At 51.4% G+C, this 57671-nt stretch carries 47 protein-coding genes and 2 pseudogenes (2 of these 49 cut by a window edge); 29 read left to right on the top strand and 20 right to left on the bottom strand.

What is annotated here, in order from left to right; translation table 11 throughout:
• Positions 1–231, bottom strand: the beginning of a protein-coding gene (smpB, locus tag K3T82_RS05445) for an SsrA-binding protein SmpB (protein WP_220192471.1). 267 nt of this gene lie to the left of the window's left edge; 231 of the gene's 498 nt are visible here — the first part of the coding sequence; it begins with the start codon at positions 229–231; its stop codon lies off the left edge, out of view.
• Between the two features lie 555 nt (positions 232–786).
• Between smpB and K3T82_RS05440 the strand changes: the two genes are divergently transcribed.
• Both K3T82_RS05440 and K3T82_RS05435 read left to right on the top strand, forming a co-directional pair.
• On the top strand, positions 787–3099 hold the full coding sequence (locus tag K3T82_RS05440; RefSeq protein ID WP_220192470.1) for an MMPL family transporter: 2313 nt from the start codon (positions 787–789) through the stop codon (positions 3097–3099).
• A gap of 5 nt (positions 3100–3104) precedes the next feature.
• Positions 3105–4181 carry a lipocalin-like domain-containing protein gene (locus K3T82_RS05435; protein WP_220192469.1) on the top strand — a complete coding sequence of 359 codons (1077 nt, stop codon included), beginning with the start codon at positions 3105–3107 and terminating at the stop codon, positions 4179–4181.
• 55 nt (positions 4182–4236) lie between these two features.
• On the opposite strand, the gene K3T82_RS05430 is transcribed toward K3T82_RS05435, so the two are convergent.
• The gene (locus K3T82_RS05430; RefSeq protein ID WP_220192468.1) at positions 4237–5958 is read right to left on the bottom strand and encodes an alkaline phosphatase D family protein; all 1722 of its coding nucleotides are present in this window, start codon (positions 5956–5958) and stop codon (positions 4237–4239) included.
• 564 nt (positions 5959–6522) lie between these two features.
• Between K3T82_RS05430 and K3T82_RS05425 the strand changes: the two genes are divergently transcribed.
• The 10 genes and pseudogenes from K3T82_RS05425 (at position 6523) to K3T82_RS05380 (ending at position 20853) form a co-directional block, all read left to right on the top strand.
• Positions 6523–9354: a sensor histidine kinase gene (locus K3T82_RS05425; protein WP_220192467.1), complete on the top strand. Its 2832-nt coding sequence runs from the start codon at positions 6523–6525 to the stop codon at positions 9352–9354.
• Positions 9344–10075, top strand: a complete 732-nt coding sequence (locus K3T82_RS05420) for a response regulator transcription factor (RefSeq protein ID WP_220192466.1) — start codon at positions 9344–9346, stop codon at positions 10073–10075. The genes K3T82_RS05425 and K3T82_RS05420 overlap by 11 nt, the downstream gene beginning before the upstream one ends.
• Before the next feature lie 488 nt (positions 10076–10563).
• Entirely contained in the window at positions 10564–11976 is a 1413-nt protein-coding gene (locus tag K3T82_RS05415; protein ID WP_220192465.1) for a DUF4388 domain-containing protein, read from the top strand.
• Positions 11977–12345, top strand: a pseudogene (locus tag K3T82_RS05410) (response regulator); the annotation flags it as partial.
• Positions 12346–12543: 198 nt separating this feature from the next.
• On the top strand, positions 12544–12909 hold the full coding sequence (locus K3T82_RS05405) for a response regulator (RefSeq protein WP_220192463.1): 366 nt from the start codon (positions 12544–12546) through the stop codon (positions 12907–12909).
• An 84-nt stretch (positions 12910–12993) separates the two neighbouring features.
• Positions 12994–13587 (top strand): chemotaxis protein CheW, encoded by a 594-nt coding sequence (locus tag K3T82_RS05400; protein ID WP_220192462.1) that lies wholly within the window; start codon positions 12994–12996, stop codon positions 13585–13587.
• 166 nt (positions 13588–13753) lie between these two features.
• The gene (locus K3T82_RS05395; protein ID WP_220192461.1) at positions 13754–15814 is read left to right on the top strand and encodes a methyl-accepting chemotaxis protein; all 2061 of its coding nucleotides are present in this window, start codon (positions 13754–13756) and stop codon (positions 15812–15814) included.
• Positions 15815–15919: 105 nt separating this feature from the next.
• Positions 15920–18493, top strand: coding sequence for an Hpt domain-containing protein (locus tag K3T82_RS05390; protein ID WP_220192460.1), 2574 nt, complete (start codon positions 15920–15922; stop codon positions 18491–18493).
• Complete coding sequence (locus K3T82_RS05385; protein WP_220192459.1) at positions 18490–20547, top strand: hybrid sensor histidine kinase/response regulator; 2058 nt, start codon at positions 18490–18492, stop codon at positions 20545–20547. The genes K3T82_RS05390 and K3T82_RS05385 overlap by 4 nt, the downstream gene beginning before the upstream one ends.
• An 81-nt stretch (positions 20548–20628) precedes the next feature.
• Positions 20629–20853, top strand: a complete 225-nt coding sequence (locus K3T82_RS05380) for a hypothetical protein (RefSeq protein WP_220192458.1) — start codon at positions 20629–20631, stop codon at positions 20851–20853.
• Here K3T82_RS05380 and leuB read toward each other — a convergent pair.
• Positions 20850–21980 (bottom strand): 3-isopropylmalate dehydrogenase, encoded by a 1131-nt coding sequence (gene leuB, locus K3T82_RS05375; protein ID WP_220192457.1) that lies wholly within the window; start codon positions 21978–21980, stop codon positions 20850–20852. The two genes, K3T82_RS05380 and leuB, sit on opposite strands and share 4 nt — an antisense overlap.
• A gap of 640 nt (positions 21981–22620) precedes the next feature.
• Between leuB and K3T82_RS05370 the strand changes: the two genes are divergently transcribed.
• From K3T82_RS05370 to K3T82_RS05345, 6 genes are all read left to right on the top strand, one after another.
• Positions 22621–23154 (top strand): NADH-quinone oxidoreductase subunit B, encoded by a 534-nt coding sequence (locus tag K3T82_RS05370; RefSeq protein WP_268886645.1) that lies wholly within the window; start codon positions 22621–22623, stop codon positions 23152–23154.
• 3 nt (positions 23155–23157) lie between these two features.
• On the top strand, positions 23158–23898 hold the full coding sequence (locus K3T82_RS05365; protein WP_220192455.1) for a hypothetical protein: 741 nt from the start codon (positions 23158–23160) through the stop codon (positions 23896–23898).
• On the top strand, positions 23891–25219 hold the full coding sequence (locus K3T82_RS05360) for a complex I 51 kDa subunit family protein (protein WP_220192454.1): 1329 nt from the start codon (positions 23891–23893) through the stop codon (positions 25217–25219). Before K3T82_RS05365 ends, K3T82_RS05360 begins: the two co-directional genes overlap by 8 nt.
• Before the next feature lie 27 nt (positions 25220–25246).
• Positions 25247–27652: an FAD-dependent oxidoreductase gene (locus K3T82_RS05355; protein ID WP_220192453.1), complete on the top strand. Its 2406-nt coding sequence runs from the start codon at positions 25247–25249 to the stop codon at positions 27650–27652.
• A 170-nt stretch (positions 27653–27822) separates the two neighbouring features.
• Positions 27823–29205 (top strand): glycoside hydrolase family 1 protein, encoded by a 1383-nt coding sequence (locus K3T82_RS05350; RefSeq protein WP_220192452.1) that lies wholly within the window; start codon positions 27823–27825, stop codon positions 29203–29205.
• A 150-nt stretch (positions 29206–29355) separates the two neighbouring features.
• Entirely contained in the window at positions 29356–29949 is a 594-nt protein-coding gene (locus tag K3T82_RS05345) for a DUF4126 domain-containing protein (protein ID WP_220192451.1), read from the top strand.
• A 99-nt stretch (positions 29950–30048) separates the two neighbouring features.
• Here K3T82_RS05345 and K3T82_RS05340 read toward each other — a convergent pair whose 3' ends face one another.
• Entirely contained in the window at positions 30049–30384 is a 336-nt protein-coding gene (locus tag K3T82_RS05340) for a VOC family protein (protein ID WP_220192450.1), read from the bottom strand.
• A gap of 308 nt (positions 30385–30692) precedes the next feature.
• On the opposite strand from K3T82_RS05340, the gene K3T82_RS05335 reads away from it, so the two are divergent.
• Positions 30693–31694 (top strand): BON domain-containing protein, encoded by a 1002-nt coding sequence (locus K3T82_RS05335; RefSeq protein ID WP_220192449.1) that lies wholly within the window; start codon positions 30693–30695, stop codon positions 31692–31694.
• Between the two features lie 91 nt (positions 31695–31785).
• Here the strand turns inward: K3T82_RS05335 and K3T82_RS05330 are convergent, their stop codons facing one another.
• The 3 genes from K3T82_RS05330 to K3T82_RS05320 form a co-directional block, all read right to left on the bottom strand.
• Positions 31786–33006: a trans-sulfuration enzyme family protein gene (locus tag K3T82_RS05330; RefSeq protein ID WP_220192448.1), complete on the bottom strand. Its 1221-nt coding sequence runs from the start codon at positions 33004–33006 to the stop codon at positions 31786–31788.
• A 62-nt stretch (positions 33007–33068) separates the two neighbouring features.
• Complete coding sequence (locus K3T82_RS05325; protein ID WP_220192447.1) at positions 33069–33563, bottom strand: redoxin domain-containing protein; 495 nt, start codon at positions 33561–33563, stop codon at positions 33069–33071.
• 90 nt (positions 33564–33653) lie between these two features.
• Complete coding sequence (locus tag K3T82_RS05320) at positions 33654–34463, bottom strand: Cof-type HAD-IIB family hydrolase (protein ID WP_220192446.1); 810 nt, start codon at positions 34461–34463, stop codon at positions 33654–33656.
• A gap of 417 nt (positions 34464–34880) precedes the next feature.
• Between K3T82_RS05320 and K3T82_RS05315 the strand changes: the two genes are divergently transcribed.
• Together K3T82_RS05315 and K3T82_RS05310 are read left to right on the top strand one after the other, a co-directional pair.
• Complete coding sequence (locus K3T82_RS05315; protein WP_220192445.1) at positions 34881–35345, top strand: NUDIX domain-containing protein; 465 nt, start codon at positions 34881–34883, stop codon at positions 35343–35345.
• Between the two features lie 410 nt (positions 35346–35755).
• On the top strand, positions 35756–37516 hold the full coding sequence (locus K3T82_RS05310; protein WP_220192444.1) for a protein kinase domain-containing protein: 1761 nt from the start codon (positions 35756–35758) through the stop codon (positions 37514–37516).
• Between the two features lie 111 nt (positions 37517–37627).
• Here the strand turns inward: K3T82_RS05310 and K3T82_RS05300 are convergent.
• The 4 genes and pseudogenes from K3T82_RS05300 to K3T82_RS05290 form a co-directional block, all read right to left on the bottom strand.
• Positions 37628–38277 (bottom strand): annotated as a pseudogene (locus K3T82_RS05300) (ubiquinone/menaquinone biosynthesis methyltransferase).
• A gap of 116 nt (positions 38278–38393) precedes the next feature.
• Positions 38394–39383, bottom strand: coding sequence for a polyprenyl synthetase family protein (locus tag K3T82_RS05295; protein ID WP_220192441.1), 990 nt, complete (start codon positions 39381–39383; stop codon positions 38394–38396).
• Between the two features lie 446 nt (positions 39384–39829).
• Complete coding sequence (locus K3T82_RS49000) at positions 39830–39961, bottom strand: hypothetical protein (RefSeq protein WP_268886619.1); 132 nt, start codon at positions 39959–39961, stop codon at positions 39830–39832.
• 148 nt (positions 39962–40109) lie between these two features.
• Complete coding sequence (locus tag K3T82_RS05290) at positions 40110–42389, bottom strand: ATP-dependent helicase (RefSeq protein WP_220192440.1); 2280 nt, start codon at positions 42387–42389, stop codon at positions 40110–40112.
• Between the two features lie 25 nt (positions 42390–42414).
• Here K3T82_RS05290 and K3T82_RS05285 point away from each other — a divergent pair, with 25 nt between their 5' ends.
• From K3T82_RS05285 to K3T82_RS05265, 5 genes are all read left to right on the top strand, one after another.
• The gene (locus K3T82_RS05285) at positions 42415–42690 is read left to right on the top strand and encodes a hypothetical protein (protein ID WP_220192439.1); all 276 of its coding nucleotides are present in this window, start codon (positions 42415–42417) and stop codon (positions 42688–42690) included.
• A 138-nt stretch (positions 42691–42828) separates the two neighbouring features.
• Positions 42829–43611: a DUF2232 domain-containing protein gene (locus tag K3T82_RS05280; protein ID WP_220192438.1), complete on the top strand. Its 783-nt coding sequence runs from the start codon at positions 42829–42831 to the stop codon at positions 43609–43611.
• Between the two features lie 2 nt (positions 43612–43613).
• Positions 43614–44441, top strand: a complete 828-nt coding sequence (locus K3T82_RS05275) for an energy-coupling factor transporter ATPase (protein WP_220192437.1) — start codon at positions 43614–43616, stop codon at positions 44439–44441.
• Positions 44434–45315 (top strand): energy-coupling factor transporter ATPase, encoded by an 882-nt coding sequence (locus tag K3T82_RS05270; protein ID WP_220192436.1) that lies wholly within the window; start codon positions 44434–44436, stop codon positions 45313–45315. Before K3T82_RS05275 ends, K3T82_RS05270 begins: the two co-directional genes overlap by 8 nt.
• Before the next feature lie 19 nt (positions 45316–45334).
• Positions 45335–46369: an energy-coupling factor transporter transmembrane component T family protein gene (locus K3T82_RS05265; protein WP_220192435.1), complete on the top strand. Its 1035-nt coding sequence runs from the start codon at positions 45335–45337 to the stop codon at positions 46367–46369.
• A 460-nt stretch (positions 46370–46829) separates the two neighbouring features.
• Here the strand turns inward: K3T82_RS05265 and K3T82_RS05260 are convergent, their stop codons facing one another.
• From K3T82_RS05260 to K3T82_RS05240, 5 genes are read right to left on the bottom strand one after another with little or no spacing between them, the layout of a single operon-like run.
• The gene (locus K3T82_RS05260) at positions 46830–47558 is read right to left on the bottom strand and encodes a response regulator transcription factor (RefSeq protein ID WP_236031017.1); all 729 of its coding nucleotides are present in this window, start codon (positions 47556–47558) and stop codon (positions 46830–46832) included.
• Complete coding sequence (locus K3T82_RS05255) at positions 47548–48618, bottom strand: ATP-binding protein (protein WP_220192434.1); 1071 nt, start codon at positions 48616–48618, stop codon at positions 47548–47550. Before K3T82_RS05255 ends, K3T82_RS05260 begins: the two co-directional genes overlap by 11 nt.
• Positions 48611–49129 carry a FixH family protein gene (locus tag K3T82_RS05250; RefSeq protein ID WP_220192433.1) on the bottom strand — a complete coding sequence of 173 codons (519 nt, stop codon included), beginning with the start codon at positions 49127–49129 and terminating at the stop codon, positions 48611–48613. The genes K3T82_RS05255 and K3T82_RS05250 overlap by 8 nt, the downstream gene beginning before the upstream one ends.
• Before the next feature lie 13 nt (positions 49130–49142).
• Positions 49143–49766 carry a transposase gene (locus K3T82_RS05245; RefSeq protein ID WP_220192432.1) on the bottom strand — a complete coding sequence of 208 codons (624 nt, stop codon included), beginning with the start codon at positions 49764–49766 and terminating at the stop codon, positions 49143–49145.
• Positions 49763–50311 carry a helix-turn-helix domain-containing protein gene (locus tag K3T82_RS05240; protein ID WP_220192431.1) on the bottom strand — a complete coding sequence of 183 codons (549 nt, stop codon included), beginning with the start codon at positions 50309–50311 and terminating at the stop codon, positions 49763–49765. The genes K3T82_RS05245 and K3T82_RS05240 overlap by 4 nt, the downstream gene beginning before the upstream one ends.
• A 373-nt stretch (positions 50312–50684) precedes the next feature.
• Between K3T82_RS05240 and K3T82_RS05235 the strand changes: the two genes are divergently transcribed.
• On the top strand, positions 50685–51926 hold the full coding sequence (locus K3T82_RS05235; protein ID WP_220192430.1) for a glycosyltransferase family 4 protein: 1242 nt from the start codon (positions 50685–50687) through the stop codon (positions 51924–51926).
• Here K3T82_RS05235 and K3T82_RS05230 read toward each other — a convergent pair.
• Positions 51841–52713 (bottom strand): DUF72 domain-containing protein, encoded by an 873-nt coding sequence (locus K3T82_RS05230; RefSeq protein ID WP_220192429.1) that lies wholly within the window; start codon positions 52711–52713, stop codon positions 51841–51843. The genes K3T82_RS05235 and K3T82_RS05230 overlap by 86 nt on opposite strands.
• A 247-nt stretch (positions 52714–52960) precedes the next feature.
• Here K3T82_RS05230 and K3T82_RS05225 point away from each other — a divergent pair, with 247 nt between their 5' ends.
• A complete protein-coding gene (locus K3T82_RS05225; protein ID WP_220192428.1) occupies positions 52961–53881 on the top strand; it encodes a C39 family peptidase in 921 nt (306 codons plus the stop codon).
• Positions 53882–53969: 88 nt separating this feature from the next.
• On the opposite strand, the gene K3T82_RS05220 is transcribed toward K3T82_RS05225, so the two are convergent.
• From K3T82_RS05220 to K3T82_RS05210, 3 genes are all read right to left on the bottom strand, one after another.
• Positions 53970–55079: a L,D-transpeptidase gene (locus tag K3T82_RS05220; RefSeq protein ID WP_220192427.1), complete on the bottom strand. Its 1110-nt coding sequence runs from the start codon at positions 55077–55079 to the stop codon at positions 53970–53972.
• 209 nt (positions 55080–55288) lie between these two features.
• Entirely contained in the window at positions 55289–56086 is a 798-nt protein-coding gene (locus K3T82_RS05215; RefSeq protein WP_220192426.1) for an inositol monophosphatase family protein, read from the bottom strand.
• 114 nt (positions 56087–56200) lie between these two features.
• Complete coding sequence (locus K3T82_RS05210) at positions 56201–57328, bottom strand: DNA-methyltransferase (protein WP_220192425.1); 1128 nt, start codon at positions 57326–57328, stop codon at positions 56201–56203.
• 268 nt (positions 57329–57596) lie between these two features.
• Here K3T82_RS05210 and K3T82_RS05205 point away from each other — a divergent pair, with 268 nt between their 5' ends.
• Positions 57597–57671: the 5' portion of a hypothetical protein gene (locus tag K3T82_RS05205; RefSeq protein ID WP_220192424.1), read on the top strand. 1251 nt of this gene lie beyond the right edge of the window; 75 of the gene's 1326 nt are visible here — the first part of the coding sequence; its start codon is at positions 57597–57599; its stop codon lies off the right edge, out of view.

Genomic DNA, 57671 nt, shown 5'->3' with positions numbered 1-57671 from the left:
GATGTGGGCGTTCTCCAACCAGATTTCGCCGTTGCGAGTCATAGCGTAGGAGCCACGCAGGTTAACCTTGCCGTCACGGATCGACTTGATCTCTGTTCCGACCAGTGAGATGCCTGCCTCGATGGTTTGCTCCACGGTATAGTCATGGTATGCCTGCCGGTTGACCGAGATAACCTTTGAATTTTCGCGTTGCGCCTGCTCTGTCTTTTGTTTTGTGCTTGTCTTCGCCATGTCTGCTTCCTCCTCAACACGGGGTCGTCTCTCTGCTTGCGCGCAAGCAGGAACACTGCGGTCTCTTACAGTTGCGATTGCTGTCGTATGCCGCAGGAGGTCCTTACGGCGTGGGGAGTGAGGATCGAAGGGAGGCCGTATGCCCGCCAATTCGCCGCCCCTGGCGCGCAAAGACCTGAAAAGCTGGATAGCACTATTATAGTATGTGCTCTCGCACAAGACAACTCAGCGCAAAATTTCTTGCCTGATTCGTCTGCTTACCTCACAACACCCCTAATCTCTTGGATGCTGAAGGCGCGGAAGACCAAGCTTATGCGAAAACAAATCTGGGACTGTTCACAATGAGTTATGAAGTGTCCTTGTTCACTTTGGTTTGTAGCGCCTATACTATGTGAGTAGTTCTCAAACAGATCAATCGAATGGTGATATATAGCCCTCCTACCCATCTCGTTGGAGGATGGGCGTCAACAAACGGTAGACTCTCAATAGTGGGTGTGAAGGGCAGGGATTAAGAGCCTGATTTCTGAAGTCAAAAGTGGTACAAGAGGTACTTGCATGTTTTATTCCATTGGGAAGTTCGCGACGCGTTACCGCTGGTGGATAATTGGATTCTGGGTACTGGCGGGGTTGTTGGCCCTCCCTTTTGCGCCAAGGGCTAGCTCTGTCTTGCGGTCTGGGGGCTTCTCTAGCCCTGACGTCGAATCTCAGCAAGCTATAAATCTGCTGACAGAGAAGCTGCACCTGAATCTTACATCGGTGCAGATAATTTATACGAGTGACAAGTATCATGTTGAGGATGTCGCCTTTGGGCAGAAGCTCGACCAATCGTTAGCCAGAGTCCGCTCCTGGTCAGAAGTCGCGCGTATCGTCTCCTATACAGACAATCCACGTCAGATTTCGCAGGATCGGCGCGCGGCTTATGTGAACGTAGAGCTCAAGGCAAGTTCTAATGATGCCCCCAAATTGTTGTCGCAATTGGAGCAACGCCTGGGCAAGGCTGATGGTCTTTCCTATCAAATAGGTGGAGGTCCAGTTTTCTACGAGGATATTCAGAAGGTCAGCGAAAATGATCTGCGGCGCGCTGAGATCCTGGCTTTCCCCTTTGCCATTATCGCGTTATTGCTGGTCTTCCGTTCCGTGGTCGCGTCTATCTTACCAACTCTGGTAGGTGGCTTTGCCGTTGTGGTCGCCTTAGCGCTGATCTTTGGCTTGGGACAGATAACTGACCTCTCCATCTTTGTACTCAATATTACGACACTTTTTGGCCTGGGCCTGGGAGTGGACTATTCGCTCTTTATGGTTAGCCGCTTCCGCGAAGAACTGGCACAGGGGAGAAGCGTGAATGAAGCGACTATCCTCACTGTAGCGACCGCCGGTCGTGCTGTAGCCTTCTCTGGCCTGACTGTCTCAATTGGCCTCTTTGGCCTGACGTTTTTCAGTATCAACATGCTGCACTCAGTGGGGATAGGAGGGATACTAGTAGTATTGCTGGCAGTGCTTGCTGCCTTGACACTTCTACCAGCGATGCTGATGATTCTGGGTGAACGTGTTAACTCCTTGCCAGTGCGCGTGCCGCGTCTGTGGCGCCGTCGTCAACCTGCCATTGTGGACGATCATTACGGCTTCTGGTATCGTCTCTCGCAGTTTGTTATGCGCTATCCTGTGAGTATCTTCAGTACTGTGCTGGTGCTGCTGATTGCTTTTGGTCTGCCCTTCCTTGGAGTTCGCTTCTCAGCTCCGGATGCCTCTATCTTGCCACCATATGTTCCCTCACGCCAGGCGTTTGACCTATTGCAGCAGCGTTTCAATATGCGTGAGACGACACCTATTATTCTGGCGGTGCAGACGAAGGGTGATGCTTTGCGCCCTGATAATGTGCGCCACCTCTATGAATATGTTCAGCGTATCGAAGCTGATCCACGTGTCCAACGTGTTGATAGTATCGTGAGCGCCGACCCTCGTTTTACCCTGGAGCAATATCAACTGCTCTATCAGAACCAGCAACTAGTCTCCGATCCCTATCTGGGAACCCTGCTTAAGTCGACCGTTTCTGGTAACACGCTTCTGATTCAGGTAGTCAGTAAATACGAGATGAATGATATTCGTTCACAGGAATTGGCGCAGACAATTCGTAATACGACTCCAGGGAATGGGATTAGTGTTCTGGTGGATGGTGGAGCAGCGGCGAATATTGATTATGTTAATACCCTCTATACTGAATTTCCCAAAGCGGTACTGATCATTTCTGGTATTACATACATTGTGCTCTTCCTGCTCTTCCGGTCGTTGGTCTTGCCCCTCAAGGCCATTCTCATGAACACCCTCTCTATCCTGGCAAGCTATGGGGCGCTGGTCATCATCTTTCAGGATGGTTTCTTGCATCAATTCCTCAATTTTACGCCGCTGGGCTTTGTTGAGGCGTCAAGCCCGATTCTACTCTTCTGTACCATCTTCGGTCTCTCGATGGACTATGAGGTCTTCCTTCTCTCGCGGATTCAAGAATCTTTCTGGCAGACTGGCGACAATACACGTTCGGTAGCTCTGGGTTTGCAGAGAAGTGGCGGTATTATTACGAGTGCGGCTGTGATTGTTATTGTCGTTAGCGCCTGCTTTGCCACGGCTGACGTGATTCTGGTCAAGGCCGTAGGTGTGGGAATGGCCTTGGCAGTCTTTATGGACGCGACATTTGTGCGCGGTCTGCTGGTTCCAGCGACAATGCGACTGCTAGGAGACTGGAACTGGTGGTTACCGTTCGTGGGAGTACAACGTAAGCCTGCTATCTTTGCCGAGGTTACAGGGAGTGAGGATAGAGCCGCATTGACAGAATTGCGTGATGCGCAAGATGCGCCGGTAGGAGGAAAAGAATGATGCGTATGATGAGTCTATGGAGACGGGCAAGTCTGGCGCTTCTGTTAGGGTACTGCGTTCTGCTCTCATCCTGCGCCTTTCCTGGTATGGTTGAGACAGACGCGCAATTGCCATTGGTCAAAACCGCGAATCAACAGCCGTCTCTCCCGCCTGCCAGCCTGCCTAAGGATGAGGGCGCACACAACTACCTTACCGAGTGGTGGTACTATACTGGTCACCTGGATGGAGAACAGGGGAAGCACTATGGTTTTGAGCTTGTCATCTTCCAGAGCTTGCGTAGTGATCTGCCGCCACTCTATACCGCGCACTTCGCGATCAGCGACCTCTCTCGTCAGCGCTTTGCCTATGACCAGCGTAGCATCATGATACCTGTGGAGAAATCTAAGACTCAGGGCATTCATGCCAGTGTTGGTGATTGGACCATTCAGGGATTCAATGGACACGATCATCTTCAGGCCGCGATGAAAGAGTATGCTATCAAGCTTGATCTTAGTAGCATGAAGCCTCCCGCTTTGCATAATGGTAATGGGCTAATTACCTATGGGCTGGGTGGTTTCTCGTATTACTACTCGCGCACACGAATGAGTGTGCGTGGAACCCTGACTGATCATGGACAGCCGCTCCAGGTCAGCGGGCAGGCATGGATGGATCACCAGTGGGGAAATTTCCTGACCCTGGGATCTAGCGGTTGGGACTGGTATAGCCTGCAACTCAGCAATGGAGCGGATATTATGATCTATTTCATTCGCGATGATAAAGGGAATGTCATCTCCACTTATGCGGGCTATATCGGCAACCAGGGACAGGATCGCGTGATACCCGCGCAGGCTGTCAAGAACACAGTTTTAGAGCATTGGACCAGCCCTACTACTGGTATTACCTACCCCTCTGGCTGGCGTGTCATGATCCAGGATCTGGGACTGGATCTGACGATTCGGCCCTTACTTAAGGATCAAGAACTCGTCACGACGCGCACAACTGGGAAGACCTACTGGGAGGGCGCAGTCGAAATTGAGGGGCGACAGGACAAACAAAATCTTACTGGTCAGGGCTATATCGAGCTTACTGGCTATCTCAAGTAGCCTCGTTTCTACTCACACGGCGGCACCTCTCCATCTGAAGAGGTGCCGCCGTATCTTATACCGTGCGTACTGACTCATCTACCTTGTGACCACTTGATTGGTTGCGCTTCTGTGGTTGTGAAAGTGCTGGTAGTGTGACGTGTGCGACCTCTTTAAGCCGATCATCGATGAGACCAAAGTAGGTATGACTGATCTGATATTTTGTGGGCATTTCGGTTTGCAGAGTAAGCAATGCCAGAGAATCCTGGTAGAGATGATTACGCTTGATCTCGGCTGTCTTATGTTTGGGCTGTAGCGGAAGCAGGCGTGTGCGTAAGTCTCCATAACTTGTGCCTTGGAAGAAAGATTGCCAAACTATCTTCCGACGATCAGACGAACTGAGTGCGTTTTGGAAAGGGGTGCACACAAATTGAAGAAGTGACATTTGCTCAGCGCTGGTTTCGGCGGAGACCGCGTATGAGAAGTGAACATCTCCTGAGAGAATGAGTGATATTCCCTGGCGCTGGTTGAGCATGGTGAGAAGAGCGCGCCAGCTCGCGGCATAGAGGGGCCAGTGATCAAAGCTGGCCTTCTCCGCTACCTTGATTTGCAGTTGAGCCAGCCAGCGCCCCAGGCAACCTCGTATACCTCGCTGGGCGCTCCAGAGACGCTGCCCTGCATAGTATTCAACCAGGCCGATTAGTGGCGGAAGCAAAAGAGGAACCGAGGAGACCAGGAGGGTTACGGCATCTGGGTTGTCATCTAGCCACGATTGAAAATCCTGCATCTGTTCATCGCCCAGAATCGAAGTGGGAGCGTAGATACGTTCATCATTTGCCGCGAGCCCCGAGGTGCGCTCTGTACGTGTATTGGTAACAAAGATCGAGGGGCTGGTCGCGATGCTATAGTGCCAGGGAATGTGGGTTGTCTCACTAAGCGTTGTACGTATGGAGTACCGCAAAGCCTCAAGAGCGTCCTCGCCACTCTCCTGTGCTGCCTGTGTAAGAGCGAGTAGCGGATGTGGGGTTGTGGCATTGGAGGGGAGATTACCCCAGCCTTGATAGAGCCAGTACGCGACCAAGCCATCCACAATGGTTTGTTCCTGTCCGTTACGCAGGGCCTGTTGCTGCCAATTGGGTGCCGCGTTCCAATTATTGGTAATCTCATGGTCATCGAATATCATATACGTTGGCAGCATGGCAAGGACCTGGCGTATGCCCTGATCATAGGTCCAGGCGTGCTTATAAAGGGTTGTGAACTCCTCAAAGCGTGAGGCGACTGGATTAACCTGAGATGCTAAGTCAGGGGGAGGCTGATCGGCATAGATCTGGTCCCCAATCATGAGTAGCACATGAGGCCATAAGTCATCTCGCTGCTCAAAGTGCTCCTCTAACCAGGAACCAAAAGCCGTCAGCGTATCTTTTTCAGGGTGATCCAGCTTACGGCAAGAGCCGTATGCGATTCGCAAGGAAGACTTTTGTTCAATGTTGGAAGCTGCGAAGGTGCGGAAGCACTGGCGGAGTTGAGCATTGGAGGGAATAGTAGAGGTGGCTTCAGGGAGGGTGTGGAGTTCATAGGTATACCAAGTCGCAGGTGTGAGGCCATTGAGTCGAGCGACAGCATAGAAATGGCCCCCAGCTCTAAGTGTTGATACCGTAGTGTGGATGGCTCCGCTTGAAGGGGTGTGGAGAGGGTAGGCTGTTACTGTTACTTTGCAGGGATAGGCGAACTCTGCCCAGATGATGGCTTCCGAAGTAGTGGTAGCACGCACAATTGGTCCAACCAGTGGAAGGGTCATAGTATTGCAGCATCCTTTCATCGGGTAGGACCCTAGAATTGTTCTCAGGAGTCCTTTCTATATAGAGACGATTAGCGATCAGCAAAATGGCGGATAACTGGTAGTTTTAGGGATTTTTGTGACAAAGTGTTCACTAATGTGGGTTGATATTATAGATGTTTATAGGTAAATCGGGCGTATTATGATAGATGTTTCATATTCTGGGGATATTTAGGGAAGGGATAACACGAAGGAGTATGGTACACTTGCAGAGTAAGTCTAAGGCTGCGATGGGAGAACAGCCATTCTTCGGTTAAATGAATCCTATTATAAGACAAATGCGAAGTTCGAGCGATTCTATTCGCCCATATTGACGACAAAGCCCAGCACTATGGTATACTTTGATGCGATATGAGTCGATTTGGATTGCAGCTTTCATGTATAAAAGTACCCTATAAGTAAATATTGCACCCTTTTGTACAAGAAACTTGTCTTCTATCATACTTGTAGTATAAGATGGGGCCTAGTGATGTGTCTCTCTCCCTTAGAGAAGTGGTCGCATAGAACTGTTTATTAGGAAAAGCCATGGATGCTAGAACGAACACATCGACGGTAGAAGAATCGGCGATCATTGAGCGTGTCATCCGCATTGTGACAAGCGTACGTGATGCCAAGCCTAACTATGCCCTGCTCGCGGCTGAACTTGAGCAGGCTATCCCTTTTGATGTGTTCGGCGTGGTATTGTTGCGGCATGATCGCCAAGCAGTGCGTGTTGCTGTATGTCGCCGCGAGGGGCGTGAGTGGCGTGTTTTCCCACATCAGCACCCGCTTCAGGGCTCAATGTTAGAGCAAGTATTGGGTTCTCCAATGCTCATGGTGAATAACTATCCTGACGGTCTTGATGGTCCTCCTGGTGAGACTGGCGATGCGCTGAGTGGACAGGCTCAGCTTCGTTCTACCGTCATTGCACCCCTTGTTCTGGAAGATAAACGAGTATTAGGTGCGCTGGAATTGGGAAGCGTGGGGCTGAATACCTATGCCGATACGACTTTGCAACGCCTCATTGATGGAGTTGCAAAAGTACTGGCAGCTGCGATTGAGCGCGCACAACTCGGAGGAAGTGCGGTTATTTATGATCGCCAGCGTCAGGCTTTGCAGGACGTCTCCAGTGCTCTAACCTCCCGTATCGATTTGCCTACCATTCTTTCGCGTATTGTAGCTGGTATTGCCAGCGCTTTAAATGTCTCCTCTGCGATTATTATGTTAGGACAACGCGAAGGTAGAATGCGCCTGGAGGCTCAGAAGGGGCTTGACGCGAAGCGCTTACAAAGGATTGTCAGTCAGAAATCGCTTAGTGATTTCTGCATTCTCAGTCAAACGCTGAGAACGCAGACGCGCCTTGTCTCGGACAACATTGCCACGGATGTGCGCTTCCCTATGAGCCGTTTCTTTGCTGAAGAGCTGGGTATGCTTTCGATTCTCTGCTATCCTTTGGTATCGGGGACAACTGTGCTAGGAGCGCTGTTACTCTGTGCTCCAGACGCTGGTGGCTTTACTCCACTTAAAGTAGAAATTCTCTCGCTCTTTGCCAGTCAGGCTACATTCGCCATTCACAATGGGATGCTCTTAGAGTCAGCTCATCAACGAAGCCGTTTCCAGCGTGCTCTTGAGCAGCTTGAGCGTGCGCATGTGCTTCAGCGAAATGAAGAACCGACGAGTGCTGAGGTGAAGGCTGCGCGAGCCGCCGAAGACCTGACGCTGATTGAGCAGCTAAGAGAAGAGACAGAGCGTACCTATGGTATTAGCCTGCAAAGTATCCTCCGTTTTGTGGGTAATCACCTGCTCACGAAAGAGGAATGGAACTGGCAATCCATGATTTATGCTGATCTGGCTGAGCAAGGATTGCCCGGTGAAAGCCATCTACTGGAAGCGCTAACAAAAGAGAGGGAAGACAGTTCTCAGATTCCCTTTGCTGTGGAGAGGGATGAGGCTGGCGAAGAATCTGCGGCTGTGCGTTGGTTAACGCGAACAGCAGAGACTGCACTTGAGGAAACAGGATGGCTAGGTGAACTGAGTCGTTTGATCGAGCGTGAAAATGGCAAAGACGATGCCTGGATTGTTGTGGATATAAATGGCTACTGTCTATATTTGAACCCCAACGCTCAGGCACTTTGTGACGCGCAATTGGCAGGTAGCATGAACAAGCTTGCTGATGTCTACAGTGTTTATAATTCGCCATTCTGGCTTGCGCGGCGCCAGCAGCAAGAGGGTGTTATTACTCTGGAGAATGCCTTCTCAGGCCTCTTGTCTCGGACGCGTAATGCCGACGAGGTGCGTCACTATCTACAAAGTTTTGTGCAAGGTCTGGGTTACGCTCAAGGTGTGCGCTGTGCTGTTATGGCACATCCGGAGAGAGAGAACACCTCTATGACGAATAGGCGGCATACCAGACGCGAAATGGAGAGTATGTCGACCGATTATTATTATCATCTCCGACGCCATGAATTATTCGCTGACGATGGCCACCTGATTTCATATGTACTTCAGGCGCGGGATGTCACAGAGCAGGCGCGCGACGAACGAAATCGCTCCGCGCTTCTCTCCTCAGTCTCACACGATTTACGAACTCCTCTAACAACGATTAAAGCAGCAGTTACAGGGCTCTTACAAGAAGATCTGGAATGGGATGAAGCAGATCGCCGAATTTTGCTTGGTGATATTGAGAGCGAAACAGACCATTTGAGCGTGCTCGTTAATGCTCTGGTGGAATTATCGCGAATCGAAATGGGAGCACTAGTCCTTCAACACTCATGGTGCGAGGTTGCTGAAGTGATCCATGGCGCACTCGTTAAGCTGAATCGCGTTGCCAGTGAGCATCATATTGAGATTATTCTTCCAGATGTATCTCTGATGGCCTATGTTGACCATGTACAACTGGAAAGAGTATTTTATAATCTTATAGAGAATGCTGCGCGTCATAGTCCCCCACAGAGTACCGTTACTGTTCGTGCGGAGAAAGTAGAAGACTCATTACGTGTGTCAGTTATTGGTTATAACATTAGCGGCATTCCGGAAGAGGAGAGCGAACGCGTCTTTACAGCCTTCTATAGTTCGCGTACCTATGGCAATGGTTTGAGCCTGGCGATCTGTAAAGGTATTATCGACGCTCACCAGGGCAAAATCTGGGTTGAAACCACCAAAGAGGACGTGACAAAGCGTATTGGCGAAGTGAGTGATGAGCGAGGAGGAACGGGTCTTTGCTTTATTTTCACTGTGCCTCTGTATCCGCACGCGAGAATATCGCTGGAACAAGAGCATCAGCCTGGTTTCGCGCATACGCGCAATAGGATGGATCCTATGGACGCAATCGCACAACCTGTACAAGAAGTAGTCCAGGAGAATCATCATGAAAGCTAAAGGGAAGCGCATACTCGTTGTGGATGACGAAGAAGTGATCCAGCGGGTTCTTCGCAAGAACTTACTGGCGGGTGGATACGAAGTGCTTGTCGCTGGGAATGGAAAAGATGCATTGGATATGGTTCGCTTGCATCATCCTGACCTGATTCTGCTGGATTTGTGTATGCCAGGGGAGTATGATGGCCTTGATGTCTGTATCGAGATCCGCCACCAGGGACCCAAGCCGCCGATTATTGTTCTTTCCGCTATAAGCGAGGAAAAGCAAAAAGTGAAGGCTCTGGACCTGGGAGCGGACGACTATCTGACTAAACCCTTCGGCAGTGAGGAGTTAATGGCACGTGTGCGTGTCTGCTTGCGGCGCACACAGTCATCTGATGATAATCTGAAGCAGGCAGAGATACTGGTTAGTGAAGACCAATATCTCTCTATGGACTTGGTACGACGTCAGGTGCGGGCTGGTAAGCATGAGGTTCGCCTCACACCTACAGAATTCGAGCTCTTAAAGCAACTCATGTTAAGCGCGGGCCGTGTATTGACGCATCGCAACCTGTTGCGCTTAGTATGGGGCCCAGAATATGGCGAAGAGTCTGATTACTTGCGAGTCTATGTGAGGCAATTGCGCCTTAAGGTGGAGGAGACGCCATCCCATCCACGCTATATCATTACTGAGCCGGGCATAGGCTATGTTTTTCGCGGCCAGGTTGTCGCCCAGAATCTTTAATACAATCTTAACGGTGGGATATAGCAAGCCGAGCGTGTTTGGTATAAACTATAGAGCTAGGGTGTGTTTTCTTATGGAAGCGCGACCTTGACGAAGTGGATTTCCGAAGTAGGCTTCATGTATCCCTGGTTTGAGAGTAACGAGAGAGTATGCGTGGTGAGAAGGGATGTGGATAAAGATCGTATTTCGCGATGGGGCGAGAGAGCGAGTGCAAGGGAGCAATACTCAAGAGCGATCAGCATGGAGTGGGTGGGTATGTTGTGTGTTGGGAAGAGCAATGCGACCTACATTAGAGAATAGCACAAAATGCATGGGGTGTCAGGGAAGGCGCGGAATAGGTGTCTTAGTAAGCAGATATATACAAAAGTAAACGTGAAAATTATGACGGAATGTCTATAGCATACGCGCGATGAGCACAGACGTAGATGCCTGTAAAGATCGCAGATGGGGATTTATAGGCTAGTCGGTAAAAGGAACTAGGGACCACAATGGAGCAGCAAGATCGCATCATGGATGGAGACCTACAAACATTAGGACTCCAATCTATCCTTAAAATGCTTGCGCTAAGCGAGAAAACAGGAAAGCTATTTGTCTCTTCTGGGCCAGACACTCTTTCTATCAGTCTGCGAAAGGGGAAAATCGTAGGGCTACATGAGGAGGGTGTGCCACAGCCAGACCTCCTGAGTATGCTCTGCTTGATTAACAGGCTGGACCCTCCACGTGTGCAGCAGATTCAAGAGATGGCTCGCGGCAATATGCAAATAGCCTTACAATTGCTCGTAGAGCGCGGCTGGATGCCAGCGAGCGAGATGCAGAGACGGCTGGAATTCGCCGTGACTCAATCTATTAGTCATGCTATGCGCTGGGTCAATGGGCGTTTTTCATTTCATCGTCAGCTCCTGCCTATGGATACGGCCATGCAGCCGCTTGATGTGGATTCTGTGCTGCTGGAGGCCCTACGGCAGGCTGACGAATGGGAAGAGATTGTCGCGGAGGGGATCACTCAACTCACGCGTAGTGTCATGGCTCGTTGGTCTCCCGACGTTAAGCGTGATCTACGGAGCCTGGGTCTCAACCAGGACACTATAGAAGTTCTCTGCCTATGTAATGGCGAACTTCCCCTACAGGCCATTGCCCTGGTGCAGATGACTCCTGAAGCTCGTGTTGCTCGTGTTATGATGCAGCTCCTCAACCTCCATTTGATCGAAGTCGTGGATACAGCTCTGGAAAACAACCTGCAATTGGATCTCTCAAATATAATCATTCGCTGCCAAACCACTCTCCAGCATTATCGCGAAGTGACAAACGTTGAACAACTGCTGTTGGGCCTTATAAAGGCGCTCTGTGACTGTGTCAATGAGCTTTTTGTGCATCACGGTAGTTTTGCACGCAGCTTGCGTGGCAGAGGGCAGCTCACTCAATCCGAAATAATGCGCTTTATCGAGCGACGCTTCGTGCCACCCCTGCAAGAGCTTGCCAGACACCAGTATCCGATTTTAGAGACTGCCACCTTTATTCAAGGACAACTTGATTGTAGTGATATACTGACCCTCAATAAAGTTGTTAAGGGAGAACAGCTAGAAGAATTTTATGGAGAGGCTGTATTAGGTCTCTCCGCATATTTGCGTATGGTCTTTGACGCGCTAGCAAAGGATGAAGTTGGGAATTCGCACATGGGTCGTCAGATTGCGATGGCTTGGCGTGTCCTCCTCTCGGAAATTGATGGCGAGATCCAAAAGTACCAGTTTTATCGAGCACAAAAAAATGTGCAGCAAGCTAGAGGGCAACGTGTGCAGCAGATGCAGCAGGGCTCTCCATTTGGCATCGTACAAAACACAAGAGGAGCGGTCCAGAATGAGGGAGAATTCTGGTCGCCGGAAACGCAAAGGAGGACAATCTAAATGGCAGTGGATCAACCAACGGTGCTGGTGGTGGATGATAGTCCCACCGTACGCAAAATTGTGCAGATGACCCTGCAAAGAGAGAATATTCGAGTCATAACCGCCAGTGATGGACTCAGTGCTCTGACCTCTGTGGCTGACGAGATGCCAGCCGTTATTTTGTTAGATATTCAGCTTCCTCGTATGGATGGGTACCATATTTGCCAGATAATTCGTAAAAGCTTGCAGTTTCGGCAAATTCCAATTATTATGCTCAGTGGGAAAGACGGTTTGTTTGACAAGATGCGAGGGCGTCTGGCGGGCTCTACTGAGTACCTGACAAAGCCCTTTGACTCCGCTGAACTGGTGCAAACAGTCAAAAAGCATCTGGTGAACTGGCAGGATAGAATGCCGGTCCGGCAGGAGCAAATGCGCCCACGCACCAGATACCGTCGAGGCTAAAAATACGACTACATGTTTGTGTTCAGCTTTACCTATGCAAAACATGCCAGGTAAAGAAAAGCATAGTATTATAGCCTTAAACTCCCATCACACTGGTATGCTATGTTTAGGAAAGGTTATAATAGGATGCCTGGGCAGAAAGTACTCGTTGTGGATGATAGTTGGACAGAGTTGACGATGATTGTGGCTCCTCTACGTAACAGCGGATTTGAGGTTGTTACAGCCGTTGATGGCGAAGAAGCCTTCGAGAAGGTGTTCAAAGAGCGTCCACAGTGCATTGTGTTGGATGTAGTGCTCCCTAAGCAGAATGGGTTTCAGGTATGCCGAAGGCTGAAGAGCCTGGAGGCAAGTCGACATATTCCGATTATCTTGTTGACGAGTAAGAACACAGCGCTCGATCGGTCCTGGGGCTTGCGGCAAGGTGCGGATATGTTCCTTACCAAGCCATTCAAAGATGAAGAGCTTATCGCAAGCGTGCGTCGCCTGGTCTAAAAGGGACCACGTATTAACCAGGACGTGTTAAAAACTTGAGATAGCGTCAGGCGGTACACGCCTGTTCCTTTGGGGAGTAGTTTTGTGTCCAGCGAGAATCTGAAAATGTTGCAACGCGATAGACTAGCTGCTATTCAGCAGCTACAAGAGAGAATGCTTACTGCATCTTCAGCACCTTCTGGTAGTGGTCTGCCGGGAGCTGAGGGTGCTTCCGCAGTAGTTGGCGAGCAATATCTGGTCTTCTCTTTAGCTGGCCACGACTTCGCCGTAAAAGCGGGGCAAGTTCAAGGTGTAGAGCGCCTTGGCTTGTTGACTGCGGTTCCCAATGTTGCTGATTGGGTACTAGGGGTTATTAACCTGCGTGGTTCGATTATATCAGTAGTGGATTTTCACACGTTTCTAGGATTAGGGCCAGCGGCACAGACATCACGTACACGGTTACTCTCGTTGCAGGAAAATGAGATGGTAATCAGTTTCGTGGTTGATAGTGTCAGTGAGATGCTTCCTATTCCTGATACCGCTATTATTAATGGGAATGTGCGTCAGGCTACAATTCCTCACTGGGCTACACCCTATGCTGCTGGGTGCGCGTTGCTTGCGACACGTGTACTGGTTCTATTGGATGTGACACAGTTACTTTTCTCTGAGAAAATGCAGCGCTACGAATCTATCGGCTAGTGGGTCTTTCGTGACCCGGCTTACTACCTATTCGAGAACCTGAGCGCGCTCGCCACGAAGTGGTGCCGCCGCCGCAGTACCCTCTTGTGAGGGTGCCCCCGAATGGGGTCGGGTTTCGCAGAAGACGTTAGAGGCAGATCGTAAAAATGACAGGAGGTCTGGCGGGATGAATCCTGATCGGAACAAGGGTATGACCGTCGATGGCATCATGCAGACGAGTATGATCGTCTCAGCGCTAGTCCCGTTGATTGCCTTCGCGGTTCTAGGTGGCTTATCTCTACAAATGAGTGGGGGGGCGCTGATCGGTCTTATCATTGGGTGTGCGGTGGTAGTCGTATTGCTTGTGCTTATCGTTAATTATTTAATGCAGAGGCGAGTGAAAGATCGTGTTCAGGGCCTTATTGAGGCGTGCCGCGAGTATGCAAATGGTGATCGCAGTGCCCGTGTAGCGGTAAATGGGGATGACGACTTTGCCGTTCTGGGTATGTCGATCAATTCCCTACTTGAGCATCAAAGCCCCACCCCCAATGCTGCTCTTGGTAGTGGCGGTAGCGATGCTGCGGCCTTGCAGGCTCAGATTGAGAAACTACTGCAAGAGGTAAGTGCGGTTGGTGATGGTGATCTTCGCGTACAGGCTGAGGTCACTCCTGATACATTGGGTGTGCTGGCGGACTCGTTTAACTATATGATCGAAGAATTGGCGAAGGTTGTGGGTCGCGTGCAGTCAACCGCTGTACAGGTCACTAATGCGACTCGTCGAATTCTGGACGGATCCAACGAACTGACGCAAGCATCCGAGACGCAGGTGGCGCAGATTTCACAAACCACCGAGGCTGTAGAGGCACTGGCTGTCTTTATTCAAAGCGTCGCGAAAAATGCCCAGACGAGCGTGGATGTATCTCAACAGGCATTGCGTAATGCGACTAATGGTCAGCAGGCGGTGCGTCAGACAATTGAAGGCATGATGCTGATTCGCGAGAATGTGCAAGAGACCGCGAAGAAGATCAAGCGCTTGGGTGAGCGATCCAATGAGATCGGCGAAATCGTACGTATCATCGAAGATATCGCTGATCAGACAAACTTGCTTGCTCTTAACGCCGCGATTCAGTCGGCGATGGCTGGTGAGCATGGACGAGGTTTTGCGGTTGTTGCCGATGAGATCCGCCTCCTGGCTGAGCGATCGACGGAATCGACGAAGCGTATCGCGACACTTGTCAAGAGTATTCAGGGTGATACTTACGAAGCTGTTGTGGCTATGGAAGATAGCACCCAGGAAGTTGTCAAGGGATCACAGCTGGCAGATAACGTTGAACGTTCATTGAACTCCATCTACGCTGATGTTGAACGTCAGGCGCAGATGATTGAGAGCATCGCGCATGCCGCGAATGAGCAGACCAGCGTCTCTGAAGCCGTTGCTGTCGCTATGGGTCGTATTTCAGAGATTACTCGCCAGACCGACTCCAACACACAGGAAGCAGCGGTAAGTGTGAGCTATCTTGCTGAACTCGCTGAGCAACTGCGCGCTTCGGTTTCAACCTTCCGCCTGCCAGATCATGCAAGTGAAGTCGCTGGTGGTACCTTCCCAGGAATGGCATCTATTGCTGAGCTCCCTTCTGGGAACAATAATAGCTTAGATAGCTTCGGACTTCCTAGTCTTGCTGCTCCAGGCGGTAATGATGGGGAATGGAATAGCAATCAAAGCTTCGCGGGCAGTTTCCCACCACTTCCAGAGCCTAATAATGAGTCACTTATTGCTCTTGGTTCGCGTTCAAATGCCCAGAGCATGAGTTCACAGCAGGGCTTTGGAGACCAGTTTGGTAGCTTTGGTGGACAGAATGATCAGTTTGGCAGCTTTGGTGGGCAGAATGATCAGTTTGGTAGCTTTGGAGACCAGGGAGATCAGTTTGGTGGCTTTGGTGGGCAGAACGATCAGTTTGGTGGCTTTGGCGGGCAAAACGATCAGTTTGGCAGCTTAGGGAGCCAACAAGGTTTCGCGAATCTGGATGGAGCTGACAGTTTTCAGGGTATGAATAGCGGCTTTGGGTTGCCGCAGAATTCACTCCCTGGTATTGGTGCCCCTAACCCTAATGGATTCTCCATGCCACCAAATACACCTCTCGGCCCTGTCTCGCAGCCAGGTTTCCCAGGTCAGCCTGGAACCCGCCAACCACAGCAGCAACGCTGGCCTGGCGAGAAGAGCTCAGATCAACCGCCTTTCCAGCGTTAGCATTGTGTGCTCGTACATACAGCAACAAATAGCAGATCAGTGTTAGGTCATTCCCTTCAAAAGGGAATTGCCTGACACTGAGATAGGTAAGTGGGTAAGCGCAACATGTCGAATACATTTGATAAACTATCAGTCCTCGATTCGTTTATCGAAGAGGTGAATAGCTATTTGCCAGAGATAGAGAAGAATCTGGAGCGACTGGCTCTCACCCCGAACGACATGGATGCCCTTGAAGAAACGCACCGCCGAACGCATACTATCGGTGGCTCCGCTTCCATGATGGACCTTCCTGGTCTGGCACATGTGGCTCATGGGATGGAAGATATCTTAGGGGATGCATTAGATGGTTTAACGACACTTGATGAACCTTTGCTAGGTCTATTGCATCGTTCGTTAGGTCGGTTGCATCAACTTATAGAGGGTATCCGTAGTGGAATTGACGAGGATGCGGTAATTGCGGAAGACGATGCTGACTATGCGCGCTATCGCGCTGAGGTGGATGCTTCAAGCGAGACCGCACCACCCCAGATGACGGGAGCACATTCGTTCCCGCTTGATAGTCTGGCATCATTTTCAACCATGCAGGAACCGGGCTATAGCCCTCAGTTTGGGGCCCCTTTGCCACCTATTACTCCTGGCACATCTGCGATGCCCTCGTTTGACGAGGTTCTGGAATCGTTTCGCACCCCAAGCTCGTCACAAGATGAAGATATGGAGTGGCCGGGAGAGTCAATTGAAGAGCTGTCTCATCCTCAGCAGCAAACACAATCCCCCCCCCCGTTTTCCCAGCCTGTACAACCAGCGGCTTCTTCTGCCAGTGCCCTTGAAGAGCTTATGGCTTCTATGCGAGGGATGCCCTCTGCACCCCCCAACACTCCATTTTCAGGAAATCCGCCTTCTGTGCCTGATGTTGCTTCTTCAGCTCCATCCCTTGAAAATTACCATGCGAGTAGTGCTCCACAGGAGTCTACATATTTGGAGCCTGAGACGCAGCAGAACGATGTCATACAGCCTGATCTCTCCGATTTATCGCGGTTTTCGCCCGTTGATATAGAGCAATGGCCGCGCACAACCGATTCATCACGGAATATGGCACCTCAGGTAGAGACACCTTTTGGAACGGAAGCTAATCAGCAATCAATACCTGCCTGGGAGACTTCGTATCAGCCGTTCGCGTCAGAGCCTGAAGCAACCTCACTTCCTGTCGCTCCTACGTCGCCAGCACAGTTGAATGTGCAAGGAGCTTCCTTATCAGCGAGCTATGAGGTGGCGCAGCGTGAAACGCAGAACCTGACATCGATATTTGCCACGATGCAGGAAGTTACCTCACAACTCCGCCTCTCAATTGAGATCATTGAGGAGCAGCGCAAAGAGTTTAAAGGCTTCCTGGATGGTTCGAAGGATGCTCTGGATCGGATGGAGGATTGGGCTGGGCGCGCTATGGGCCTAAATCTGCGGAATAGCCCAGAGCAAGTGCGTCGCTATCTTCCACTTTCGGTGATGTGGGTATCGAACTCCAAACTTAAGAAAGTTCTGGAGCGCCTGAACCATATTTCAAGTGGCTTTGAGACGACGGATGAGCAGGTCCATTGGACTATCCAGCAAATTCAGACGGCTGTTGAATCATGTAGCCTGGAGTTCCAACAACTTCAAGAACGTTTGCAGCAGACTCAAAATGAGCCACTCTTCAGACAAAAAGAAGGCTGGTCTTCTTGGGAGATGCAGCGTTCACAGAACCCGGAAACTCTACGCGAACGTGTTACGTTTGAGCGCCAGGGGGATATACAGGCGTTACGAGCCGAGATCGCGTCACAAGTCCGTGGTGAGCTAGAGCCGCAGGTTCGCGAAGAGGTGAGACGTGAGTATGAAAGTCAAGCTCAATGGCAATCAGCCAATGCTCAAGCTGCGTCTCTACCTCGCCTGGGCGAGTCAATGTCTGATCTAGAGCGGCGGTTGCGTAATGAGATTGAGATTCAGGTTCGTCAGGAGTTCCTGGGCCAGATCTCGACTCTGGGACCTTCCGCTCTTGGCCTGGGAAGCGCCACAACTCCTTCCACTCAAGATGCGCAAAACTCTGCGGCGACAAATTACCTGGATCGTGCCAGGCAATCGCTCGGAGGAGAGGTTGCTCATCAACCATCCCAACAGCCGAAAGCTCCTACATCCCAGTCAGTGGCGCCTACATATAGTCAGCCTCATATACCAGCACAAACACCTGCTAAGCCTGCTGCACCGCCTCAGCCTGCTCCGGCGTTTAATAGCGATTTTGGTGATGAAGCGGCTGAAATCTTCCGCCTGGAGGCTGAGGAGCATTTGCAGTCAATTAGCGTGCATGTGGCTGCGCTGGAAAGTGATCCAAACAATCGCGATCTGATTCAGGGTATTCGTCGCGCTACCCATACACTCAAAGGGGCTGCGGGTATGATGGGCTTCCGGTCCATCTCTGATCTTTCGCATGCTTCGGAAGACCTGCTAGATAGTGTGATGGAAGGTAATACGCCCATTACACCAGCCGTCGTGAGTGTGATTCTGGATACTGCTGAGACCCTGGATAGTATGGTCGTGCACCTGGATAAACCCTTAAGTGATGATGACGCAAAAGCAGAGGCGCTGCGCATGCGGTATGCCAGTATCCTGGGTACAACCCTTCCTTTGCGTCTCCAGTGCCCAATAGTATGACCTATGAGGAGGACACTTCCTCTGAGGACGTGCTAACTTCCAGTACGGTTGTTGATGAAGATACAGCCACAGGCGATCTTGGCGCTTCGCGTACACCGCGTGGTGACCTGAATGTACGTGTCAGGCTGCAAAAGCTTGATGAACTAGTTAATCTCTTTGGTGAGCTCCTGGTGAATCGTAGTGTGCTTGAGGAGCGTATTCAGCGCTTGATGCGCCTGGTCTCTGATGTTGGCGTGAGTAGTAATCGCCTGCAAGATGTAGGCCAGAAGTTGGACACGCGTTTCGAGGCTGCGACGCTACCCAGTGGTCGTTCACTGGAAGTCGCAAATAATGAGGGCGAACAAAGCTTGGTACTGGTCAACAATGGATCTGTGCAGCCCTCGCACCTGGCAGAGTTCGACGAACTGGAACTGGACCGTTATACCGAATTCTATCAGCTCTCGCGCGGCTTGAGTGAAGGTATCTCGGATATGGCGACCCTGAGTAATGAGATGGAGTCGGTTATCCGAGAGTGTGAAAGCGTCTTCGCACGTGAGAGTCGCTTGAGCACAACCTTCCAGGATCGGCTGATGAAAGTCCGCCTGGTTCCCTTGTCTTCGATGGCTCCACGCCTCTATAGAGCCGCGCGCGCGGTGGCTTTGAAGCAAGGGAAGGACTTTGAGTTCCTGCTGGAAGGTGAGGAGACTGAGGTTGACCGTACGGTGTTTGAGGAGGTTGCGGGCCCCCTGCTCCACCTGATGCGTAATGCGGTAAACCATGCTCTGGAACGGCCCGAGATTCGTCGCCAGAAGGGGAAATCCCCCTCAGGGCAAATCAAGTTTGCGGCGGGCTATGAAGGAAACCAGGTGGTCATTACGGTGAGTGATGATGGTAAGGGCCTGGACCCTGAAAACATTCGCCAGTCGGCGCTCGCGCGCGGCCTGATCCATCCTAGTCAGCATTTAAGTGAGGGCGACCTCATTGACTTGATTTTCCGCCCAGGCTTCTCGACCGCCGAGGTGCTAAGCGAGGAGAGCGGCCGTGGCGTAGGACTGGATGTCGTACGCGATAGCGTTTCGCGCTTGCGAGGCACTCTAGAAGTCGAGTCGGCTCCTGGTCAGGGAACTTCCTTTACCATGAAGTTCCCGACTAGCCTGGCAATTCAGAATGCTATGATGGTACGTGTGGCGGACCAGCAGTTCGCGATTCCAACGCTGGTAGTAGAGTCAATTGGGCGTCTGGATAGCTTCAAGCGCTCGATGCTGGGGAATCAGCCTGCCGTCTTGATCCGTAATGAACTCTATCCATTGCATCTTCTCTCACAGTATCTCTCGCTTCCAATAAGCACGATTGATGATCGAGCACAGTTGTTGATTGTGAATGCTGGTGGTCATCGCGTGGCCTTGATCGTCGATGAGATTAAAGGGCGTTATGATATTGTGATGAAGAATATGGGTCCTCACTTGCGTCAAGTTCATGGTATCGCTGGCGCGACAGTTCTTGGTAATGGTCAGGTCGTGCTTATCCTGGAACTCAATAACCTGCTTTCCACCCGTGCTAAGACGGCAGCGCCGAGTAACACAACAGCGGGGCCGCAGCCCATAGTGCGTCAGAGTGTCAACATGGCGACTCCTGGGCGCGCGACAACCGCTGTGATGCAGCCTGTCAGTTCGGGAGGAGGTGCCCCTGCTGAACGCGGCAAGCATATCCTGGTTGTCGATGATAGTCCCAGTGTACGACGTGTTGTAAGCAACATGCTCAAGCAACATGGGTGGGAAGTGAAGACAGCTCGCGATGGTGTCGAGGCCCTGGAAATGATTTCTCAGGAGACTCCCGCCGCCGTGTTACTCGATATTGAAATGCCTCGTATGGATGGTTATGAGTTAACTGCGACAGTCCGCGCCCAGGAGCAATATCGCACGCTGCCGCTGGTGGTGCTAACTTCCCGCGCTGCCGCGAAGCACCAGCAACGCGCGATGCAGCTTGGCGCGAGTGCTTATGTAATCAAGCCTTACCAGGATGAGGATCTCTTGAATACGCTCAATACATTGGTCTATGGGGCACCTGTCCGCTAGAATCATTCTCGATTCTAGCGTGAGGTCGCTCTATAGCCGGTTTGAGAAGGCTATACTCTGTGTTTTGAGAGGAGCGTCCAGATGGGGGTTGAACGATCTGTTACTCGATGGTATGTGGAGCGTCAGATGCTACTTAGCGAGATTTCCGCGCTGGAAGCAGACTTAAACTCCACTGCTAGCGAGCAGGAGACGAGCGCGAACAAAGAGAGTGCGACATCGCAAAAGAGCGAAGCCGCACTCCAGCTCAGAAGGGTTCAGGAGAAATTGCACTTCCTGGGGCCCTGCCCAAAATCGATGATGGGTTAGGAGAGCTTGTTGCCAGCCAAAGCAGCCACCCGCTCAGCGATGCGCTGGCCCATCTCTCTCGTACCCAGGATCTCTTTTCCTTCTTCGCGGAGATCCACAGTACGGTAACCCGCCTCTATGCACTGCTCCACCGCGGCCTCAATGGCCGCGGCTTCTTCTTTTAAGCCCAGCGAATGGCGAAGCAGCATAGCCGCTGTCAGGATGGCTGCTATAGGATTGGCCTTGTTCTGCCCAGCGATGTCGGGGGCTGAGCCATGAATGGGCTCGTATAGACCAAAGAGACCATGCGCTGTGCGGCGTGTGCCCAGGCTGGCAGATGGCAACATTCCCATAGAGCCAGCGAGCATCGATGCCTCATCGGTTAGGATGTCACCGAAGAGGTTTTCGGTTACGATGACATCAAAGCTCGCTGGTTGGCGAATCAGGTGCATAGCACAGGCATCGACAAGCAAATTCTCAAACGTGACATCGGGATAGTCTTTGGCAACTCGCTCGGCAATTCGTCGCCAGAGGACGGAAGAGCTAAGGACATTGGCCTTGTCGACGGATGTAACCTTTTTGCGACGTTCGCGCGCGGTATCGAAGGCGACACGGAGAATGCGCTCTATCTCTTCCTCACTATAGAGCAAGGTGTCGATAGCTTCGTATCCTCGCTCGGTTTCGCGAATCTCACTGGGTTTCCCTGGTACATTTGGCTCCAGGTGTCCATAGTAGAGCCCTCCAGTCAGTTCGCGTACAACAATCAGGTCTGTGCCGCGCAAAATATCAGCCTTAATGGAGGAGGCATCGAGCATAGCGTCGAGTGGGCGAACTGGTCGCAGGTTGGCGAAGAATTGAAGCCCTTTGCGCAGACGGAAGAGAGCCTCTTCTGGTTTGACGGTTGCTCCATGCTGCGCGCTTCCAACTGCGCCAAAGAGAATGGCGTCGCTCTTCTGGCAAGTTGCCAGAGTCTCTTCTGAAATAGCTTTCCCTTCCGCCTCGATGGCAGCAAGACCAACCAGACCATGCTGGAAGTGGAAGGTGTGTCCATAGGCTTGGGCAATGACGTTCAGAACGCGAACAGCCTGTTCTATGACTTCGGGACCAATGCCGTCGCCCGGCAGCACCGCGATTGAGTAGGTTCCCACGTGGTTGTGCTCCTTTATGCTGAATAGGACACCCTCGGCCGCCGCTCTCTCAACGAGGAGACGGCATCAGCGCGAGCGCTAGAAAACATCGCCTGCCTAAAGGTGTCGGATAAGGATGCGACTCAGCTCAGGGGGCATGAGTCTATTGGTGCGAAGAGATGCTACCCGGTATGGGAAAAGAGGGCATCTTTTCTTATAGTTAAAATACACAGGCAAGATGTGCCAATGTGTTATGTATGCTTCTGTCATCTTATCCCATGTAACCTGCGTGTCACAAGGGGCGTGGGTAAGGATGTAGGACGACACGGCAAAAGCAAGCGGTGCTTTACGGGCTAGGGAGAGCGTTTGGAGGGGGCAAAGATGCCCATGCAGGCGGGTAAAAACGCGTGGTAACGCTGTGGCACCGCTCGACCGGACGTGCTATAATAGTGCCAAGGTGGAATGTACAAACAAGGAAAGTGTACAGCAGAAATCCCCGTTTATATACTTGCCCGGCCTAATTAAATACATTACAAAACCGAGCAATAGGCGCTGCTAAAACCTTTGCCATTAGGAGTTCTTGAACATTATGAGCAGCAAATATAGTGACGAGGCACAGGCTTCGGATGCTGGGAAGCGACGTAAGCCGATTCCTATCTCTATGGCGTCTGGGCCTCACGAATATACCCCTGGTGACCAGGAGTTACCCGTTCAGTTGACAAGCGTAGCGGACATGCTGCAATGGGCCCAAAACTGGGCGCGCTCAAAGTCTGTCTGGCCGCTGACGTATGGTCTGGCATGTTGCGCGATTGAGATGATGGCATCTGCCTCATCCCCCCAATATGACCTGTCTCGTTTTGGATCAGAGGTGTTCCGCGCGAGCCCCAGACAGGCGGACCTGATGATTGTCGCGGGAACAGTCTCCGTGAAGATGGGTCCTCGCCTGCGTATGCTGTATGAGCAGATGCCTGAGCCCAAATGGGTGTTGAGTATGGGACAATGCGCCAATTCTGGCGGTGAGTTCTATGATAGTTATTATACAGTTCAAGGGGTAGACACTATCGTTCCCGTCGATGTCTATGTTCCTGGCTGTCCTCCTCGTCCAGAGGCTCTGATTGAGGGCATTCTCAAACTGCGTGAAAAGATTGCGAAGCAGGGCCTGAAGGTGCGTGGCGAGATTGAGATAGAGGTATAGCGTATGCGTGGTATCCTTGAAGGGATGAGCCTGACCTTTAGCCATATGTTCCGACCAAAGCTAACCAGGCTATACCCGTATGAAAAGCCGAAGCTGCCCGCGCGTAGCCGTGGCTTGATTCAGTTGATCGCGCAAGAGGGCCTCAAGACGGAGTTCAACCTGAAGTGTGAGGCATGCCTGCTGTGTGAGAAGGCCTGCCCTCCACGCGCGATTACAATTGAGTATGAGCCGATGTACGAGTGGAGGGAGCGCCCTTGGTACAAATCGTACATCCGTGACGGTGCTGAGAAGTTTACGCCACGCAAACTAGGCAATGCGTCCGGCACGCCGAAGGCAGGTTTCTACAAACCTCGTATCTCTGAATACGCGGTTGATTACTTTAATAAGCCAGTTGCTCCCTGTGTATCTATGCCAGTCAAGGATGAGTTGGAGCCTGGGATTGATTTGAGTCGGGTCGATGCCTTGCTTGAGCAGTGGTCGTTTGACGCCTCAGCACTTCCCGGCCTGCTAGATGCAATTATGGATATATATGGCTATCTACCATTGCAGGCGGCGAAGCGTGTCGTTCAGGCTCGCGGTGTAGACCTGAGCGATGTGTTTGGTATCGCTACGATGAGTCCTAAGTTCAAGCCAGCACCCGCAATCAAAGGCGTGACGCGTAATGACCAGCCAGAGCGAGGATGGGCACCCGATAAGCGTGGGTTGTGGGGAAATATTCATCATGTGAGGCAGCCAAATGCCTGAGAAAAAGGTAAATCGTCTTTTACGGCAGCAAGATGACAGCGATGTACGCGGGCTTGCTGCCTATCGTAGTGTGGGCGGCTATAAAGCGCTCGAAGCTGCGCTTCGTCAGTCTACACCTGAGCAGTTGATCCAGCAAGTCGCTGATGCGAACTTGCGTGGACGTGGTGGTGCTGGTCGCCTGACTGGTGAAAAGTGGCGTATTGTACGCAATACCTCCGACGATCAGAAATATGTTATTTGTAACGCGTACGATGCCGATAGCCGTTCTCTGGCGGCACAGCTTTTGTTGGAATACAATCCGCATCAGATCATTGAAGGTATCGTACTCGCGGCCTATGCGACGGGAGCGTCCGAGGCATACCTGTTCACACGCAGCCTGTATCAGGATGGCATCAAGACGGTGCAAGCCGCGCTACAAGAGGCCGTGGAGGCTAATCTGGTAGGACGCGATATCCTGGGAACTGACTTTAGCTGCAATATCTCAGTTGTAGCGGTTGATCTTGGCTTTATTGGCGGTGAGGAGACTGTACAGATCGCGGCGATCAAGGGTCGTCGTGGTATGCCGGAACAGCGTCCGCCATTCCCCGCGCAATATGGTTTGTGGGATAAGCCAACCGCGATCAATAGTGTGGAGACGCTTGCTAACGTTCCAGTGATTGTGCGCGAAGGCGCCAGAGCATTTGCTAGCCTGGGCACGAATATGACCGGTGGCACCAAAATCCTGACCGTGTATGGTGCTGGTGTTAACAGCGAGCCGAGTGTCGTTGAGGTTCCCTTTGGAACAAGCCTGCGTGCTATCTTAGCCCAGGCCGGGGTCGATGCTGGCGCTGATGATATACGTGCCGTAGTTGTTGGTGGCGCTGAGGGAGGCGCTTTACCTCCATCTCTGCTGGATACGCCTTACGATTATGATCCTATCGAAGAGGCTGGAGCGATTGTGGGCTCTGGTGTCATTGAGGTTCTGCCCGCGAGTACCTGTATGGTAGCCTGGGCGATGGAGCGAAGCCGTTATCTTAGCAAAGAGTCCTGTGGCAAGTGTGTTCCCTGCCGTCTAGGTGTGAAGCGTATTACTGGTATTCTAGAGGGTGTGGTGAGCGATCTGGGCGTGAATGGCGACCTTGATGTCCTCGATGAGTTTGCCTCCTATGTTCCCAATGGCTCACTGTGTGGTTTTGGCGTGCAGGCAACCAACCCGCTAAAGACCGCGAAGCGTTACTGGCCTGAGCACTTTACGCTCCATGTGCAGGAGTTACAGTGCCCAACAGGAACATGTTCACCCGTGCGCTCGCATCGTTTCGTGACGAAGCACGTTTTGCCATAGTCAGCGATTCACAGAGGATAAGTATTCATGGCAATATCAGTTCGAGATAATTTCTCTATCACGGCTCAGGCACAGACCCCTCTGGTGCGCAACGAGGTAGGCCATCCGAGCTTTACGCTTACGATTGATGGGAAGGTCATGCAGGCGTATGAGGGCCAGACCATCCTGAGCGCCGCTATCGACAATGGGATTGAGGATATCCCTAACCTGTGTAACGATGAGAAGTTGGAGCCAACCTCTGCCTGCCGCATGTGCCTGGTGCATATCGAGGGCGTGGATCGACCCCTGCCATCGTGCAATACGCCAGCGCAGCCAGGTATGGTGGTGCAAACGAATTCGGATGAGCTTTTCCATATTCGCCGCACCAATCTGGAGATGATGCTCTCCGACCATAACGCTTATTGTCAGCCCCCCTGCCAGGTCGAGTGCCCAACACACATTGATATCCCTGGCTACCTGGAGCTGATCGCGCAAGGTTCGATGAAGGAGGCTGCACGCCTGGTTAAAGAGGTGCTGCCCTTCCCTTACATCCTGGGCCTAGTTTGTCCGGCACCCTGCCAAACAGGCTGCCGCCGCGCGCTGGTTGATGAAGAGATCGCCATCTGCCGTATGCATGGACATGCCGCCGAGACCTGTCTGCTCGATCCACCCGTTCCTTACGAAAAGGACCCGTCGACTGGTAAGAAGGTCGCGGTCGTGGGTGCTGGCCCTGCCGGTATGGCTGCCGCGTTCTATCTGACGCTGCGCGGTCACTATGTCAAGATCTTCGATAAGCAGCCGCAGGCTGGTGGTATGCTGCGTTATGGTATTCCAGAGTATCGCTTGCAGAAAGACATGATGGATCGTGAACTGCAACAGGTGCTTGATCTGGGCGCAGATATCCAGTTTAATGTCGAGCTTGGCAAGGACTTCACGGTCGATGATCTCTTCGCTCAAGGCTTTGACGCCATCTATCTGGCGATTGGCGCCTGGACCAGTAACCCTTTGAAGATCGAGGGTGAGGACGCCGAGGGTGTAGTGAACGCCATCGCTTTCCTGGGTGAAAAGGTCGAGGGTAAGTTTGTTCCCGTACGCGAAAGCGATGAGGTCGTTGTAATCGGTGGTGGTTTCACCGCTTTTGACTGCACACGTACCTCGCTCCGCCTGGGCGCTAAGGTACATACTATGTACCGTCGCGGTCGTGGTGAGATGGGTGCGACACAGGAAGAGGTCGAGGACGGTGAGGCCGAGGGTACACACCTTCAGCTCTATGTCAGCCAGACTCGTATTATTACTGAGGGTGGCAAGGTAAAGGGCGTCGAATTCCAGCGTAATAAACTGGGTGAGCCTGATTCTAGTGGTCGCCGTCGTCCGGTGCCTGTTCCTGGCTCCGAGTTTGTGGTAGATTGCAACACGGTCATTCCCGCCATTGGTCAGAAGCCTGATGAGCGCGTACTTGATGTTCAGTCGGGCGTGAAATGGACCAAGTGGAGCACCATCCAGACGAATCCTCACAACTTTATGACCGACCGCCACGCGGTCTTCGCTGGTGGTGACTGCCAGATGGGCGCGAAGACGGTTATTGAGTGCGTCGCACAGGGTAAGTTGGGTGCTCGCTCGGTCCATGCCTTCTTGATGGGTGAGGATATGGACGAGGTCGCTCGTCGCCTGGAACTGGAAGAGCGCAAGCCTGACCTCTTCGACATTGTGCCTTATAAGCCAGTCGAGCCCAAAGTCAAGATGCCTATGCTGCCTTATGAAGAGCGCAAGCGCAACTTCCGCATCATTGAGATGGGATACCTGCAGGAGCAGGCGCAGCGTGAGGCTGCTCGCTGTCTTCAGTGCGCCTGCCCAGCTGCTGGACAGTGTGACTTGCAGCGTTATAGCATTGAGCATGGTCTGGCTGATAATCGCTTCCATGATGGTGAGCCAACTGACTATCATGACTATGATACAGATCTGTCTCATAGCTTCATCCTGCGTGATCCCAACAAGTGTATTAACTGCACGCAGTGTGTACGCGTCTGCCATGATGTGATTGGCCCTGATTGTTATGGCATGTTTGGTAAGGGCTTCGATACGATTGTCTCAACGCCCTTTAATGTCAGCCTGCATGATACCGACTGTGTCTCCTGCGGTGCCTGCGTTCAGGTCTGCCCGACTGGCTCTCTGATGATGGCGGAGCGCCACCTGACACGCTATGCCTTCGCGCTTGACCGCTGTATCTTCTGCGGTGATTGTGTCGAGGTCTGCCCTCACGGTGCGCTGGGTGAGACTCCCAACTTCGAGCTCTCATTCTTCAACCGCTTCGGAGAAGATGTCACATTGGAGAAGCAGGATCTGGCGAACGCACCAGACTACCTGGTTCGCCAGCGCCTGCCACGCAGCAAGAAGAGCCTGCCAGTCATGAGCCCACTGGTTCGCCCGCTGGCACCACGCGGTATCCGCGAGTAACTCTATCGCTCACAAGTTCAAGATAAGCAACAGCGCCAATTCTCAAGAGGATTGGCGCTGTTGCTTTTGTGTAAGTGGCCTTATTTGATGAGCGGGCAGGAGGGAAAAATTACATTGGCGGCGCAATGTGATAGGATGAAGAAAACAGACAGAAAGGTTGGAAGAAAGCTATGATGGCAGGACGGAACGAGCTACGCTTCCCTGTTGGTTTCCTGTGGGGAACGGCTTCCTCATCCTATCAGTGCGAAGGAGGGAACACCAACAATCAGTGGTATCGCTGGGAGCAGGAGGGAGGTATCCTTAGCGGGGAGGAGTGTGGGCGAGCCGCGGACTGGTGGGAGAATGCAGAACAAGATTTTGATCTGGCGGAGCAGATGGAGAATAACGTTCTGCGCTTGAGTCTGGAGTGGAGTCGTATTGAGTCGCGTGAGGGTATATGGGAGCGTGAAGCTATCGAGCGATATCGTCTGATGCTGCAAGATCTGCGGCGTCGACGTATTCAACCGGTGATAACACTCCATCATTTTACGGAGCCGCTCTGGTTTATCGAGCGCGGTGGTTTTGCTCGCGCCGAGAATATTCGTTACTTCACACGCTATGTTTCCTATGTGACGCGTGCTCTGTCTGATGCATGCGATTTCTGGGTGACAATTAATGAACCAAATGTCTATGCTGTCCAGGGCTACCAGATGGGAGAGTTTCCTCCAGGCGAGCGAAATATGTTGCTTGCTATTCAGGTGTTACATAATCTGATGCGTGCCCATGTCGAGTCGTTCTATGTCATACGTGAGCATCAGCCGCAGGCGCAGATTGGGTACTGCCTGCACTATCGTCTCTTTGATCCTGCAAACCCTCTCTCCCCGCTTGATCGAGCCGTGTCAGGCTTGCAGGAGTCCTACTTCAACTGGAGCCCACTTAAGGCGGCAGAAGAAGGGCGTTACGCTTTTCCTTTTAATCTGTTTGCACCGCGCATTCATCGTGCGCTGGGGGCGCGGGATTATCACGGCGTTAATTATTATACACGTGAGATGGTGCGCTTTGATCCCCAGGCGACAAGCGATGCCTTTGGCAGGCGTTTTATTCGTCCTGGGTCGACGCGTAATGATGAGGGGTTGGATGGGAATTTTGGCGAGATATATCCTGAGGGGCTCTATCGCGTGCTCCGGCAGGTCTACAAGCGTACACATGGAAATAAGCCGCTCTATATTACCGAGAATGGCTTCTGCGATACCCGTGATGATAGACGACCAGGGGCGATTCTAGAACACCTGGCTCAAATACACCGTGCTATTGTCGAGGGGATTCCAGTACGTGGCTACTTTTACTGGTCTTTGGTAGATAACTTTGAGTGGAACAATGGCTGGCATGTTCGCTTTGGCCTCGTAGACCTGGACCCAGAGACGCAGAGACGTACACCACGCCGAAGCGCGAGCATGTTTGGCGAGATATGCCGCGCCAATGCCATTACTGAGGAGATCGTTGCGCGCTACGCCCCCGAATCGCTTGAGCGTATCTTTGGCTCGCGAGAAGAGATGCTGCATCTTTCCCTCTAGCATCTCTTGCGGAGAAATGTATAGAGCATTTGATCCAGGGAACGTTTATGCGTTCTTCTACGTAGAACCCGTATGGATGGAAGATGAGGGGATGTGCATTTATCGTTATTGTTATTCGTCTCAAAGAGGTTGCTACGCCAAGGGGAACACATGGATATTGGAACAGCTTATGGTTTGTCCTTTGCTTCAGGCATAAACGCGTACCTGCCACTACTTTCATATTCGATAGCGGTACGCTTCTTTCATCTATACAAAATCAATCCTGATTTCGCTTTTGTGACAAATGATTGGTTTATGATTGGGTTAGCTGTGCTGGCTCTGGCTGATCTCTTTGCGGACAAGATACCAGGTGTTGATCACGTCTGGGATGCGATACATACAGTCCTACGCCCTATCGCTGGTGCGTTGGTGGCTGCCGCCGCGACAGGTGATGCTTCGGGTGCCGCCCTGGCAGTGCCGCTCATCGCAGGTGGGAGTATCGCGGGCATTACGCATGCGACCAAGGCGACGACCCGTGCCGCTTCAACTGTAGGCACGGCAGGCCTATTGAATATTGTCTTGAGCATCCTTGAGGATATCGGCATGGCACTATCTGTCTTGCTCTCCCTCTTCTTACCTGCCGTGATGGTGATTATTGTTGCTGTGTGCCTCGTGCTCTTTATCGTGGTGAGTATCAAACTATATAAGAAGGTGAAGGCTCGCCGTTTGCGGAAGCAGCAAGCAGAAATGATTACCTCTGTGTGATGCTTTCAGGATGCGTTTGCGCTGATGCCCATCTTGAGTAAGGCTTCCAGTCTCACTCAAGATGGGTGTTTATAAAAGGGGATATCGTAGAGAAATGTGCTAGCTCATCACCTCAACCATAAAGCCTCCTGGCGCGCGAACATAAAATGTCCAGGCATGAGAGCGCTGTGGAGGATTCGCCTCAAATCCGTCCTCTCGCATGCGACGATAGATTTCGTTGACACGCTCCTCGCTTTCCTGCGCAAATCCAATATGGAACGTTTTTGGATAGGAGACCTCGCCTGCTTTCATTAAGGTCAGCACCAGCCCATCGTCGTCAAAAAGTGCTGTAAATCCCTGGTTTCCACCCTGGTTGCGTAATCCGAAATACTTTTCGAGAAAGTGTGCTGCCGCTGGAACATCGGTAACGGTTAGATTAACATGGTTGAGTTTCATGGTTGGTTGCTCCTTTGGGCTTATATTTTTATTTCCGCTCTTTATTTTAGTATGTAAATCTTGCCATCTTGTGGCAAGATTTATGAGACATACCAGTTGTTACATATGGCTACAATCCTGAAGATTCGTGATAAATCGTGTTTTGCGCTATACTCTGTATTGTGGTTATCTTACGTATCTAAACAGAAGTGCAAAAACGTGGCATAATATGGAGAGATAAATCTTCACGCCAAGGGGTATTGTGCTTGCCTGGCGCTTGAGAAGCCATATTCTATTCCACAGTACATAAGTAATCAGGAATTTTGCATATGAAAACAACAACTTCTATAGCAGAGATGCAGAAGTTTATTTTCGGGAGCAAGGTCTATTGCTCCGATGGTGAGAGTGGTGTGCTCACTCACATCGGCCTCGATGCCAAAAATTGGCGCATGGTGGTGCTGGGTATCCGGCTAGGGCGCTTGTTTGGCCGGACTGTCTATGTACCTTTTAACACGGTTGCCAGTGCCTCTAGCGAGAAGGTGACACTGACTATCTCGCGCGATGAGCTTGAGCGGGCGCGTAAGGATGCCCCAGGCGCGGCGATGTTTGATAGCCATGCGCGTGTATTCCATGTCGAGTCGGGAGCGGAGGGTGGACTCTCTCTGATAGCAGTTTACCCGGACAATGGGGAAGTGGCATATATCGTAACCAAGGGCCTGAAGGGGCTGGATGTCTTGCTAGAGCGTGCCTACCTTAAACAGCTTGAGAGCGGTCGTATCGAGGCTTCTTTGCCTGAATCTACGCTCCAAGCATTACCTGCCTATCGCTCGGACCAGGAACTCCAGTCGGAGGTTGAGGAAAATATCTTTGATCTGGGACCGTTGCATATCGATTTCAGAGGAATGGAGATACGTGTACTGGATAGTGTACTCTATCTGGATGGCAATATCTCTAGCTCTCTGCGATCTGATATGGTCGGTGACCAGGCTATGGGTGTCGCGGGCCTGCTTGAGATTAAGAATCGTCTGATCGCTGACGACGAGTTGGCAAGTGAGCTAGCGATGGTGATGTCTCGTGATGAGCGCACCAAGGATCTTCCCATCGGCGTCTATCCGCGTCTGGGGCATGTGCGCTTGAGCGGAAGTGTGCATAATAAGAAGCAGCATGCTGCTGCTGAGGAAATCGTGAGCGGCTTCCCAGGTGTTCAATCGGTTGAGAACGAGTTGCGTGTCGATCCCAACGCGTCGATGCTCTATGTGTTATCGAGCGCGGGAAACGAGGAGTCGAAGGATCACGTTCCAAGCGATAAATACGTTCGCCATACTAAATAGTTTCTCAGGTATGAGAACGCATAGAGGAAGAGGCGCGCATTGTAAATTGCAATGCGCGCCTCTTCCTCTATGCACTATATTTGTACGCTTGCTAGCCACGTAACGCCTGATCGAGATCAGAGAGAATATCGTCGATGTGTTCGATCCCAACTGAGAGGCGGATGCACCCAGCATTGATGCCCAGGCTATGGCGCTCGCTTTCGCTGAGCGTCCGGTGTGACGACATAGGAGGATAGCTGACGAGGGAGAAGACATCGCCTAGTGAGGTTGCTACCAGGCACAATTGGAGGCGATCCATAAAGGCGTAGACGGCCTCTCGCGTCTGCTCTTTTAGCTCGAATGAAAGTAACCCACCATACATCTCATCGCTGAGCAAGCGTGTAGCGAGGGTATGCTGTGGATGGTTAGAGAGACCAGGATAATAGACTCGCTCAACAGAAGAATGCTGTTGCAGGAAGTGAGCAACCTGATAAGCGTTGCTACAATGGCGCTCCATGCGTAGGGCTAGAGTGCGCAAGCCGCGCATAATCAGGTGGGCTTCAAAGGGGCTAAGCATCGCGCCCAGGAGATTCGCATTCCCTCGTAACTGCCCAAGTAGAGAATTCTTCGCGCTGATGACTACGCCTCCTGTGCTGTCTCCATGACCACTGATATATTTGGTAGTGCTATGTACCACCATATCGAAGCCATGCTCTAACGGACGCACAAGATAGGGAGTCGCGAAGGTGCTATCGATTATTGTGATCGCTCCAACGGCGTGCGCGGCGGTGCTGATGGCATCCAGGTCTGCGAGCTTAACAAGGGGATTAGAAATGGTCTCTAAATAAATTACATCGGGCTGCTCAGCGTTGATAATATCGCCAACATCTGGCCCACAGAGGTCTTTGAGGACAATTTCGACACCATTTGGCTGAAAGTGTGCCTGTAGGAGGCCGATGGATGGTCCATATAAATCTTTAGAGGCGAGCACTTTTGTGCCTGTGGTGAGCCCTGCCGTGATAAAGGCCGCATTGATGGCTGCCATGCCTGAGCCAAATGTGATGGCTCCTACACCGCCCTCTGCTCGTGCCAGTGCGTCTTCAAGGACCTGTGCGTTGGGGTTGCCCTGGCGGGCGTATACAAAGGCGGGATCGCCCTCCGGGGTTTGTCCACTAAAGGCCCTATCAAGTGCCTCACTATTCTGATGAATGTAGGTAGTGCTGGCATGAATGGGTTGAACCGTTGGAGTGCCAGTCAAGTAGCGTGATCTTGCCTGGCGATTTTCGTGGATAAACTGTGTGCTAGGGTGCCAGGTGGCGTTTTGTTCTGTCATGTGCAAGCGACCTCTTAGTTGGGGTAATGAGTGTCAGGCATGAGCGGCCTGACCAGGATACGTCAGGGGGTACAGAGCGTGTTAATATGGCGTAGTGATGCCAGCACATCGTCAATAGAGGGTCGTTCTGATTCCTCCACAGCGAACCCATGTTGGTAGAGCGCATTATAACGATCTGTCAGCACAATGCCGGGTGTCAGCTCGCGCGAGGCGGAATCCCATCTGGTAAAGCGCGCGATGACTCTGCCCTGTGGATCAGCCAATAGGGGAAAGGGGAGGCTCAGTTCTTCCTGTGCCTCGAGGTTTACCACCACCGGATCGGGGGTCAGTGCCAGGATCGCGCATCGCTCATCTCGGAACTCGCGATAGTATTTGGCAAAGCCACTGATCCATGCTCGCGCCTGCACGTTGGTAAGGCTTGGCACGAAGAGTAGCAGCAGGTTCTCACGCTGCTTATAATCCCAGGGGCTATGGGGTATACCATCGGGTCCGGGTAGCGTAAAGGCGGGAATGATCTCGCCCGGTATTAGCTTGATCTTGGCCTGATTCTCTGTCATAGAAACCTCTCCTCACAATGCTGCATATAGATTATATAGTACCTCATATGGCTCAGTAGATACCAGAGGGGCCTCACATGATCTGTTCGGCTACTGTTGTGCCACAAAGGGAAGAATGTGTCCTTCGAGAGCCAGTGCGACACCTTCTTCATCGTTATTGCTCGTAACATAGTGTGCAGCTGCTTTTACTTCTTCAGATGCGTTCCCCATCGCGATCCCTAGGCCCGCGAAACGCAGCATCCCTATATCGTTATGGTTGTCACCAATGGCTATGATTTCTGTGGCGGGGATGTCGAGCAGGTGTGCGATATGGGCCAGAGCATGGCCTTTTGAAGCCTCGGGATGGAGAAACTCTATTAGATCAGATGCTGCTTGTGTCACATACAGCCGTGGCGCGAAAAGCTCTTCAAAATAGATACGCTTGCGAGCCAGTTCAGCAGGATCGCACACACCAGCGAGCTTAATACAGGGGCGTGGATAAAGTGTCGAGACATCGCGAACGATGATGGCGGGTGGTGCGGGAGGGATATACCAGTCTTCTATGCCGGGTGTGCCTTCGTCGGCGAAGACGCGCTCATGGGTGTGGTAGACGCGTGAAATTCCTTGTTCTTGCAGAGCTGAGAGTGCTGGCAGAATATATTCTGTTGGAACAAGGCGTTCAAAGAGTGATGCTTGATCGTCGATATTAATAATTTGTGCGCCATTGAAGACGATTTGTGGCCCATTGAGGGGGACTCCTGGGCAGAGGGATAGGAGCGCGGGGAATGTTTGTCCTGTCGCGATGACTAGCGTGATACCAGCCTCTACGACCTGTTGTAACGCACGATGCGTGCGTGGTGTGATGCGTCGCTGAGAATCAAGCAGGGTTCCGTCGAGGTCAAGCGCGAGTAAACGATACATACTAGCAGGTGCTCCTGAATCAAATTTTATACTTGGCTCTGATAGCTGTAATTGCTATCAGGGCCATTGTAGCATATCCCAAGCGGGCAAGTTGGTGAAGACAGGTTGTATCGCGAGTGCATATGACAAAAGGTGTGAAACCTTGTAAAAATGCTAAAATTGCCCCTATACTGATTAAAGGCAAAACTTTGCCTATGGCGAAGCCCGCTATGCTTTGCTTATAGCCAATAGCGTTTGGTTTGTGTCTCTATGACAAAACAACAAAGTGTAGGTTACAAGAGTGTGGAAAGGTCAGTAGGAGCCTGAAGCGTACAGAGTTGTCGCTAGAGGGAGAAGTTTAAGGATGCAAAGAAGAGTGCAAGAGGATGGCGCGCCTGATCATCACATATCTAATAGAAGGAGCAATGGGGGGAGTATATGCGAGAGAAGTTAAAAGGCTGGTTAGCCGGTCTCGTCTTTCGCCTGATAGCCCTGTTGACATGGGGACAAATTTCGCCTATCCTGAGCGCTTGTGCGATTGTAGAGCGCGATGGCGTATTTCTGCTGGTTGAGCGTGCTGATGGATTGGGGTATACCTTACCTGGTGGTATCGTTCGCTATCGTGAGACCATTGAAGCTGCGCTATTGCGTGAGGTGCATGAGGAAACCGGCTACCTTGTGCGATTGGAGAAGATTATTGGGGTTTATTCTGATCCTGAGCGTGATCCCCGTTTGCGTGCGGTCTCGATTGCGTACCAGGGGCAAATCCTGGGTGGCGAGCAACACAACTCTAGCGAAGGAAAGGCGTGCTGGCGTTCAGCAGATGACGTATTTGGACATATGGCCTTTGATTGTGAGACCATGCTCAAGGATTACCTGAGTGGTGAAGTCAGGCTTTCCTGAAGATAACGGAGAACAGTTCAGGCAAGGAAATGAGCCTGGATAGGTTTGAATGCGTGGCGGAAAATACCTAGTACAAATAGATAGGCGTATTGACACCCTGTAAAAGCGGGTCTTATACTTTGCGTGTTAATAGGCTCTTGTTATTCTTGCCTATCTTCTGCATTGAGGCAGAGGCCGCCCTGTATATCATGTGTTGTGTTGTATTTACATGGAAAGCGGTGCGGGAAGAGTGGGTGGGTTATCTATATTTGCTACATACATCGTCGTTTATGGCAGTATTGCGGCAGGCCTCGATCAATTTGGGGGAAGGCTATTGGTCAACCCTGTAAAATCAAGGCCAGAGCTGGGCTGCTAGTCGGTTGAAGCGGAGTGAGTCAATGATATGCCCGCGTTGTGGAAATGAATGGGATGTGACAAAGAGTCCCTGTAAGCGTTGTGGCCTTTTGGTGCGTATGCCGCGTACCGGGTCTGGCACCGCTTCTGGACCGGAGAATGAGCCAAAGCGCGTATCTGTCACACAGCAGGCAGAGGGACGGACCGCATTTCCGGAATTCGCGCGTTCCGATGACCCTTTTTGGGCTCAAAATCCTTTAGTGCCACAGTTTGAGCCGGAGCCCCGAGCACCTCACCAGAGTTTTGAGGTGCATGCGCCTTTGCCTTCCCTGGATCATGGAGTCCGTTTTGCCAGTGATTCACATCTGCCGCCTTTGCCAGATGTGAATCCTCCATCGACGGATCGCGGTGCGCCTTTTGCAAGTGGCGCGCTACATTCAGGTGGTTTGCCTGATCTGAGAGGTTCACAAGAGCCCTTCCCAGCTTCTCAGCTAGGTTTACCACTGCGTCCCCAGACGCAATCGCCAGCGCGTCCTCAGGCGTTACAGCCTGGAGAACGCTTAACGCCGGCTATACCGCGTCCGAATCGCCTGGTGAGTGGTCCCCCAGATCAGCGTGCCTATGATGCGCGTTCGGAATCCCATTTCTCTTCAGCTGAATCAGGCGAAGAAATTCCACATGGCGAGGCCGAACCACAGTCTGGCATAACTGAGCCTCTCGCACCTGGTACGGTTTTGCGCAATGGGCGCTATCGCCTTCATGAAGTGCTATCACGCCAGGAGTGGAAGCCGGGAACCTTTGAGGTGACATGGGTTGCCCAGGATGCACAGCGGGGGCGTACTCCCGTATTGCTCCGCGAAGTTGTCATTGCAGAAGGCAGAGAGAGCGCCCAGTCGATCCTGCGGAGCGCGACTGTGTCTTTAATGGCGGCAGGCCAGTTGCCCCGTGTTCCTTCACTCTGGGATGCTTTTACGGAGAATGGACGTAACTTTTTCTGCTTCGAACCTATCGAGGGCAATTCTCTAATGACGCGCATGAGACGCCTGGGACGCCCTGTGCCGGAGCAGGAGATCCTGGAATGCTGTCTCCAGATTGCGGAGGTCCTAGAGGCTCTCTCCGCTCAGAAACAGCCTGTTGTACATGGTATGATACGCCCTGAAGATATCATTATTAGTCCTAATGGTCAGTATGTGCTGACGGGTTTCTCGGTAGTGCAGGCTGGTTCTGGTGGTATGTATGGCGCAAGCCTGGATCGCTCAAAGCTTCCTCCGTATGCAGCCCCTGAGGTGGAAAATGGGTTTATCGATACTCGGTCAGACCTGTATTCCTTGTTAGCGACTGTCTATCACGTAGCGACGGGTAGTGCCCCTGTACGAGATGGAAGTCTTGAGGGCGTACCCCCGGCGCGGCGACTCAATCCCAGCCTCTCTGCGCAGTTTGAAGCGGTTCTTGCTCGCGGGCTGCGCCCCAATGTGGCCCAGCGCTATCGCAATGCCTCTGAGCTCAAGCAGGAGTTATCGGCCTGGAAGGGTGGCCTTCAGATGCCAATGGGAGCCATTGTCTCTGCTTCAGGAGCTTCGTTTACCAGCGCGGCCCCTGTGGCATTTAGTGGTGGTTTTTCGAGTGCACCCAGCGAGTCGCCGGACAGCGTGGCGCAGATGTTGCCAAACATGCTGATGAGCACTGCTGTCGAGGAGGATGAAACAAAGGCCCTGCTGCCCAGACCTGAAGACCTACCTCCAATGGTTGAACGCAACGACCGCTTACATTCCGCGTTCTGGTTCATTGGGATCGTGGCCTGCCTGTTCATTGTAGTGCTCATCAGTCGCGGTATGTAGCGCTAATTCGGCAATTATTAATTTATAGTGGCATGCTAACACACGAAGCGGGGAGGAAGGCGAATAATCTTGATTCGCCTTCCTCCCCGCTTCGCATAGCTTTGACAAGCGCTATGCTTCTGCGGCCTTTGTACCCACGTGTAGGGCGACAATACCGCCATTGAGGTAATAATAGTTTACGTTGCTCCACCCGGCTTCCTCCATGATGACTTTCAGTTGGGGGCCTTGGGGAAGGTGGTCAGGGAATTGGGTAGATAGTTGTATTCTTCGAAGGCTTTGCCAAGAATCGTCCCGAAGAGTGGAGCAAGCTTGTAGAAGTAGAGATAAAACAGCCCGCCAAAGATTTTGCCTGGTGGGTGGCTGATCTCCAGACAGACGACGCGTCCGCCAGGACGTACTACACGCAACATCTCGCGGAAGCCCTTGGAGATATTCGTCAGATTACGCACTGTAAAGGCCGAGCAGCAGCCATCGACGCTATTATCAGGGAGATCAATATTTTCGGCATCGCCGACACGTAGTTCGATGCGGTTCTGTAACCCAAGCCGCTGAATCTTTTTGCGTCCAACCTCGAGCATTTCAGGTGTAATATCCATGCCTAGCATGTGTGTATCGGGACCCGAGTTGCGAATGACGGCGATAGAGAGATCGGCGGTACCAGCGCCAAGATCTAGGCCCGTCTCGCCAGTAGCGAGAGCAAGATAGCGCGCCGCCCGCTTGCGCCAATATGGGTCGAGCCCTAAGCTCATCAGGCGATTCATCAGGTCGTAGATACCCGCGATTCGGCCAAAGAGGCGGCGTACATAGGGCTGTTTCCCGCCTGTTTCCTTAAATTTTTCCTCAAGAGAGAGTTTTGCAGACATACTACTTCTCAACCTTATTTATTACGGGACAGGACAAAGTCAATCAACTCATCCAGCACATCGCGATCGGGTGAAGGCGGAAAGTGATAGAGCGCCTCTCGGGCCTTGTTGCCATGCGCGTGCGCATCTAACAGCGATTTCTTCACACCATTGCCGCGTGTTACCCATCCTACGATCGCTGTAATGTCCTCTTCCTTGTGGGTTGTTTGGGTGAGTAATGATTGTACCTGCTGACGGTATCCATTCTGGGATTCATCTTCCAGGGCGTAAATCAGTGGGAGCGTAACCATACCCTGGCGCAGATCGTTGCCTGCTGGCTTGCCAATAGTTGATTGATCTTGCGTATAGTCAAGAATGTCATCAATGATCTGGAAGGCAATCCCCAGGTGTTGCCCATAGGCGTGCAGGCGCTCGATCTCTTCTGGGCTTGCGCCGCTAATGATTGCGCCCCCCTTGCTGCATGCGGCAAACAAGCAGGCAGTCTTGTTTTTAATCTTCTCGAAGTAGGTTTCCTGGCTTAGGTCGGCATTACCCGAGGTCATAATCTCCAAAATAGTGCCTTCACAGACTGTGGCGACAGTGTCGGAGAAGAGATGGTCGATACGAGGGTCTTCGATATCAGCGATCAGGCCAGCCGTCTTGGCGAAGTAGTAATCTCCGAGTAAGATCGAGATCTTATCGCCCCAAAGGGCATTGACTGTTGGATGGCCCCGGCGTGTGCTTGCCTCATCAATGATGTCGTCATGGATGAGCGTAGCCAGATGCGTCATTTCAAAGGCGACGCTCAGAAGCAGAAGCTTTTGAAAGCGATAAGTATTGAGTTTACCAGAGAGAAGAGTAAGCGCTGTTCGCAGACGTTTCCCTGGAGAGGAGATGGCGTGCATGGAGGCTGTATTAAGAATATCTAGCCCTGATGTAGCTCGCTCCTGGAAAGTCTTGTCTACCAGGTCAAGGTCTGCCTGGATACCGGCGAAGAGTCGGCTCAAAGCGGCCGTTGTTTTCATAGTCTGGAGTTCTCCATATTGAACGCGGCAAGGATTCCCGCCCTTTCAGGGGGTGGGAGGACTTGCCGTCCTCCTTAGTTGGTATGGTTTTCTGATGGGACAAATAGTATCATCCATCCCAATGTAATGAGTCTCCTTGCCTGCCAGCATGTAGGATACGGCGAACCAGGGATATATGAGATAGGTAGATGGCGATAGAGACCTTTAGCTACGGTGTTCTTAGAAATGTTCCCTATAGATTATAGTACATATACGCACTCTCGAACAATGCGGATGAATTGGCTTTTGAGGCCGAATCAGCGTATATACCTTCCGTGTTTTAGAATCAGCTTGCACCCATTTTTTATCCAATCGGCTAAAATTTGTCCTTTCTTACCCCTATTTGCCCCTATTTGTTCGTTGTCGTCTCCCTGAGTTATTCATTGAAATATTGTGTTTAGGTTTTCTCATCGCATATTAAGAAAAGCATTTGCCAACGCCGCCTGAGCGGCGGCTAGCTTCGCCGCCATATTGCTCCACTTCAGGTTGAGTTGGTGTTGCGCGACGTCTGATCTTCTCAGACGGCTGCGCTCAGGCAAATGAATGGCATACCCTCTGTTAATATATTACCTGCGATAATTCGCTTTTTCATTGAAAGCACAGGCAAGAGTTTCAGGATTCAAGCGCCGTTATTGTAAGCGGTGAGAAACCCTGAACACGATATTCCTGAATTGCTAATGATGATTTCTAGAATAAGGTTGGAGCACTAATGGCAGGGGGAGCCTTAGGTGGCTCCTCGCGCGGCGAGCCGTCGCGATACATCAAATAGGGATTTAGAATGCCATCTTCATCAGTAGGTTTGAGTCCAGCTTCATAGATAAAGCGCGAGGCAAGAGCATCTGTGCCACGATAGCGGAGAATTGAGGTCACGAAGAGCAGTTGTTGCGCGCGCGTATAGGCGACATAGGCCAGGCGGCGTTCCTCAGCGATGTTCGAGGTCTCAATAGGGCCGTCCTCCGCCATCGTAAATGAGCGTTTATGGGGGAATATCCCTTCAGTCATGCCCATTACGAAAACGACTGGCGCTTCTAGCCCCTTTGATTTGTGGACTGTCATCAAACTCACACAATCTCGCTTATTTTTGCTGCTATCCTCGGCCTGCTCCTTAAGTTGGGCCATGGCTTGCAAAAAGTGGCGGATGGTATGGTGGCGTTGTGCGATCTCGCTTAATTCTTCCAATTCATCATAGCGTCCCTCACTCTTGGTATCTTCGCGTGGCTTAGGGACTCCCTCTTCGTCCTCCGAGTTCTCTTTCTGTCGACTATCATAATGTAGGAGGTGCGTATCGTAGGCATACTCGCGAATTAGCTTGATTGCCTCTGCTGGTCTATTTCGGCACCTATTCCAGATGCGTTGGATCAACCCTACAAAATCCTTGACGCCGAATTGGAATTCGGAGGAGATGGTATATGCCTGCTCCTCACAGAACTGCAAGAGTGGTTGTCCGCCTGCGAAGGATGTGAGTGTACCATAAAAGGTTGGCGTGAAACGATGTGAGGTTTTGCCTGTTCGTGTGAAATACTCACGTGAAGGGATATTGGCGACGACGCGAAAGGCCGCGTTCTGCTCGCCGCAGTGAACAGGTGTAAAGACCTGGTCACGCCTCTGAGGATTGGGAGTCTGGCGAGATGCCAGGAACTCTTGATAGACGCGCATACCATCTACCAGTGTCAAATAAGCCAGGATATCACGTGTCGTTTTGCGTTTGAAGAACGAAGAGCCTCCAACAGTGCGATAAGGGATCCGATGACGCGCTAGAGCGATTTCCAGGTTCGCCAGATGGTAATTGGTTCGTGAGAGCACATAGATATCGCGATAGCTGAGCGCTTGTTGTTGATTGTGCCAAGCGCGCGCGAGTTCCTCGATACGGTTGGCGATGCCATCGGCCTCACTTTCCTGGTCAGGATACGCTGTGACAAGTACTGGAGCCCCATTCGGACGTGTAGGGCGAAGCATCTTCTCAAAGCCAGGCGTGATATCATTTTTACTAATGAGGAGATTGGCAGCTTCGAGGATCTGGGGTGTCGAGCGATAGTTATGCTCGATGGGATAGATTTTGCCCTTGGGATACATGCTGCGAAAGGAGAGAATCGAGGCTTCGGGGCTGGCACCTCGGAACTGATAAATGGCCTGATCCGGATCTCCTACCACGACGACATTGTGTTTGGGCGCGGCGAGATATTGAATAAGTTTATACTGTGAGGGATTAGTGTCCTGGGTCTCGTCGACCTGGAGATAGCGATAGCGATTTTGCCAGGTTTTGCGAAACTTGGGACTGCTTTCGAGGAGGAGCAGGGGGATATAGATCAGATCCGAGAGATCATAGAGCTTTTCCTTTTGCTTGGTCTGTTCGTATCGCTCAAAAAATTCCTGGTAACGAACGGCTAGTTCTGCTTCAAGCCCCAGGTGGCTACGAAAGAAGTCTAGTGATTGTGGCGGCTGGATAAGCTCTTCTTTGGCTCTATCAACCGCTGCCAGAACGTCTGTGATGTTGACCTCCCAGTTCATGCCGCGTGTGCGGTCACTCCGCCAGGGACGGACGATATCTTCCGCTAACCACTGACGTGGGTCGCCGCTGATGAGACGCTGATTGAGCTCCTGGGGTTTCATTTGAAGCTTTTCTCGTAGCATCACATGTCCGAGCCCGTGAAAGGTCATGACGCGGAGCGTTTTCAGATCCTTGGCGGCATAGCCCCTGGTTTTAAGAGCTTTGAGAGCACGCTTCTCCATCTCTTCGGCTGCGGCACGAGTGAAGGTAACACAGAGAATGGCTTCAGGGGAGACGGCACTATCAGCGATCAAGCGTACAAGACGTTGTACCAGGATCGCTGTTTTGCCTGTGCCTGCCGCCGCGATAAATGCCGCCGGGCCATCAGTATGGGCTATAGCGGCAGCCTGTTGTGGGTTGGCGCTGAATTCTGCTTTGGCTGCTGTTTTCGCTTTTGCGTGTGCTCGCTGGGTTGCCATCCTACACATCTCTTCCTAAGGTCTTATGCGAAAACCAATGCCGCTGCTGCGGCTAGTGCTCTCCTTGGACGAGAACCTGAGCGCGCTAGCGCTAGCTGCCAATCAGGCAGCGTTGGTTCTCGTATCAACACAGGCGCACTCAGGTTTTCAAACAAGGAGCAAGTATAAATTGGAACTGGTCACGGTTTCGTACTATAGCATGCGTGCCTATTGCTTGGCAACGGAGTATAGTACTGCCAGAATTGCTGTCTTCGCTATTCATGATGTGACCTTGGCAAACCTTTGCGATGGGGGATGGTAGGGCCTCTTTGGCTATAGTGAGCTGTAGGTGTGAGGCTGATTATTATAACACGTGTGCTAATTTTATTGTGTTTAAGACCTTGTCTTCCAGGCGAAAAGGCTTACAATCAGAGAAAAACGAAAATAGGTTAGAGCATATATGTTTCGAAATTTGCGAACTATTGAAATCGCAGAGGGGGCGCTGCTGGCAGATATCGCTGTTATCGCACAATTGGCCGTTATGTACCTTCCTTTTGTGGGGGATGTCTTTCGCAGCCTGATCTTTCTGGCCTTCTCGATTCTAGTCCTGCGCCGAGGTCTGTATGCCGCGCTCTTTGGGCTAGGAGTGGCGCTCTTCCTAATCATTGTCCTGATGGGACCAACCGCGCTTCCACTAACTTTCTTAGAATGTGTTGGCGGCCTCTTTCTGGGTGTCACGATGCGCCTGCGCTTCCCGCCATTTTTGCTCTTGTTGATTGGCGTTTTATGCGGTGCCATTGGGCTTTATGGTCTCTTATTGCTTGTTCCTCTGCTCGCTGGTCGTTCGCTGGACACAGTCGCGCGAACTATTGACCAGTTTAACGCGGTTCTAGGGCAGGTTACAGTGGTTGTGGTCGCGAGATTCGGTATAATTGGCTGGTGGCACTCGAATGTGGAGGCGAGCGCACTTGCTCTGGGAGTCTGGTTCCGGACCTACTGGTGGTTTGCGCTCTACCTTATCATATGCTTGATCTTGACCCCGTTTGTGACGATTATCTATGCCTTCACAAATATTGTTGTGCGCCAACTTGGGTATGACGTTCTTCCTTTTCCGGGACGACGTCTGGAGCGGGTTGTGCGTAAAATTGTGCGGAGTGTTATTGGAATACTGCTTGGCGTGGTCAAACGCTGGCGTGTATGGAGGAGGCATCGTGGTATGCGCAACCTGGAAAGGAACGCCTGAGTATGACCACTTTGATTGATATTCAGCATGCTTGCTATTCATATCGGCAGGGAGAGGCCCTCACGCTTGAGGATATCTCGTTGTGCATCGCTCGGGGAGAGTACCTGGTATTACTGGGCCATAATGGGAGCGGCAAGTCAACGTTGGCTCGTCACTGTAACGCGCTTCTAGTACCAGACGCAGGTCGGGTGCTGGTCGATGGTATAGATACACGCGATGAAGTGAAGCGACAGCGCGTTCGTGATTGTGTGGGGATGATCTTTCAAAATCCAGATAATCAGATCATTGCGACTATTGTTGAGGATGATGTGTCCTGGTCGCTGGCTGTGCGCGGTATGCGCCTGCCTGAGATTCAAGAGCGGGTCGCATGGGCGCTCAATGCGGTTGGTATCTCTCATCTAGCAAACAGGCCACCCCAGAAGCTTTCTGGCGGACAGCGGCAACGGCTGGCCATCGCGGGTGTCCTGGCATTGCGACCACAATGTATTATCGCTGATGAAGCCACATCTATGCTTGACCCTCTTTCTCGCCGAGAGATTACAAATCTGCTACACCAGCTTCGTCAAACCTATCAAATCGCTGTTATCCAGGTGACTCACCTGTTAGAGGAGGCCATATTGGCTGATCGCGTCGTCGTTATGGAGCGTGGGCGTATTATTCAAGAGGGGACACCTGCTATGATCTTTCGTGATCTAGATATGTTGCGTGCCCTCAAGCTTGCTATTCCTGAGCCATTGGAGTTTGCGCATCGATTGCGTGGACTTGGCTATCCAATCTCTCCTGAAGCTCTGACGTTAGAGGCTATCGCGCGGGAGGTGGCTGGTGTCTGAGCCCATTATTCTTGTTCGCCATCTCACACATGTCTATACCCAGGCTGGCGGGCCTCAGAAGGTGGCTCTCACTGATGTGAGCCTGGAGATTGAGCGTGGTAGTTGTACCGCCATTATTGGGGTGACTGGTTCGGGCAAAAGTACGCTTATCCAGCATTTTAACGGCTTACTCTTTCCAACTGAGGGCGAAGTTATCGTAGATGGTGTCAAGGTAGAAGAAAAGGGGATGGATTTACGTAGCCTGCGTCAGCGTGTGGGGCTGCTTTTCCAGTTTCCTGAGATGCAACTCTTTGAGACGACGATCTTTAATGATGTTGCGTTCGGCCCACGCCGTATGGGGCTTTCTCCTCGAGAAGTTGAGGGAAGAGTACACGCGGCTCTGGAAAGTGTTGGGCTTGCGCCTGAAGCGTATGCCAGGCGCTCGCCATTGGAATTGAGTGGTGGACAGCGAAGGCGCGTGGCGCTGGCTGGCGTTCTTGCTATGAGGCCATCGGTGTTGATTCTGGATGAGCCTACTGTGGGCCTGGACGCGGAGGCGCGAACTGAGTTCTATCGATACCTTCGTGTTTTCTGCCGTGAGCAAGGGATGACCGTGATTCTGGTTTCACATGACATGACCGAGGTTGCGGCCCTGGCTGATACACTCCTGATTCTTTCGTCTGGACAGCTGGTGGCGTGGGATAAACCCCAGAAGCTCTTCGCCCGCGTCGAGCAACTTCTGGATTGGGGGCTTGCCCCTCCACCTTTGCACGAACTTTTCGCGCTTCTGCGCCAAAATGGCCTTCCCATCCCCGCTGAAACGTATACGCTTGAAGAGGCTCTGGCCTGGGTCCAGGCTCAGAGTAAGCTTTTCGTTCATCGTTGTAAACTTTGATTAAGAAAAATAGAATTATATGCTTCAAAATATTGCGCTCGGCGTTTACTATCCTGGCAATAGCTTTCTTCATCGCTTATGCGGGCGTACCAAGCTTCTTCTATTATTGTGGTGCGCTGTATGGCTCTATATTGCCGGCAGAAATACCTGGCACTTCGCGCCCTCAATAGTAGGCATCATATTGCTGGCAGTAGTGCTCTATGCCTCGTCGGTCTCGCCGCGTGTGCTCTGGTTGCGTATGCGCTGGCTCTTACTCTTTACCTTCATTGGGGCGGTTACATTTCCCTTCTCGACTACTGTGGATAAGGGGGATAGCGCGCTTACCAGCCTTGGACCTCTCTCAATTCCCTATAGCATTCTTTATCCTGGCCTGGGCGTGATAGCGGGTCTCTGCCTTCTTTTCTTGCTCTCCTCGTTGTTACCGTTAACATTTTTGAAGATGTTCTGGCAAAAACGTTGGACGCGGCGTTTGCGATTATTGTTCTGGCTGCTCATGCTGGGTTCTCTGGCAAGTGTGTGGTTGATGAGTGGTACCGTGGAGCAAGCCCTCTCCCTGGGTCCAATCTTTATAACCCGCCTTGGGGTCTGGACGCTGGTATCTGTGGAAGGGCTCCTGCTGCTCTATTCCTTTTCGTTACTAGTTATGCTCGCGACCTCACCAATGACTCTGGTAGAGAGCGTGACTCGCCTGATGGCTCCCTTGCGTTTACTGCGCTTCCCTGTCGATGATTTCGCGTTAATGTTTCTCATTGCGCTCCGCTTTATCCCTACATTGATAGATGAAATTGAGCAACTAGGAAAGGCTCAAATGGCGCGTGGAGCCTCCCTGAGTGACGGCACGCTCACAGAGCGTTTTCAAGGTGTTATTATGCTTGTTATTCCTCTTTTGCGCAATATCTTTCAACGTGCGATAGATCTCTCAACCGCTCTAGAGGCACGAGGATATGTCGTGAATGGGAAGCAAACCATGCTCCATGAAACAAGCTTTGCCTTAACTGATTACCTGACAATAGGTGGTGTACTGGCGATTACACTTGGATCACTCCTGATTTGATTGTTGGAGAGGCTCAGGAATGTCTATGAGGAGGTATTATCACTGTGAAACCAAAATTAAAGCTTTAGATGTTTTATGTATGTCGTTTTCTCAACCTGGAGCACTATATTTCAATAAATCTTAATCGGATCTTAACGTATTAGTAACCAGTTCTTCTTTGCTCTCTATTACTATATGTCGTGGGGAACAAAAGTTGACTACAGACTGTGTGTCCTTTCAATGCATGCAAGGTTTGTAGGAACGTGTTGTTGTTTGAGTCAGGTGCCGTATTTGCCTTTGAGTGGCAAGCTGGGAAAGAAACGTCAAATAGTTCATTCTATCTAACGTTGCCTATAATCGGCATTGATGAGTTGTCTTGGGGGAGATGGCTCAATCACGACTCAGCAGTTTGGGTCCCTTTGGGGGGAAATGAGCAGGGGCGTCTTCTATAGACGCCCCTGCTTGTGTTTGTAGCGGCTGTTTAGATATCGGGAGAAATCAAGCCATGATGCAAAGCGAAGCGTACTAGTTGCGTGATGTCGCGGAGGCCCAACTTCTCCATCATGTTTGCGCGATGTGCCTGTACTGTTTTGATGCTGATGATAAGCTTGTCTGCGATCTCCTGGTTCGTAAAGCCTGCCGCGACCAACTTTAGCACCTCCATTTCGCGTGCTGTGAGTGCGCTTAGATGATGGTCCAGCTCTTGTTGCTGGATCTTATGTGTTGCATCGTCTGTAGGCTGGGGAGCCAGGTAGGCGCGAATCAGGGCTTTGGCAAGGCCTGGATAGAGAAAGGCTCCTCCATGCGCGATTGTTCGAACCGCGTTGCATAGTTCGGTTGGAGCAGCCTTCTTAACGATATAGCCTGCGGCACCCTTGCGCAAAGATTGTAGAAAGTACTCCTCGCTTTCATGCATGGTAAGCATAAGGAGTTGGGTCTGGGGCTCTTGGGCGCGAATGCGTTCACATGCTTCCATTCCGTCAAGTAACGGCATGCTGATATCCATTACTACAATGTCAGGATGTAGCTCACCAGCCAATTGTACCGCTTCCAGACCATTACGTGCCTCACCGACAACAGACATATCTTCCTGGGTTTGAAGTAACAGCTTGAGTCCCTGGCGTAGGATATCATGGTCGTCAGCTAGTACAATGCGAATATCATGTGATGGTTTCTTCTGGCCCATCTCTTCTCCACCTCTACTTATCATGTGACCTCTTTTCTTCCCGAGGTAGAATGGCTTCGACGATTGTTCCCTGCTCCTCATGTGCCTTGATGGTAAGCGTCCCATGGAGGAGTGAAGCTCGCTCACGCATGCCGATAATGCCGGACCCTGCACTCTGCTGCCTGGATATAATTCCGCACCCATTATCCCGTATGCGTAAGATCAGGCGCTGCTCTGTCTGGTGTAATTCGATCCATGCCTGATTGGTCTGTGCATGTCGTACGATGTTCGTCAGACTTTCTTGGGCGATACGGAAGAGGGTTGTCTCATAGAGGGGTGAGAGCGGGTGAGCCTCCCCAGAGAAACCCGTCATGACGAGCTCGACTTTAAGATGCAGGCGCTGCATGCTGTCTTCGATGAGCCAACGGAACGCCGCCTGTAAGCCCAGGTCATCGAGGACACTGGGGCGGAGTTGTTGCGCGAGCACTCTGACTCCTTCAAGGGTCTGCTGAGTGAGTTGGCTCAATTGTTGTAGCCCGGTTTCGAATTGCTGTTGTGTCTCTTGACGAATATCATGTGCGGTAAGTAGCCGCACTTGTTGGTGTAGTAACTCAGTATGGACCAGCAGGGCAGTCAGGTTTTGCCCGGCTTCGTCGTGAAGCTCAAGGGCGATGCGCCTGCGCTCATTCTCCTGGGTCTGTAATATGAGGCGAGTCTGCTCATGGCGAGTCTGCTCCAGGCGGTCAAGCATCGTATTGAAGGAGTTGGCTAGTTCGCCGATCTCTGTATCAGGTTCCCTGGATAAATTCGCGCGTGCTTGTGTCTCTCCTTTACTTACTCTGCGAATCGTTGTAAGCAGGCTGAAAAGTGGGCGAAAACTTAAGCGCAAGAGGAAGAAGTTGATGAAAACGGTTAAGAGGGTCGCGGTCACGATAAAGCCTGTGTCGAGCAGGTAATGATGAGGTTCTAGATGATGCGTTGTAACCCAGAAGCCAACTTGAGCCTCGCCGAGGAGCATGACTGTATTCGCAAGAATAACCTTCTCAAAGAGCGATAGTCGCCAGCGTCGTATCTGTTGTAAGAGGAAATGGATGGCTTTATGCACGATGGCTGCTCGTTCTTGCTCCTATCTCGTTGAGAGTGGTTGGGCTATATGCCTGTTGTAGTGTAGCATCACATGATATGCGTGACCAGGAACTCGCTTCTGTGTGCACTGTTGCCTTGTCTTGTGAACTTACCTGAACTTGAAGCACATAGGAGAGTGCGGAAAAACCATCTGCCTGTGTCTGTATGGTGATTTCCCAGGCTCCTGCCATGTTCAGATGAAGATGAATGGCGTATTGCCCTTTGCCCTGTGATATAACGCTGGTGTCTGTGGGCCCCATTTCCATAGCGAGCATGCGAGCGCTGGGCGTGATCTGAGCTTTATCGATGGGTTGTCCTTGAGTGTCGCTGAGATGAACCTGTATGAGTGCAGTGTGGTTCAGAAAAAGGCTCTCTTCATTGACCTGGACGCGAAGGACCGCAGGTATATATGTGGGCCGAAAAGCGGCAATGCTCAGAATGGCAACGCTTACGCATAATAAGAGAAGCCAGAAGAAGGGTCGTACACGCATCTGCTTGTATCCTCTAATACGTTGGGAACTTTAGTGGTGCATCCACCAAATTAACGGATATTGGCCGGGATGGCAATCCCAGATGAACGACGAGGGCGATGACGCCGCTTTCGCCCCAAACGAAAGGATGACGATGAGCGTTCCAGTAAACTGTCGCTCGATCAATAGCATCACAGACCTGTTCCCAGGTCTCGAAGCGCCGCCCTTTGAGCGCCAGGGAACGCAGCGTTTTCCACCAGGGCTCAATCAGGTTCAAGTAAGCTGCATAGGTCGGCTGGAAGACGAATTCCCAACGCGGATACTGCAAAGCAAACAGCAGGACATCGGTTGCCCGATGCATTGCCAGATTATCCAAGATCGCGTAGATGCGTTCGATGCTTTGGGGAACCCACTGCTCAACCAGGTTGAGAAAATCGATCCAGTTTTCCGTCGTTCGCCGGTCGTAGGGCCTCGTCAACGCCTCGCCAGTGGCAGGTTGAAAGGCACCAAAGATATACCCCTTGGCCCGGCGTCCATAGTCGATCTCCTGGCTGGCCCGCTCGGCGGGCTTGCCCTTCTCTGGAGCGGGCTGAGCATGAACCAGTTTCTTCCCCAGAAAACTTTTCGCCGACTCAGGGCCCATTTCATCGAGATTCACGACGGTGCTCCTCTTTGGTGGAACCGTGTAGAGGGCGGTGATGACCCCCTTTTTTTGGCGAAGTCGGGATCAACCCGTTCGCCAAACCAATGCTCATCTTTGCGCCATCGCAGCCCTTCCGCCTGCAAGATTTCGTTGATCCGGCTGCGCTTGATGGCGATCCCTTTTTCCTCATTGAGGTACACCTCAAGCCGATCTAGGGTCCAGTGCCCAAAGGGCAAACCGAGGTCATCGGGCTTGGTAAGAGCGGTCGCCACCACGACTGAGACCTCCTGGGGACTATATGTTGGCGGTCGCCCGGTTCGGTCCTCATCAAAGAGTCCAGGTAATCCTGCCTCGTTAAAGCGATGGAGCCAGTTGCGCACGGTATTCTCCGCGACTCCTAACCGGGTTGCGATCTGGGGAACACGCTGTTGTTCGCTCGCCCATTGCACTATCTTGGCTCTTTCTACCTGCCTTGCTGGCGCTGTTCTAGAACGGCTCAAATGCTCTATCATCTTGCTTTCTTCGTCAGTCATCGCTCGTACTTGTAAAATCTTTGGCATGGAACACCTCACTTTTGAGATGTTCCTATTTTACCATTACTTGGTGGATGCACCATTTAGTCTGCTTGGATAAATAAGCGGAAAAATCAGGTCTGTGTAATCTATAGCACAGATTGGGTAGCATGTCTATTAGGATGAATCCCTATATCCATGCCGTAGTGACAGTAATCTGTCACTACGTTGTTACCTGTTCCGTGTTAGAAATGGCTGAAGAGGGTTCCCTCTTTAAATTGCTGTGTTTTCCCAAACATCTTACTCGTATCCAGTGCATGACTGATAGAACTGGATACCTGGTCAACCCTGTTCATGGATGTTTCTGAGGTGGTTTCTGTTCACTTTGTAGCGCGTTAAACTGCCTGGAGGAAGTATTCATATGGACATTGTACATATAGCACCGCCCTGGATTTCTATTCCCCCTAAAAACTATGGTGGAACAGAGATCGTTCTTTATAACTTGATCGAGGAGCAGATTGCCCAGGGGCATACAGTAACATTGCTCGCTCCTGGCGATGCTAGCACCTCTGCTCGCCTGGTCTCATTTCTGCCTCAAGCCTTAATCGAAGAAGGCGTTCCCTGGTATGCTCACTTGCAGGCTTTTTATCATTTGTATCGATCCGTTGAGTATATTAGTGGGCAATCCTTTGATATTGCGCATCTGCATCTCTCCTCTGCTTCGGATATGTACCTTTTGCCATTAACACAACATCTGCATCTTCCCCATGTCATGACACTCCATAGCTGCTTCCCTTTTGACCGGGCTGGCTCATGGATGGGGGATGGCGATAAATATTATGCTCACTGGCTAAAGACAATGCCTATGGTTTCCATCAGTCATCAGGCTCGTAAAGAGGCATTACCAGACCTTGATTTTCTTGATGTGGTGCATCATGGTCTGCCGATGCATCTGTTTACGCCTACGGTGAAACGACCGGATTCATATGTGGCATGGCTAGGGCGCTTCGTTCCCGAAAAGGGTCCTCACCTGGCTATTAAAGCTGCCCGGCGAGCGGGTGTTCCATTGGTGCTGGCAGGTATTGTAGATCACAATGTACCCAACGCAGTGCGTTACTTTCAAGAGCAAATTGAGCCCGAGATTGATGGTGAGCAGATTCGCTATATTGGGCCTGTCAATCATGAACAAAAGGTTGATCTTCTCAGCCGCGCCCGGGCTTTTCTGAATCCTATCACCTGGGAAGAACCCTTTGGCATGGTCATGATCGAGGCTATGGCACTGGGATGTCCCGTCATTACCTTCTCGCGTGGAGCCGCCCCGGAGGTTGTTCGTCATGGTCGCAGTGGCTTCCTGGTGAAGGATGTGGATGAAATGGTCGCGTGTATAGAGCGAATCGAAGAATTTGAGCGGGCGACAGTGCGTGCTCATGTTGAGGGACATTTCTCGGTTCAGGCTATGGCTGAGAAGTATACGCATGTCTATCGCCGTGTGATCGCGACGCATGTGCGTACGCGTTGGTCGCGTGCTCATGCGCCATCCACTCTGGTTCCATTCCCTCTTACCACGACTCTACCGCTTAGAAGAGACGACCTTGCGTCGGCTGCTCATCCTCCATCTGTGCATTTTCCCACGGCAGAGACGGAAGTTGAGCCCACTCCCTGATGCGCTGATAGAGCTCGCAACAGATTGCTGGTGAATGTTCCTCAAATGGGCAATGGCAAAAGGCATAGACTGTCAGTCCTTGTCGAAGCCATGTGCCCATTTGTTGTGCCCATTGCTCGAGAAATGGCGCATTCACTTCCATTCGCGGGTGTCCTATGTAGCGGATAAAGGCGAAGTCCGCGCTTTCTGCAATATGTACAGGCACATTGGGCTTACGCTCGCGGGCCTGGAGCATCTGCTGCTCGTTAGCTGATCCTGTGCGTATCGGGCGCGTATCCATCACGACACGCGCGACATTGTAGCGTTTCAGCAGCGTGTCAATCTGGTGCGCATGTGGTTCGCGAAAGAAATCCAGGTGGCGAATCTCAACGGCGAGACGAACGTCGCGTGGCCAGAACGCGAGGAAGTGTTCAAGTTGCTCTATGTGTCCAGGAGCAAAGGATGGGGGAAGCTGTAAGAAGATTGGCCCCAGGCGCTCACCAAGTCCTTGCATGCGCTGAATAAATTCATGCGTAGCATTCTGTTGCGTATCCAGGGGTAGGGTATGACTGATATCGCGTGTGACCTTGGGACAAAAGCGGAAAGAGGGTGGTGTCTCTTGCCGCCAGCGTGCAATGGTCTCAGTGGAGGGGAGCGCATAGAATGTTGTATTGCCCTCGACGGTAGTCAATTTACGGCTGTACAGGTGTAAGAATTGGCTGGCGGGTGTCTTGTCTGGAAAGAAGTCTCCTACCCATGCCTTGTAGCCCCACATGGGGCAGCCTATATAAAAGTGTGCCTCTGTCATGAGTGCCTCTCTTCCTTTTCCTGAACCGTCTCGTTGAGGGCCGTGTAGTGCCAGTATAGCATAGCTGACGTGTGAGTAAGCGAGACAAAATGGCCGTTTTGGGTGGTTGGCTAGTGATGAAACGGAATAGTACGCTATACTTATGCAAGAATAACTATGTACACACTACTATCTAAGGAAGGAGCGGCGTTTCTACATTCTGTGTGATGCAGAAGAATGCACGCCGCGATGAGGTGAGGTTTTACGTATGTCGGCTGCTGTCATTACATCATTCCTGGCCGTGGTAATGCTGCTCATTGCCGCCATTGTGATTTTTAGTGTGTGGCGTGATCATCAACGTCACAGATACTCATTAGCCTCGCATAGCCGTCTCCCCTCGCATCCCCTGGACCGCCACGTTACGGCTATTTTACATTTACAAGAGGGGCAGATAGTCTCCGTTGAAAAGCCTATCAACCAGATTTCGGCACCTTCTCCCTGGTACCAGCATCGCCGCTCGCTGGTTTCTGTGGGAGTGCTTGTCCTCTTCATTCTCTTGCTTTTCGTACAAACCGGGTTGGCAGGTGGTACCATGACAACTTTCTCGCAGGGAATTGGCCTGAGTTTATTTAATACGAATGCCGATAACCGGGGATATCAGCCAGCGCGTCATGTGGCTCCTATTGTTACTACAGCCAGTACGCTCCTACTTCGCGTCGACTCTGCTGATCCAAATCAGTATAGAAATACCTATCAACTTCAGACCTGGAGCTATTCGTCCTGTTCGGGTATCGCGCTTGAAATGGTGATGAATTCCTATGGACGGCAATTGATCGCCTCCGATATCTTACAGAAAGAGTTGGAGTTGGGAGTATGGGATGTCAACCTTGGCCTTTTGCGCGAGGATGGTATTGCGATGACTGCCAATTACTATGGGTTTAATGCCAGCGCAGGCCGAACGCGTACCTTGCAGCAGGTCATTGATGCCGCCAATAGTGGCTCACCGGTCATTGTGAGTGTTCGCGATTCGTACTATTTCCCTGGGGGACATTTCTTTGTCATCCGTGGTGGTGATAGCCAGAATGTTTACATCGCCGATTCCGCTCCCACCAATTTCCAGCAGATGTCGCGTGCTATGTTCACTGGAATGTGGCAGACATATAGCGCGGTGTTGACCCCGCGCGGCTAACATGGCTTCTTTTAGAAGCCTGTAGACGAGGTGAACCCCTCTGCACCATGACCGCTTAATGGCTATGGCACAGAGGGGTTCATCGTTTTTAGTAGATGAAGACGCTTGTGTAGATCTGCACGAAATTGTAGACCCAGCTTGCGTCACTCTTGGACAAATTGACGCATCCATGTGAGCCCTGAGCCGAGAATTCATCACCACTATCATCGGCATGGGGGAAGTTTGTTCCTGGACCATAGTTATCGCGCCACCAGCTATCGTGAATGAAGTAGCCGCTGCTATGGTACTGCATGGCATAATTGATTGGGGTATCTGGGTAATAGTCGGGGTTGCCCGGCTTTACACCCGACTTGAAAACCGTTGGTGCCTGTTTTCCCTCAACCCACCAGGTTCCCGGAGGTGTGGGCTTAGAAGGACGTCCTGTCGTGACGAGAAATGCTTTAACCAATTTGCCATGGTCGTAGATACGCATGGCTTCCTCACTTAACGAGACGATGACGACCTGGCTGTTCATTTTGTTGGTGTGCTTAAGCAGTTCAATATCTGTTTGATGAACTTTGTCATAAGGGGTTTTATCACTGGCATTCTTCTTCATTTGCTGGAGATTATAGAGATACATCTGTTCGTTTTCAATGGCTTGTTGATAATCAGCAACGGTCTTGGCTGTATCCAGGTCATCCTGTATCCAGCTACCAATGCCCTCTTCGCCATATTCAAAACCGAGATGATAGGTCGTATTGTCGTAGGTATCGAGGTAGGTATGTGTTTTTCCCCAGTCATCAACCTGCTTCTTCAGAGTTTGCTGCAAACTTTTACTCTCTGCCTGGAGGGCCGGGAGTTGAATGTCATTAATCTGAGTCGTCAGCGTTTTTAAAGCATTCTGATAGTCATTTGCTGTTTTGGCGTTGGTGAGTGCCTGCAGTGAAGTCGTGTACTGCTGATCGTATTTTTGGGTCTCTCCACCTGATTGTTTGATGAGCGCAATCCATTGCTGAAAAGCCTGTAACTTAGTGTCGCCCTGGTTTTTCAGTGTGTTATCAATGGCTGGGGTCGCGACACTGGTTCCGGAAGTTTCGTTGAATGTTTGTTGACCGCTACAAGCGCTGAGAAGGAGCAGGCAGAGTATGATAAAGCCTGGGAACAGTCCAACAAATGCTTTCCTTCTCGACGAATGCCTGGTAAACTGTGTTGCTCGCATGGCTGTGTCCTCTTTCATCTAGGTGCCTCTGCATGCATGAGGGCGCGAGCAGGTCTTGCCTACGTGCTTAGCTGAGACTCTAGGTATGCTTTCCCTGGCGAATCGCTAGTATAGACATGCATTTATATGTATGCATGTACACCTTTTAAGGTTGGGTATGCGATATACACAGCGTACCTTTTCATCCTGCCCAGATACAATGAGACGCTTCACAATAATTTCGTGAGAATAGCCTCATGTAACTCTTTGGTACACGCGACGACCAGAGAATAGCCCTCGGTCAAATTCTGAATTGGACGTAATGGTTTCCCGTGCTGATCACTCACAACTCCTCCTGCCTCCAGGACAATACTCGCGGAGGCGAGAAAGGATTCCCCTGTAATGATGTCTCCCACATCAATGTAGGCATCATAGGTGCCACTCGCAACATAGACGCAATCAATGGCTGAACTGCCAGTGCGCCGTATTTGACCTAGCGCTGGTGCTTTTGTGAGCAAATTGCGTACGTGTTCATCACGTCTATCGAGGTTCAAACCAATCAAGCTGTGTTTGAAGCTGGTCGCACGGCTGGTCTTGCAACGGAAACCATTGCGAAATGCTCCCCGCCCCTTCTGAGCCTGGTAGACGTTCCCTGTAAAGAGATCTCCTACTAAGGCCCACTCTACCTGCTCAGGCACCACTGGGGCTTCGATGGGGAGGACCGCCATAGCGACTGCCGCAGTCATCAGGCCACGTGCTACATTGGTGGAGCCATCAATGGGATCGATGATGATGCGGTACTGGACGTTATCACCAGTGGAAAATGTTTCACGCTCCTCAGTGACAATTTCAAAACCATGCCCACTCTGGATCAGACCCTCGATAATTATATCTTCCGCGTCCCGATCAAATTGCATGGTTGTATGCTTCGATGATTGACTATACACTCGGGCTCTATCGCTATCAAATCGCTCGGTCTGCGAGTAATGCCGCACTTGCCTGAAAAGTTGTTCTAGCAATTCTAGCATGGGTTTTATTTATCCCTATTTATGGCTATTTTGTATAATCACAATCTAGTATATGCTCATTATAGCATACGACAAGGATTATCATCTCTCAATGCAATGGATACGCAGGGATCTTCAATTATGGTTGGAGTGGAGGACGTTCTCTCTTACCATATGACACTTCTCTCCGGATTCGCTGGCATGCCCAGAGAGGGTAGTAGGAAGATGACATTCATAGATGCTTGCTTCGCTCGATTTTGCAATCGTGAGTTTTTTATATGGATGGTGTAGGGAAAGTGCTTGAATTCTCTTCTGAGTTGTGTGAATGGCTAAATGACTTTTATCACAGGCGATCCAGCGACGTCCATACTGTTCCGCTACGGCAGGTGTGACGCCGCTGCCACAGAAGCAGTCGAGCACAAGACTGTTTTCCTCGGATGACGCGAGGATGATACGTTCAAGGAGGGCGGCTGGTTTTTGGGTGGCATAACCGGTGCGCTCAGGGTCTTTCTGATGAAGATGGCTGATATCGCTCCATACATCACTTGGAGCAATAAGAGTATCCTCGCTATAGGTATAGAGCTTGCCGCCAGAGCGAATGGTCCAGGTAATCTGTCCATCGGGTCCGACTACCTGCCGCATGTGATTGCGTTTATGTGATCCGCGTCTCTCACCAATCCGGTCTTTATGGAAGCAATAGGTATCTGATTTGGTATAGAGCAGAATGGTATCATGCTTGCGTGTATAGTATTTCTTACTGCGCCCGCCGCTCTGATAATGCCAGATGATTTCATTTTTAAAGCCTGGTCCATGACCTTGAACGTTAAAGCCAAAGATCTCGTCCAAGATAATCTTCGCGTAGTGGCTGGTGCGCCAGTCGAGATGTATATACAGACTGCCCGTAGGTGAAAGTAATTGGTAGAGATTATGTAGGATCGTGTAGATCCATTGCAGATAGTCATCAAGGTTATTATTCCAGGTATCGCTGTAGGCAACCTGCTCGTTGCTTGTAAAAGTACGTCCGGTCATAAATGGTGGATCGATATAGATCAGGTCAACTCGCTCGCGGAAATGGGGGACGAGTAGTGGGAGGGTGTCCTGGTTATCGCCATGAATAAGGTGATTATACCAACCCTCATCTGGATCAGCATGTGCAGCGATCTGCTCACCTTCTTCTACCAGGTGGTAACGCTCTACATGGGACCTGTCGCCCTCTTCTGGCCCCTTTCCGTGCTGTTTGCCCTGCCATATCAGTTCTGCCATGTCTCTTGCGCCTTCCTCACAATGTTATTTCTCTTGCCCCTCCAAACTGTAGCATACAGCAGAGCGAAATACTAGCAATTCTTGCTCTACTGTGTTATCCCCAGGTGAGCGGTTTTTCACAACGGCTTCGTAGCCTCTTCGGGCTATACTCAAGCACAGTGATGGTGCAATACTTTGGTATGTCCTGATATAGTTTGTGTCGATACGCTTGTTCTTAGGCGAGCAATCCGCCTATACGCTTCTCGCGAAATTTATGAGGTGATCTGTCATGCGGCGATTATTTTCTCTGAAGCTTTTCCTCCTTAGCCTGGGTTTGTTACTGCTTCTGGCAGCCTGTGGCTCC

Origin of the sequence: Ktedonospora formicarum (assembly GCF_016587355.1) — a bacterium.
Classification (GTDB): Bacteria; Chloroflexota; Ktedonobacteria; order Ktedonobacterales; family Ktedonobacteraceae; genus Ktedonobacter; species Ktedonobacter formicarum.
The sequence above is the reverse complement of the archived record's forward strand: the minus strand, read 5'-3'. Positions and strand labels throughout refer to the sequence as shown.

Bases quoted from the DNA above. Each gene is read 5' to 3' on its own strand.
- K3T82_RS05240 (WP_220192431.1), bottom strand. From the start codon at position 50,311: ATGCCAAAGATTTTACAAGTACGAGCGATGACTGACGAAGAAAGCAAG.
- K3T82_RS05235 (WP_220192430.1), top strand. From the start codon at position 50,685: ATGGACATTGTACATATAGCACCGCCCTGGATTTCTATTCCCCCTAAA.
- K3T82_RS05320 (WP_220192446.1), bottom strand. From the start codon at position 34,463: ATGTATCGTTTACTCGCGCTTGACCTCGACGGAACCCTGCTTGATTCT.
- K3T82_RS05425 (WP_220192467.1), top strand. From the start codon at position 6,523: ATGGATGCTAGAACGAACACATCGACGGTAGAAGAATCGGCGATCATT.
- K3T82_RS05250 (WP_220192433.1), bottom strand. From the start codon at position 49,129: ATGCGTGTACGACCCTTCTTCTGGCTTCTCTTATTATGCGTAAGCGTT.
- K3T82_RS05435 (WP_220192469.1), top strand. From the start codon at position 3,105: ATGATGAGTCTATGGAGACGGGCAAGTCTGGCGCTTCTGTTAGGGTAC.
- K3T82_RS05370 (WP_268886645.1), top strand. From the start codon at position 22,621: ATGGCGTCTGGGCCTCACGAATATACCCCTGGTGACCAGGAGTTACCC.
- K3T82_RS05325 (WP_220192447.1), bottom strand. From the start codon at position 33,563: ATGACAGAGAATCAGGCCAAGATCAAGCTAATACCGGGCGAGATCATT.
- K3T82_RS05345 (WP_220192451.1), top strand. From the start codon at position 29,356: ATGGATATTGGAACAGCTTATGGTTTGTCCTTTGCTTCAGGCATAAAC.
- K3T82_RS05365 (WP_220192455.1), top strand. From the start codon at position 23,158: ATGCGTGGTATCCTTGAAGGGATGAGCCTGACCTTTAGCCATATGTTC.
- K3T82_RS05360 (WP_220192454.1), top strand. From the start codon at position 23,891: ATGCCTGAGAAAAAGGTAAATCGTCTTTTACGGCAGCAAGATGACAGC.
- K3T82_RS05335 (WP_220192449.1), top strand. From the start codon at position 30,693: ATGAAAACAACAACTTCTATAGCAGAGATGCAGAAGTTTATTTTCGGG.
- K3T82_RS05210 (WP_220192425.1), bottom strand. From the start codon at position 57,328: ATGGCAGAACTGATATGGCAGGGCAAACAGCACGGAAAGGGGCCAGAA.
- K3T82_RS05415 (WP_220192465.1), top strand. From the start codon at position 10,564: ATGGAGCAGCAAGATCGCATCATGGATGGAGACCTACAAACATTAGGA.
- K3T82_RS05260 (WP_236031017.1), bottom strand. From the start codon at position 47,558: ATGATAAGTAGAGGTGGAGAAGAGATGGGCCAGAAGAAACCATCACAT.
- K3T82_RS05225 (WP_220192428.1), top strand. From the start codon at position 52,961: ATGTCGGCTGCTGTCATTACATCATTCCTGGCCGTGGTAATGCTGCTC.
- K3T82_RS05290 (WP_220192440.1), bottom strand. From the start codon at position 42,389: ATGGCAACCCAGCGAGCACACGCAAAAGCGAAAACAGCAGCCAAAGCA.
- K3T82_RS05440 (WP_220192470.1), top strand. From the start codon at position 787: ATGTTTTATTCCATTGGGAAGTTCGCGACGCGTTACCGCTGGTGGATA.
- K3T82_RS05330 (WP_220192448.1), bottom strand. From the start codon at position 33,006: ATGACAGAACAAAACGCCACCTGGCACCCTAGCACACAGTTTATCCAC.
- K3T82_RS05280 (WP_220192438.1), top strand. From the start codon at position 42,829: ATGTTTCGAAATTTGCGAACTATTGAAATCGCAGAGGGGGCGCTGCTG.
- K3T82_RS05275 (WP_220192437.1), top strand. From the start codon at position 43,614: ATGACCACTTTGATTGATATTCAGCATGCTTGCTATTCATATCGGCAG.
- K3T82_RS05385 (WP_220192459.1), top strand. From the start codon at position 18,490: ATGACCTATGAGGAGGACACTTCCTCTGAGGACGTGCTAACTTCCAGT.
- K3T82_RS05295 (WP_220192441.1), bottom strand. From the start codon at position 39,383: ATGAAAACAACGGCCGCTTTGAGCCGACTCTTCGCCGGTATCCAGGCA.
- K3T82_RS05350 (WP_220192452.1), top strand. From the start codon at position 27,823: ATGATGGCAGGACGGAACGAGCTACGCTTCCCTGTTGGTTTCCTGTGG.
- K3T82_RS05340 (WP_220192450.1), bottom strand. From the start codon at position 30,384: ATGAAACTCAACCATGTTAATCTAACCGTTACCGATGTTCCAGCGGCA.
- K3T82_RS05315 (WP_220192445.1), top strand. From the start codon at position 34,881: ATGCGAGAGAAGTTAAAAGGCTGGTTAGCCGGTCTCGTCTTTCGCCTG.
- K3T82_RS05355 (WP_220192453.1), top strand. From the start codon at position 25,247: ATGGCAATATCAGTTCGAGATAATTTCTCTATCACGGCTCAGGCACAG.
- K3T82_RS05230 (WP_220192429.1), bottom strand. From the start codon at position 52,713: ATGACAGAGGCACACTTTTATATAGGCTGCCCCATGTGGGGCTACAAG.
- K3T82_RS05395 (WP_220192461.1), top strand. From the start codon at position 13,754: ATGAATCCTGATCGGAACAAGGGTATGACCGTCGATGGCATCATGCAG.
- K3T82_RS05215 (WP_220192426.1), bottom strand. From the start codon at position 56,086: ATGCTAGAATTGCTAGAACAACTTTTCAGGCAAGTGCGGCATTACTCG.
- K3T82_RS05220 (WP_220192427.1), bottom strand. From the start codon at position 55,079: ATGCGAGCAACACAGTTTACCAGGCATTCGTCGAGAAGGAAAGCATTT.
- K3T82_RS05265 (WP_220192435.1), top strand. From the start codon at position 45,335: ATGCTTCAAAATATTGCGCTCGGCGTTTACTATCCTGGCAATAGCTTT.
- K3T82_RS05380 (WP_220192458.1), top strand. From the start codon at position 20,629: ATGGGGGTTGAACGATCTGTTACTCGATGGTATGTGGAGCGTCAGATG.
- K3T82_RS05430 (WP_220192468.1), bottom strand. From the start codon at position 5,958: ATGACCCTTCCACTGGTTGGACCAATTGTGCGTGCTACCACTACTTCG.
- K3T82_RS05285 (WP_220192439.1), top strand. From the start codon at position 42,415: ATGCGAAAACCAATGCCGCTGCTGCGGCTAGTGCTCTCCTTGGACGAG.
- K3T82_RS05390 (WP_220192460.1), top strand. From the start codon at position 15,920: ATGTCGAATACATTTGATAAACTATCAGTCCTCGATTCGTTTATCGAA.
- K3T82_RS05420 (WP_220192466.1), top strand. From the start codon at position 9,344: ATGAAAGCTAAAGGGAAGCGCATACTCGTTGTGGATGACGAAGAAGTG.
- K3T82_RS05405 (WP_220192463.1), top strand. From the start codon at position 12,544: ATGCCTGGGCAGAAAGTACTCGTTGTGGATGATAGTTGGACAGAGTTG.